This window comes from Bacillus cereus group sp. BceL062 (assembly GCF_051780025.1).
Classification (GTDB): domain Bacteria; phylum Bacillota; class Bacilli; order Bacillales; family Bacillaceae_G; genus Bacillus_A; species Bacillus_A toyonensis.
In genome coordinates this window covers 1-57,671 of record NZ_JBPWGY010000009.1, presented here as the reverse complement: position 1 = coordinate 57,671, position 57,671 = coordinate 1, and the positions used below count along the sequence as shown (strand labels likewise).

The following is a 57,671-nucleotide window of genomic DNA, read 5'->3' as shown; positions in this document are numbered from 1 at the left end:
ATATCCTAAATCTTCAAAACTTTGTAAAGCTACTGTTTTTCCGGCTCCAGACATTCCTGTAATAATCACCATTTTTATATCATTATTCTCTGTCATCGTATCCTCTCCTTGGCAATTTAACTCGGATCTAATCGATATGAAAGCAGCTCAAAATCTGGGGTATATACAAATGTACCGTAGATTATACCATTCCCTTTAATTAAATAATCAATAATGTGATAATCTCCTGGCGCCATTGCTAAATCATCAATCTTATCAAATGTATGCCAACCAATGATGCCTTCTTCGCTCTCTAGTTTGTTTTCTCCTGCAAAATCTGTCGCTAAAAAGGAGAACATCATCCATTCAGAAACAACTTTATCACCTTCTTGGATGACAAAAGTGAAGACCCCTTTTAACGCTGGGTTCTTTAAATAAATACCTGTTTCTTCACGATACTCGCGAACAACGGAATCTCTTACTGTCTCACCACGCTCCATCTTCCCGCCTGGTGCAACCCACCAATTTCGGCGAGGTTTTTGGAGTAAGAGTACTTCATTATCTCTAATTAACACACAGTTTGTCACTCTTTGCATGTTTCTTCACCTCAGCTACTTGCAGCAAAATTTATCACTGCATACTCATTTCATTATACTATCAAAAACAGTTTGCTACAACGAAGGAGCCAGTCCTCTTTCGCTAAACACATAGTCCTCAACAATTGTAAAAAAGCTTTCTATAACAAGCAATCTAAATGCTTGCAATTACAATGAATCACACATAAAAATCCCCTTAACGATTTTTATCGCTAAGGGGATTACATTCTTTATTTCTTACCGAAATAAGTAACAATCGTAAATCCTAAAATGAAGGTAATGATCGAACTTACAATTGAAAATCCGCCAGTTGGAATACCAGGGAAAACAATTACAATCGAACCGATAACAAGTCCAATAATTACTGCAAATGTCATATTTTTATAACGATCTAATAAAAAGCTAATTCCTTTACTACTTACAACAAATCCGACCATAACACCAGCACCAATAACCATAATTAATGGTAAATTAAGTGTAGTTAAAGCGTTAATTGCCGTTGGATAAACACCAATAATTAATAAAATAAACGATCCGCTAATTCCAGGAAGGAGCATAGCCATACTAGCCATCCATCCTGCGAAAAATAAACCGATTGCATTTAAAATTGTTAACGTCGTAATTGGATCTGCTGCCTTATCTGGCTTAAAGAACGCTGTTATCGCAACAAGAATAGCTGCAATTATTAATAAAGCGATGTGCTTACCTTTAAACGTCGCCTTTGCATCAGCTTCTCTCATTAACATCGGTAATATACTAATAATTAAACCGAGGAAGAAAAATTGAGTCGGTTCATAATGATTTGCAAGTAAATATTTAATAACGTGACTTAACGTTAAAAACGCTGCCGCCACACCAGCTGCAAGGGGAATTAAAAATCCTAAATGTTTTTTCCATTCACGACTAAAGAACCCGCTAATTGCCGCAAGCAATTGTTCATAAATCCCTAACACTACAGCGATTGTACCGCCGCTCACACCAGGAATTAAATCACTAACTCCCATACAAAATCCACGATATATATTACGCCATTCCATACTGAATAAATTCCTCATTTCTTATAGTGATTTTTTCCGTAAAGTCCAGTATATCAATAAGAAAGCTTATAATCCTAATTGTTTTTGACAAAACTTTGACATTTTTACATAAAAAAAGAAAGCTCCTATCGGTAGCTTTCTTCTCAAAAGGAGTATTACCCCTTATTTTTCTGTTACAGTTTTTAATTCCTCTAATAATTCTTCTACGTAATGTTGTGCACTTTGTGCAGCAATACTACCGTCACCTGTTGCCGTTACAATTTGACGAAGCATTTTTTCACGAACATCACCTGCTGCGAAAATACCAGGAACTTTCGTTTCCATACGCTCGTTCGTTTCAAGGTAACCATTTTCATTTGTAATACCTAGTTCAACAAATGGTTTTGATAAAGGTAACATACCGATGTATACGAAAACGCCATCAGTTTTTACTTCTTTCTCTTCTCCACTATTTACGTCTACAAGTGTTACACTTCCTACTTTACCATTTGCATCATTAATTTCTTTTATAGTGTGATTCCAAATGAAATCCACTTTCTCGTTTTGGAATGCACGATCTTGTAAAATTTTCTGTGCACGAAGAGTATCACGACGGTGAACGATTGTTACTTTTGATGCGAAGCGCGTTAAGAACACACCCTCTTCAACAGCTGAATCTCCGCCTCCAATAACAACGAGTTCTTTTCCTTTAAAGAATGCCCCATCACATACTGCACAATATGATACACCGCGGCCGCCAAGCTCTGTTTCACCTGGCACACCAATTTTTTTATATTCTGCACCGCTTGCAACGATAATTGCACGTGCTTTATATTCTTTTTTACCAGCAATAATTGTTTTGTATTCTTTACCATCGATGACTGCTTTCACATCACCATATGCATATTCAGCACCAAATTTCTTCGCATGCTCGAACATTTTATTTGATAAGTCTGGTCCTAAAATAGACTCATAACCTGGATAATTTTCTACATCTTCTGTGTTTGCCATTTGGCCACCTGGAATACCACGCTCAAGCATTAATGTGCTTAAATTCGCACGAGATGTATATACTGCAGCTGTCATACCAGCTGGTCCTGCACCAATAATAATGACATCATAAATTTTTTCTTCTGACACACCATTCACTCCTATCCATTCCTACACAATTAAGTTACCCTCATTATACTGTTAGCATCATTTTTTTCCCAATGATTTGCTTATACTATGTGTGCGTACGCTTAACAGCTTGCACATACTTTCGAACAGTCCCTACAGATACATTATATACATCTCCAAGCTCCGACTGTGTCATCTTATTTCCTTGTTCGCCGCGCACAATATATTCAATTGCCGCCGACCAACCGTACACGTTTGTAAAAACAGACCCGGATGTATATAAACGTATGAACGTACAAAACCAAAAGTGTAAACACTCTTCGATTAGTTCATCGTCCTTTTTCGTATAATTATATAATGCGTCCGCGATTCGCGCGCATTGTTCAAATTGCTGTAAATCAGCAGGAATACCTTTATGACTATTAAGTAAAAAGAAATACTTTGCAAGTTGCGATACAATTGGAACACCATTTTTCACTTGCGTTACATCAAAAAAGAATCCGACCTTCTCTGGTGTTGACAATTCATTCATTAAATATAAAGCTAGCATTTGCTCCTCTAGCGTCGCACTTTGCTGAAATGACTTTTGTAATTCTTCAAACAACACGTTTTGCCCTTCATCCGCTAAATTTAGTGCGTTCCACGGCTCTTTTCCTTTTTTATCAGGGTGCAATTCTACTACATGTTGCCACATTTTTTCAGCTACTTGCTGATTTTTCACCATATACGCAGAATACGCAAACCAATAATAAAAACTTACGTCTCCCTCATATCCTTGACGCTTTAATACTTTGAACCACTTATATGCATGCTCGAAATAACCAATTGTTGCAAGGGTCGTTCCAAGTTTCAAACGATGTTCAAATGAAATCGGATATACTGAAACTAGCTGTCCCGCTAATGCTTCTACTTGTTTATGTTCCCCAATTGAATATAGAAAAATAAGCGTATTACAAAGCGCATGTATATTACCAGGATTTTTCTCTAAAATCATTTCCGTTAATTTCAACGCTTTGTCTACATTACCAGATTGAAAATGTGCGATGGCTAAATTATTATGACCCGACCAAAATTCCGGATAATCTTTCGTAACAATTTCTAATGTAGCAATTGCTTCTTCTAATTGTCCATTACGAATATAACGATTTGCCTCTTCTTGCATAACAATTAAATCATCTTCATCCTCAATCTCTTCCGCACCCATTGCTTCTTCTTCCATAATCTCAAGCAATTCTAATGTATCTTCTACAAATTCCTTCTCTTTCGCAACTTCTAAATATCGATCCGCATACTTCTTCGCTTGTTGAAATAAACCCATATATGCATAATTATTTGCAATAAAATAATAGCATTGTTCAAGTTCAGGGTTGGATCTAGCAAGCTTTAGAAATATCTGATTCGACTCTTGGTATTCACCAGCCTCAGATAACGCTATTGCTAATTGGCATAAAATAAACGGCTCCTTCTCGCTTTGTGCCGCTCTTCGAAAATATTTAATTGCATCTTGCAATTTTTGCCCTTTGTAAGCCCTCATCCCTTTTTTATAAAAGAAGTCCGCTAATTGGTTAAAAGAGATAACTTGTCCGTTCTCCTTATATATCCTTTGATTTTTCCCCATATATCCTCCAGTTTTTTGTTTTCTTCGCTCACACATTCTTCTATCTATAAGTATAAACGATTCCGTAAAAAACAAAACAGTATATTATACTCAATTATTTCCTTTTTATTCATAAAAAAAGAAAAGAAATGTTACATTTTTAGCATCAACCTTCTCGAGCCGCCATTTCCTCTTTCGTATAAATAATACGCATTGGATTTCCACCTACGAAAGCGCCGCTCGGTACATCTTTATGGACAAGTGTTCCAGCCGAAACAATGGCGCTATCTCCAATCCTTACCCCCGGTAAGATTGTCGTGTTCGCTCCAATCATCACTTCATTTCCTATGACAATCTCTCCAAGTCGATATTCACGAATCAAATATTCATGCGCTAAAAGCGTTGTATTGTATCCGATAATTGAATTGTCACCCACAGTGATTTTTTCGGGAAACATAATATCGGGCATAACCATAAGTGCAAATGATGTTTTTTCTCCTACTTTCATTCCTAAAAACGTACGATATAACCAATTCTTCACAGATAAAAACGGTGTGTAACGTGCAATTTGAATAATAATAAAGTTTTTCATTACCTTCCAAAAAGAAACGGTTTTATACACATTCCATAATGAATTCTCTCCTGAAACAGGATAGCGCGTTGTCCGTCGCACTTAATCCTCTCCTCTACTTATGATCGGTTAATACCGGACAAAATCGGCAGTAAATCACTCATTTTATCTAGCATAAAGTCTGGTTTGTAAGATTCTAGATACGCTCTACCTTTCAACGTCCATGAAACCGCAGCTGTTTTCGTACCCGCATTTTGTCCGCCGACAATATCATGGTGATTATCCCCAACCATCATTGTTTCTCCTGGTTTCGCATTTAATAACTCGAGCGCTTTTTGAAGTGGTTCTGGATGTGGCTTCACATGTTCCACATCATCAATTGTCACGACAACATCAAAAAACTCATCAAGCTTTGACAACTTTAATCCCATCTCAACGGTTTGTCTCGCTTTCGTTGTAACAATACCAACTTTATAACCTTGTTTTTTCAACTCTTGAACTGTTTCGTATACAGTTTCATATTCTTCTACTAATTCATCATGATGCTCATGGTTAAATTGACGATAACATGTAATCATCTCTTCAACTTTATTTTCATCAATCTTGCTGAAAGTATCATGCAAAGATGGACCGATAAATGGCAGCACATCTTCACGCTTATATTGATCTGGATAATATGTATTTAAAGTGTGTAAAAAAGAAGAAATAATAAGTTCGTTTGTATTAATTAAAGTTCCATCTAAATCAAATAACACTGTATTTATTTGCATCGCCCTAGTCCTTTCGCTTTCCTGAATATGAAAGAAGCAGCATCTTATAATAAGATGCTACTTGTCTCTAATTTTCTGAATATCTTTTATCAGCTTGCCCCATTTTTCGTCTCACAATAATGAAAATAATAGAAATAACAACAAGTCCAATTGACATTACTTGTGCAATACGAAGTGGTCCTAGCATTAAACTATCTGTACGTAAGCCTTCTACGAAGAAGCGCCCTACTGAATACCAAATTAAATATGTAAAGAATAATTCCCCGCGTCGTAAATTCACTTTTCGTAGTGCGAGTAATAAAATGACACCTGCAAAATTCCATAATGATTCATATAAAAACGTCGGGTGATAATACACACCCTCGATATACATTTGATTAATAATGAAATCTGGTAAATGAAGACCTTCTAAAAACTGTCTCGTTACTTCATCACCATGCGCCTCTTGGTTCATAAAGTTTCCCCATCGGCCAATTGCTTGTCCTAATAAAATACTCGGCGCAGCAATATCCGCCAACTTCCAGAATGAAAGCCCGCGTCGTTTTGCAAAAAGAATACCTGTAATAACAGCCCCGATTAAACCACCATGAATCGCCAAGCCACCTTGACGAATATTAATAATTTGACTCGGATTTTGCGCGTAATATTCCCATTCAAAAATAACATAGTACATTCTCGCAAATAGAATAGCGATCGGTACTGCAATTAATACAAGGTCAACAAATGTATCTTTTGGAATACCTAGCCTTTCTCCCTCACGAGTTGCTAGCCAAAGACCTAATAGCACACCTGTACCGATAATAATCCCATACCAATAAACAGGAAACGGCCCAAGTTGGATGGCTACGCGGTCAAGCTGTGGTACAGAACCTAACAGCATATGTATGACCTCCCTCTCCAATGTTTACTCCTGATTCCCTAACTCAATCGCACTCATTAATCGTTCAGAAAACTGTTGTGCCGCATTCACTCCCATACGTTTTAAACGGAAGTTCATTGCTGCTACTTCAATAATAACAGCCAAGTTTCGACCAGGGCGAACTGGAAGTGTAATCTTCGTAAGTTCTGTATCAATAATCTTCATCTTCTCTTCATCAAGACCTAAGCGATCATAATTTTTCTTTTGATCCCAAATTTCAAGATTAATAACAAGTGTAATACGCTTATAATTTCGCACTGCCCCTGCACCGAATAACGTCATAACGTTAATAATGCCTAGACCACGAATTTCTAATAAATGCTCAATTAAATCTGGTGAGCTTCCTACTAATGTGTCTTCATCTTCTTGGCGAATTTCTACACTATCATCCGCAACAAGGCGATGGCCACGCTTCACAAGTTCAAGAGCTGTCTCACTTTTACCAACACCACTTTGACCTGTAATTAAAACACCAACACCGTAAATATCTACTAATACACCATGAACAGCAGTTGTTGGTGCTAACTTACCTTCTAAATAATTTGTTAAACGACTTGATAATCTCGTTGTCGTTTGAGAAGAACGTAATAAAGGCATGCCTGATTCACGTGATGCTTGTAATAACTCATCTGGTACATCTTGATTACGAGTTATAATAATACATGGCGTCTCCTCGGTACAAAGCGCTTTCATTCTCTCTTGTTTTTGCTCTGTCGTTAACGTATCAAAGAACGTAAGCTCCGTTTTTCCAAGAAGCTGCACGCGATCAGCTGGATAATATGTAAAGAATCCTGCCATTTCAATTCCAGGTCGTGATAAATCACTTGTATCAATCGGACGATGAATTCCTTCTTCACCACTTATTAACTCCAATTGAAATTGTTCAATTAAATCTTTTGTCCTTACTTTTGGCATATGTATAAACCTCCACTCCGCTGCGGGTTCAGTCTCGTTTGATGTAAAATTCCATTCTACCGGATATTGTACCATTTTTTTCTGGAAACAAGAAATACGGTTTCTCATAAATAGAAAAAAACATTTCATACGAATGATGAAATGTTTTTCTTTTTGTCATTTTCTCTTTTTTTCATATAACGGTTCAACAATTGCCTTTTCAATTATCATATTAAAAATAGAAATACAAATTGCCGCAATAATTGCTACGCCAAACCCTGTTATATTAAAAGCATCTCCTAATAATGAATCTGTTATTTTTAACGTAATCGCATTAATAACAATTAAGAAGAACCCGAACGTTACAACAGTAATTGGTAGCGTAATTAAAATTAAAAATGGTTTTACAAACACATTTAAAACCGCCAATATAATACTCGCAATAATTGCAGTTTGTATATTTGCTACGTAAAACGCGTCTGGTGCAATCCCTTTTAAAAGTCCCGATACAGCGATTAACACAACGCTATTTACAAGAAGTGATACAATCCATCTCATTTTCTTACACATCCTTTTGACATATATATTTCATCATACGCTAATAGACAATAAACGCAAGTGTCATACAAACACTTATATCAACTTATTCTACCCTTCATGCTTGTATACCTACTAACATCTCCTAGTAAAATAAGGACCACACCATCTATCTTCATGAGTTTTTACAAAAGTCCAAGTGAAATCTTTATCTACAATATATATATCACCTTTATACATATCATCTGTTTCACGTAATATATCATCCATACTTAATAAACTCGCATCTTTTATTAGTAGTACATCATTACAGTGTTGATAGAAGATATAGCACTCCTTTTTCACTTCATTATGAAACGCGTTCTCCGCTTCTTTCCCCTCTAAACACTTCTTCTTCTCATAACTAAATATGTGCCAAAGATACCCACAGCCATACTTATCTCCATAAAGGAAAATGTCTTCTTTTTCTTCATCACTTAAATGGTTTGCAAAATGCTCCTCCCAGCGCTTGCGAAAATAAACACCCCAATTTTGAAACTCTCTTACCTTCATATTTTTCTTTCTTAAAACATCTATAAACTCCATTTTCTCCCCCTATGAACGAAAAACCGAGTGTCATTTCCACTCGGTTTTTCGTAATAAACTTATTGCGATAGCTCTACTTCTTTTATTTTCTCTTTCATTCTTGCTTTATCACGATTTAAAATCTCTTTTAAATACTTACCTGTATACGAGCGTTCTTCTTTTACTACTTGCTCTGGCGTTCCAGAAGCGACGATTTGTCCACCTTTGTCCCCGCCCTCTGGTCCAAGGTCAACGATATAATCAGCTGTTTTAATTACATCTAAATTATGTTCAATTACAAGTACCGTCTCACCACTCTCTACAAGACGTTGCAACACTTCTAGAAGACGTGCAATATCATGTGCATGTAAACCCGTCGTTGGTTCGTCTAAAATGTATAACGTACGCCCTGTAGAACGACGGTGTAATTCAGAGGCTAATTTCACGCGCTGTGCTTCACCACCTGATAACGTCGTTGCCGGCTGTCCTAATTTCATATAACCTAGCCCAACGTCTACAAGCGTTTGAAGTTTACGCTTAATTTTTGGGATATTAGCGAAGAACTGTACCCCATCTTCAATTGTCATTCCTAATACTTCAGAAATGTTCTTATCTTTATATTTCACTTCTAACGTTTCACGGTTGTAACGTTTACCATGACAAACTTCACACGGCACGTATACGTCTGGTAAGAAGTGCATTTCGATTTTAATAATTCCATCACCACGGCACGCTTCACAACGTCCGCCTTTCACATTAAAGCTAAAACGTCCTTTTTGATATCCGCGCACTTTCGCTTCATTCGTTTGAGCAAACACATCACGAATATCATCGAATACACCTGTATACGTCGCTGGGTTAGAACGTGGTGTACGACCGATTGGCGATTGATCAATATCAATTACTTTATCTAAATGCTCAAGACCTTTAATCTCTTTATGAGCACCTGGCTTCGCTTTCGCTTTATATAACTTTTGCGCTAACGATTTATATAGTACTTCATTAATCATCGTACTTTTACCTGATCCAGATACACCCGTTACCGCTACAAACGTACCAAGTGGGAATGACATCTTCGCATTCTTTAAGTTATTCTCTTTTGCACCGACAATCTCCACTTTACGTCCGTCACCTTTACGTCTTTCAAGTGGAACTGGAATAAACTCTTTACCGCTTAAATATTTTCCTGTTAACGAATTCTCATCTTGCATAACTTCAGCTGGTGTACCTGCTGATACAACTTGACCACCATGAATACCTGCACCAGGTCCGATATCAAGTAAATAATCAGCAGCCATCATCGTATCTTCATCATGCTCAACAACAATTAACGTATTTCCTAAGTCACGCATTTCCTGCAATGTACGAATAAGACGATCATTATCGCGCTGATGTAAACCGATAGAAGGCTCATCAAGGATGTAAAGTACGCCAGTGAGTCGAGAACCAATTTGTGTTGCTAGGCGAATACGTTGTGCCTCACCACCTGATAAAGTACCAGCCGCACGACTTAACGTTAAATAATCTAAGCCAACGTTTACTAAGAAACCTACACGTTCTTGAATTTCTCTTAAAATTAAATGAGCAATTTTTTGTTGTTTCTCCGTTAACTCAACATTTGAGAAGAATTCCTGTACTTCTTGAACAGAATATTTCGTTACGTCAGCAATCGTTTTATCACCAACGAAAACAGCTAAACTCTCAGGCTTTAAGCGTCCGCCTTTACACTTCGGACAAGCTTGCTCCGCCATATATTTCTCCATTTGTTCACGAACATAATCAGAACTCGTCTCACGATAACGACGCTCTATATTCGGAATAACACCTTCAAATAAAATCTCATTTTCCTTTACTTGACCAAATTCATTTACATAGCGGAAATAAACTTTCTCTTCACCGCTCCCGTACAACACTTTATCAAATAAATCTTTCGGTATATCTTTCACAGGCATATCCATGTCAACGCCGTAATGATTACACACAGATTGTAAAAGTTGTGGGTAATATTGTGAACTTGTCGGTTCCCAAGGAGCAATCGCATGTTCATTTAATGTTAAATCCCAGTTCGGAATGACAAGCTCTAAATCTACCTCTAACTTTGAGCCAAGTCCATCACAAGAAGGACATGCACCGAACGGACTGTTGAATGAGAACATACGTGGCTCTAATTCACCAATTGAAAAACCACAATGCGGACATGCATGATGTTCACTAAATAGAAGTTCCTCTTCTCCCATAACATCGATTAACACTCGTCCCCCGCCAAGCTTTAATGCACTTTCAAGTGAATCAGCAAGACGGCTTGCAATTGCTTCTTTTATAACAATACGGTCAATTACAACTTCTATGGAATGCTTCTTATTTTTATCTAACGTAATCTCTTCTGACACATCTAGCATTTCACCATCAACACGTACACGAACATAGCCTTGCTTCTTAATATCTTCAAGTACTTTCACATGTGCACCTTTACGTCCTGAGACGATAGGAGCTAACACTTGTAATTTCGTACGTTCAGGATATTCAAGAACACGATCTACCATCTGTTCCACTGTTTGTGATGTAATTTCAATTCCGTGATTTGGGCAAATCGGCGTACCAATTCGTGCGAATAATAAACGTAAATAATCATAAATCTCCGTCACTGTCCCGACAGTTGAACGTGGATTACGACTCGTTGTTTTTTGATCAATCGAAATCGCTGGTGACAACCCTTCAATCGTATCGACATCCGGTTTATCCATTTGTCCTAAAAATTGGCGTGCATACGCAGATAACGATTCTACGTATCTGCGCTGCCCTTCTGCATAAATTGTATCAAACGCTAATGACGATTTCCCTGAACCAGACAATCCCGTTACAACAACAAGCTGATTTCTCGGAATGGTTACATCAATATTTTTTAAGTTATGTGCTCTAGCACCTTTTACAACGATAAAATCCTTGCTCATGCTCACTCTTTTCACCCTTCCGCTTTTAATTCTAATAGTAAATCTCTTAATTCAGCTGCACGCTCGAAGTCTAACGCTTTTGCTGCTTCTTTCATCTCTGCTTCGATCTTAGCGATTGTTTTCTCACGTTCTTTCTTCGTCATCTTCTTAGCAGGAGTTGCTTCATATGTTTCCGGTTCTTCGGCCGCTGTCGTTGCACGGATTACATCACGAACGCCTTTTTGAATCGTTTTCGGCGTGATACCATGCTCTTCATTGTAAGCTTCTTGTATAGTACGACGACGCTGCGTTTCTTCAATTGCAATTCCCATCGATCTCGTTATGCGATCTGCGTACATAATAACGCGGCCGTTTTCATTACGCGCCGCACGACCAATCGTTTGAATTAACGAACGTTCTGAACGCAAGAATCCTTCCTTATCTGCATCTAAAATAGCTACAAGTGATACTTCTGGAATATCTAATCCTTCTCGTAATAAGTTAATACCGACAAGTACATCAAACTTACCAAGGCGAAGGTCACGGATAATTTCAATACGTTCTAACGTTTTAATTTCAGAGTGAAGATAGTTCACTTTAATTCCTACATCTTTTAAGTAATCCGTTAAATCCTCTGACATTTTTTTCGTTAAAGTCGTAATTAATACACGTTCATTTTTTGCAATACGATCTTGAATTTCTCCTAATAAATCGTCAATTTGACCTTCAATTGGTCGTATATCAATTGGTGGATCTAAAAGCCCTGTTGGACGAATAATTTGTTCTATTACCCCCGGTGACTGCTCTAATTCGTATGGTCCTGGCGTTGCCGAAACGTAAATGACTTGATTCGTTTTCTCTTCAAACTCATCGAACGTGAGCGGTCTATTATCTAAAGCTGATGGCAGACGGAATCCATGATCCACAAGTACTTGCTTACGTGCTTGGTCCCCGTTATACATTGCTCTTACTTGCGGCACAGATACGTGCGACTCATCCATAACAATTAAGAAATCCTTCGGGAAATAGTCTAATAACGTATACGGCGTTGCACCCGCTGGACGAAGTGTTAAATGACGGGAATAGTTTTCAATTCCTGAACAAAAGCCCATCTCGCGCATCATTTCTAGATCATAACGTGTACGTTGCTCTATACGCTGCGCTTCTAACAACTTACCATTATCATTTAATTCTTTTAAACGCTCTTCTAATTCTTTTTCTATATTTTCAATAGCAACCTTCATTTTTTCTTCACGTGTAACGAAGTGAGATGCTGGGAAGATTGCTACATGATCACGTTCTGCTAATACTTCACCTGTTAACGCATTTACTTCACGAATACGATCGATTTCATCACCGAAAAATTCAATTCGAATACAATGCTCGTCAAGTGATGCCGGGAAGATTTCAACTACATCTCCGCGCACACGGAATGTCCCACGCTTGAAATCAATATCATTACGTCCGTACTGTACATCAACAAGTTCACGAAGCAATTGATTGCGGTCCTTTTCCATACCAACTCGAAGTGAAACAACTAACTCGCGGTATTCTTCCGGAGAACCTAAACCATATATACACGAAACACTCGCAACGATAATTACATCGTCCCGTTCAAATAATGCAGACGTTGCTGAGTGACGCAATTTATCGATTTCATCATTAATTTGCGCATCCTTCTCTATAAAAGTATCCGTTTGCGGCACATACGCTTCTGGTTGATAATAATCGTAATAACTAACAAAATATTCAACTGCATTATTCGGAAAAAAATCTTTCAGCTCACTATATAATTGTCCTGCTAACGTTTTATTATGAGCCATCACAAGTGTTGGCTTCTGTACTTCTTTAATGACATTTGAAATCGTAAATGTCTTACCCGTCCCTGTCGCTCCAAGCAACACTTGCTTTTTCTTTCCACTATTAAGTCCCTCTACAAGCTTCTCTATAGCTACCGGCTGATCACCTTGCGGGGAATACGCTGAGATAATTTCAAATTGATGTTCCAAGTAAAATCCGACCTCCTCATAAAAATCTGTATTATTATTTTACCACGAATGCCCATAAAAAACCTAAAAAAACGAACAGATATTCGGTAAAATTTTCGACAATATATACATAGAAAAAGGAAGGAGTCAAAACTTCCTTCCTCTACTAACTCTATTTTTTAGGTACATATAATAAATCATATCCATTGCGCCCATTTTCATTCACACAGTCTATTAACCTATAAGCCGTTTGTAATTCACGCTGCTCTTTAACAATCCTTTTACAACTATCTTCATCTATATCTGTATGATTACCAGCAAATCGATCTTGCCTATTATCTAACATATGAATTATATCTGTTCCACTATACTCTAACGTTTGAAAAACCGGATCACCTTCATGTGTATAATGTACAATTCTTATTTTATCAACTTCCCCTTGTTCCACATTCAAAACGAACTTTTCAAATTTATCTAGATTAGAAGTTACTGCTTCCTTTACAATGACATCATTCTTCTTATCAATTGTAATGTTAGGTTGTGAGCATGCTACTAAACTAAAGAGAAGTAGGCATATAAAACCACTTCTTTTTCCTATTGTCATCCTCTCCTATAAGAATTATTTGTATACTGCAAAAGCTACTTTCCTCTACGAAAGTAGCTTCTCTTTTCCTTTCTCCTTCTTCGGGAAAAGAACATATGAAAATGAAATCGCTGTATCAATTAAAAATATAAGTGCCCACACTTGGCTCACTCGACTCGCAGTTTTATTTAAAACGATTCCTGACTCTAACCAATTGCCCCATTGTTCAAATGGAATAAACCCATACGCGAAGAAAAAGAAAGTATGCACAACAACGAATAAAACAAGATGTAATACCCAATTTTTTATTTCCTGCTTTGCATAGGCCATACCTGTTAATTCTATATGTTCTTCAATAACAGGCGCTGGTTCATTCCGCCATTTCGCAGCTAACTTTTGCACAAATATATCAAGCTTCTTCAAATCCTTTTTCCCGTAGAAGACCGCATACAATAAAATGATTACGGTAATAATCTGAAAGTTAGAAAACTTTCCTGTTTGATAATAGTCCACTACCCCTAAGGTTAAAATGAACACTTCATTTACGAGTAGTACAATCCCCATAATAAAACTCGCCTTTTTCAAACGGAATCCGTAACGAAGTAAAAAGAAGCCGATAGCCGATAACCAAAATACAATCTCTGCCCCAATTAAAAAGTACCAACGATATTCTGCGAGTATACTCATTTATCCTTCTCCTTTTCATCATATATACGAAAAGCTTCATCCATATATAATAAAAATTCTTCTTCGATTGGATACATGCTCATTTTCTGTGAATCTTCCTTCGATTTTCTAACTTCCCATAACTTATCTAAAAACGCTTCATCACCATTGGCCATTTCTAAACACTTCTGCATTAATCTCTTCATTGCCCCTTGCACCTCATCACTTGCAGTTTCTTTACCGTCTTTCATAAAAGTGCGTAATTGCTTTAATAAATCCACCCATTCTAAAACATTCGGATCTTCTTCACTCATATTTGGCAAATTATGAAGCAACTTTTGTTCTTCCTTTGAAAATACTTCATTTTGAAATATTTCACGTATACGAGAAGACTGTTTCGAAAGCTGGATCAGTTCAAACATAACTTTCCAATCGAGCTCTCCCTCCACATCCACCGAATAAACAACTGCTTGTAAAACGCGCTCCATTCGATTGAATTTCTTTTGTTCTTCCTGTACAAACCGAAGTTGTTTTTCAAGCGAATCCTTTAAGTTAAGCTCACCTTTTACTAACATATTCGCAGACTCTTTTAGTGAAAATCCCATTTCCTTTAAAAATAAAATTTGTTGGAGACGTATTACGTCAGCTTCACTATATAAACGATGCCCGCCTTCTGTTTTCCCGCTCGGCTTTAATAAATCTATTTGATCATAATAACGTAATGTACGTACTGTTACCCCTGTCTCTCTCGTCAATTCTTGTATTGAAATCACTACCATCACCTCTTCCCCTTCATTATAAAAGATGACGTTACGTAACTTTCAAGACTTTTGTAAAAAAAATACAAAAAGCTGTTTATACTCATTGTATAAACAGCTTTTACGGAAATAATCCTTTTTGTACAGCGCGCCCACAAAATAAAATAAGTGCTCCAACAACAACGCTCGTTGCCGTTTTATGATAATGGGCCAATAGTAATAAATAATACGATAAACCAACAGTACCAATCATAATACAAATACTTGGCACTGGATTACGAGAGAAATTTTGCATTCCCCAAAGAAGTGCAAATATAGCTGTAGCGACACACAACACCGGTAATCCCATCCCAGTTCCCCTTTTTCTATCTATTATTTCTTGTTGTTAACACATTCTTCGATGCCATACTCATACACGATCAGCACCTTTACTATTTCTATATTTCCACTTCGGCCAATAGTTCACAAAGAAATAAACAAACTGCCCTAGTACAAATAACACAAACGGCACGCCAGCACTTCCATAAACGATTAAATTGTACAAACTCCACACGGCTAAACTAATTGTGAAAAACAACCCTACATATTTAAACGCTTTATCCGACTGAAATCTCTCAAACTCATCTTGCATTTTCATTCCTCCTATCCCTATGCTCGTTTTCCCTTCATAACTCCTACGATGAGACTACTGGCAAATAAGAAACTACATACAATGAATATTTCTGAAATAGGTATAGTAATTCTCCCTATCGCTTTGCTCGCAATAATATAAACTATAAGTAGAATGAATGCGAAGATAAACGAAACATTTACATGCTTTTTTATATTTTCATTTACTCGCTCATCTATATCTAGAAATTCTTCTTTTATGTACTTACGCTTTTTTTAATACACATACACTGTCAAAAATACAATTGCTAAAACGTTACTAACTACGAGCGGTAAAATTGGTATAGCTGGATTCATAATACGAACGAAAACGTCTCCCAACAACAATCTAAAAAACGCATCGATATACAACTTTTTAGCATTTTTCATTTTTTCTCCCCTTACTCCAGCGTAAAGATTTCCTCCACCTTCATCCCAAAATATTTGGCGATTTTTAGGGATAACTCTAGACTCGGATTGTAATGGTGATTTTCAATCGCTACAATCGTCTGACGCGTCACCTGCATCACCTTTGCCATTTCAACTTGTGTTATATGATTTTGCTTTCTTAATTCTTTAATTTTATTTTTCACACCCATAGGATCCACCTTCAAAAGTAAAGATATCTTTACTTAAATTATAAATATTTTCCAATTACAAGTAAAGATTAATTTACAAATTTTAGAAAAACATTCCACTGAACACCTTCTCTAACAAAGTACGATAGTAGTTAAGTTTATATCAGCGATTCTCCCAATATATCGACGCAACTCCATTTATATTGGCGATTTTCTAAATATATCAGCGCAACTCCATTTATATCGGCGATTTTCTAAATATATCAGCGCAACTCCATTTATATCGGCGATTCTCCGAATATATCGACTTACTAACAAATACTGAAATCCATAGCGCTATAATCATAAGAAAAAGCTGTCCCAAAATATCTTTTGGAACAGCTTTCTCCTCTACTACATAAATCCTAATACCCATACAAGAACATATCCAAGAATAGAAAGACAAACCGAGCCGATCAGCCCTGCTACAAATGCTTTGCTTCCTAACTTACGGAACGTTTTAAACTCTACATTTAAACCGAGACCTGCCATCGCCATTGCGATAAGCATGTACGCAATTATTACAATATAGCCGGCAACAACTTCGGGGATAATCCCGAGTGAATGCACCGCACTCATCGCTAAAAATCCGAATATAAACCAAGGAATCGGAAGCTCCTTCCACGATTTCTTTTCTTCGCTTCCCTCGCTCTTACCAAACCATAACCCAATTAAAATCGCTACTGGTACAAGCATCGCAACGCGCGTTAATTTCACGATAACCGCGATGTCGACAGCCGTGCTACCGCCTGGTGCCGCAGCCGCAATTACGTGAGCAATTTCATGCAGCGTCGCCCCCGAGAATACACCGTAACCGTACGGAGATAAGCCAAGCACTGGATATAATAATGTATAAATAAGCGTAAATATCGTACCTAAAATAGCAATAATTGCGGCACCAACCGCCGTTTCATCGTCCTTCGCTTTCACTTGTGGTGCAATTGCCACGACCGCTGCCGCACCACAAATCGCCGTTCCACACGCCGTTAAAATCCCAAGTTTCTTTTCTACTTTAAATACTTTTGTCAATCCATATACAACGAAAATGGTGAATGTAATAACTACCGCTGCGATGACCAATACTTTCGGCCCAGCCTTCGCAATATCAACCAGATTTAATCGCATTCCAAGTAAGATAATCCCAAAGCGAAGCAACTTCTTACTCGCAAAGTTCGTTCCCGCTATCGCTTCTGGAGGGACTCCAATCGCTGCGCGCCAAATCATCCCAATTAGAATAGCAATTACTAATTGTCCCATAATATTTAAAAATGGAAGCTCCGCTAAATATTTCGCAGCAATGGCGATTAATAATGTAATCCCAATACCTTGCGAAAATCCAAAGCCCTTTTTCTTTTGTATAACAAGTGTTTGTTCCACCTTGTACCACCCCAATAATCGTATTGGAACATGCATGTTCTTTCTACTTACATTATAAGAGAGTTTTTATAATAAGTTTAATATCAATATTCAATCTCTATCATCAGAAATACTTATGATAGAATAAAAACAAAAATAAAGGGGCCTAACAAATGAACGTCGACATTTTGAAAATCTTTGTGACTGTCGTTGAACAGAAACATTTCTCTCGTGCAGCAGAACTTTTAAACCTTTCACAACCCGGTGTAAGCATGCACATTCGCAACCTGGAAAATGAATTTGGAACTACACTCATTCAGCGCTCCCCAAAGCATGTACAAGTTACGGAAGCTGGAAACATATTATACATACATGCAAAGCAAATGCTCTCTCTTTATGATGATGCAAAACAGGAAATTAACGAATTACATAACGTTGTAACAGGAACACTTCGCATCGGTGCTAGTTTTACAATTGGCGAATACTTACTTCCCAAAATACTCGCTAACTATGCCAATGAAAATCCGCACGTTGAAGTTCATACCCTTATCTCTAATACAGAAGAAGTTTTGCAAAGCCTTCGCTCTAATCAAATTGATATCGGCTTAGTAGAGGGACAAGTCGTATATGCTGACGTAGACGTTGAAGCGTTTATGCAAGATGAAATGAAGCTCGTCGTCCCTCCAAATCACCCATTACTTCACATCAAGGATATAAACGAAGCTACTCTCCAAGACCAAGTATGGGTATTAAGAGAAAGTGGCTCTGGGACACGTGCCTATAGCGATCGTTTTATTCATCAACATCATTTAAAAATGAAACGATTCTTTACATTTAGTAGCATTCAAAGTGTAAAGGAAGCCGTCGCTGCCGGGCTTGGCATCGCTATACTTTCTGATTGGACCGTGCGGAAAGAACTACTAGCCCAAGAACTATTCCACGTCGAAGTTCCAACTGAAAAACTAATTCGTCCATTCTCCATCGTGCGTGGCAAATATTTCATTCCATCTAAAGCCATTCAAGTGTTTTTAAATCATGTAGATTCTTTTGCGAAAAAACAGAGTTGACCTTCACATTAGTGTGAAGGTTTACAATACATGTAAAAGGAGTGAAATGCAGTGCGAATTGGAGAGTTATCAAAAGAAACTGGCGTTAGCGAAAGATCACTAAGACATTATGAAGAAAAGGGATTGCTCCCTTCAAATCGCCTCACAAACGGCTATCGTGATTTCGATAAAAGTGCCATTGAAAAAGTAGAGCTTATCCAAATGTACTTACAGCTCGGCTTAAATTTAGAAGAAACCGCAAGAATGCTGCGCTGCCTCGAAATCGAACCACATCTATACGAAAATCCATGCAGCAGTATCCTTGCACTTTACGAAGATAAGCTCAATGAAGTAACAAGGCAAATCTCATTACTTTCCAACATTCAAACGAATTTACAAAAACACGTTTCACTCCTAAAACAAGAAAAAGAAAAGGGATGATTGCATGTTTGTTATACACGGCAGTTCAAGACAAAATGGGAATACAGAAGCCTTAACATATATGATGATTGATGGAATGAAAGCAGAACAAATTTATTTACGTGACCATACCATTTATCCTATTACAGACCAACGCCATGATGCTGAAGGATTTCAACCTGTAAATGATGACTACGAGCAATTAACCAAACGCATGCTAGAGCACGACACGATTATCTTTGCTACACCACTATACTGGTACGGAATGAGCGGCCATATGAAAAACTTCGTTGATCGCTGGTCACAAAGCTTACGTGATACCTCTCTTCATTTCAAAGAGAAAATGAAAGGTAAAAAAATGTACGTCGTCATCGTTGGCGGAGACAATCCGAAACTGAAAGCATTGCCACTTATTGCTCAATTCCAGTATATCTTTGATTTTGTTGGTTCATCATTTGAAGGGTATATTATCGGGGATGCGAATGGATTGGATGAAATCAAAAATGATGCTGAAGCACTTACAAAGGCACAGCTGTATAATAGCAAATTTAAAAATAGCCAACAGAAATAAGTTTGACAAACCCGTTTGTATGCGCATACAATAAAAATAATATTATGAAAGGAAGGTACTTTGACCAATGAAGTTCTAATTCTCTTATTTATTTCATCCATCACAAATAGTGAACAAAAATGATGAAAACTAGCAGGGGATTAGTCTGTCCATTTGTCGATACTTTCTTTCGAGACGATCATGTGAAAAATCGTTTATTTATGTACGATTTTTACATTGAAGGGCGACGTTTATCCTCTCTAGTGAAACTAGGGAGGTTTTTTTATGACTATTTTATTCGCACGTAATATTGAAAAGAGCTTTGGTGACCGTACCATATTTACGTTACCATCACTAGAAATTCACGCACACGATCGCATAGGAATCGTCGGAGTCAACGGAGCTGGAAAATCTACGTTATTGCAAATATTAAGTAAAGAAATAGAAGCTGACAAAGGGACAGTAACTCATCATAGTTCTATCGCTATCATTCCACAGCTTAGCGATACAATACTGGAAACCGCTTCTTCTCTTGCAAAAGGAAAATGGAGTATTTCAAACGTCGCAAATTCAATGAGCGGCGGCGAACGAATGCGCCTAAAGATTGCCCATGCCCTTGAACAAGAGGCAGGCATTCTATTTGCTGATGAACCAACAAGCCAATTAGATATGTTCGGTACAGAGCAATTAGAAAAGGCACTTTCATCTTATAAAGGTGCGCTTGTTTTAATATCTCATGATCGCGATTTCCTAGATACAATATGTACAAAAATCATCGAAGTTGAAGACGGGATGATTAAAGAATATAAAGGAAACTATTCCAACTATCGAAAGCAAAAAGAACGTGAGAGAATACAAAAGGAAGCAGAATACGAGCAATATGTACAAGAAAAAAATCGTTTGGAACAGTCCATTTTACAAAGAAAACAACGCGCTTCTAGCATGACAAAAATCCCAACTCGGTTCAGTTCATCTGAATCTAAACTTTATAAATTAAGTGGAGCTCATGGGCAAGAACAGGTCAGCAAAGCAGCCAAAGTATTAGAAACACGTCTCGAAAAACTAGAAAAGAAAGAAAAGCCAAAAGATCTTTCTCAGGCTCAGTTTGACGTGCAATACCATACACCCATTCATAGTAAAGTGGCAGTACAGTTCAATAAAGCAACAAAGAAAATAGGCGACCGCACACTATTTAAAAATATGAATGGGACAATTGCCCCCGGTGCAAAGCTTGCTATTTTAGGGGCAAATGGAAGTGGAAAAACAACTTTGTTCAACATGCTTCTCGCAAACGAGCGTGGTATCCAGCTTTCGAAGAGTTGTAAAATCGGATACTTTGAGCAAACACTATCTATTTTAAACACAGATAAAACAATTATAGAAAATGTTCTAGAAGAATCGAGCTATACTGAATCGTTCGTTCGAACAATACTTGCCCGGCTCCTTTTCCGCCGCGAAGATGTTCATAAACCTGTGCACGTTCTAAGCGGGGGTGAACGAATGAAGGTTGCACTCGCAAAAGTATTTTTAGGAAACTATAATATGCTCCTGCTCGATGAACCGACGAACTATTTAGATTTAACAACACAGGAAGAATTACAAAACATGTTACAAGAGTATCCTGGCACTATACTCTTCATTAGCCATGACCGTGCCTTTATTCGTTCTGTTGCAGACCATATTCTACAAGTAGATGAGAGCGAACCAAGAATATTCTATGGCAATTACGAGCAATACATCAAAAGAACCACTCAAGCTTCCGTAAACGTTACTGAACAAGAATTATTGCGATTACAAACGAAATTAACAGAAGTTATCAGCCGGATTTCTATACCCAATCATCACGATGACATCACATTTCTTGAACAAGAATATGAAAAATTATTAGTTCAAATTCAGCGGTGTAAAGAAGCGCTCTAATGTCTTCCCTATATATCGACGGGGCCTTCCACATTTCCCAAGAAATATCGTGGCTTCGACATAAAGATAATATTAGACATCACAATAACAAAAAGCCGTGCACCAGCACGGCTTTTCACTTTATCTTGCTACTTGTGGGCATTAAATGCCCAGTTGGTGAAGGCTAATAACTAGCCGGGATGCCCCCCACTGATTAAAGTTTCACTTTATATACGGACAGCAGTCCCACTCACCGCAACCATTAGCATTCCTTCGCGAACTACTTCGTAATCCACGTCGATACCAACGATGGCATTCGCATTTTTTTGCCTTGCGAATGTTTTCATCTCTTCCATTGCGATGTCGCGTGCTTCTTTTAATTTACTTTCATAAGCGCCTGCACGGCCGCCGACAACGTCACGGACAGATGCGAAAAGGTCACGAACAATATTCGCACCCATAATCGCTTCTCCATTCACGATATCAATATACTCAATAATTTCTTTCCCTTGAATTGTAGATGTTGTTGTTACAATCATGCTTTATAACCTCCCATATAAGATTTCCACTTACTTATGGTGCACGAATTCAGCAGAAATTATATTTACGAACTAAACTGCGCTTCGTATAATCGGCTATACCCTCCGCCTCGCTCAATTAATTCCTCATGCGAACCTTGTTCTGCAATACCATCTTTATTTACAACGACGATACGATCCGCATTTTTAATAGTTGCAAGCCTGTGAGCAATAACTAATGTTGTACGACCGACAGCTAGTTCTGCAAGTGATTTTTGAATAGCAAGTTCCGTCTCTGTATCTAATGCAGAAGTCGCTTCATCTAATATTAAAATTGGCGGGTTTTTCAAGAACATACGAGCAATTGCTAGACGCTGCTTCTGTCCCCCTGAAAGTTTCACACCACGCTCACCGATAACTGTATCTAAACCGTCTGGTTGCGAGTAAATTAAATCCTCCAACTGAGCACGTTTTACCGCCTGCCAAATTGCAGCCTCTGAAGCCTGTAAATTTCCATAAGCGATATTTTCGCGAATCGTTCCTGAGAATAAGAATACATCTTGCTGTACAATTCCAATTTGTTTACGAAGTGACGATAAAGTCATCTCTTTCGTATCAATGCCATCAATTTGGATTGACCCAGATTCCTGCTCATAAAAGCGTGGTAATAAACTACATAACGTTGTTTTCCCTGCCCCTGATGGCCCAACGAACGCAACTGTTTCACCTGCGTGTATTTTCAAGCTAATATCATTTAAGATTGGTTCTTTATTTTCATATCCGAACGTAATGTTGTTATAGTGAATATCACCGTGTACATGCTTTACTTCTATCGCATCTTTAGAATCCACAATATCAGGCTCTGTTTCAAGAAGTTCTACATACCTTTTAAAACCTGCGATTCCTTTCGGATAACTTTCAATAACTGCATTAATTTTCTCAATTGGTCGGAAGAAAATATTCGTTAATAAGACGAATCCGATAAATCCACCATACGTTAACTCACCTTGCAGAACAAACCATGTGCCACATATTAATACGAAGAGCGTTACGAGACGCATGAGCATATAACTAATGGATGAGTTTAGCGCCATAATTTTATACGCCATTAATTTCGTTGTACGGAAACGAGCATTGTTCACAGCGAATTGGTCTTTCTCAAACTTTTCATTTCCGAATGCTTGTACAACGCGAATACCACCGACGTTATTTTCGATACATGCATTAAAATCAGCAACATCTGAGAATAAACGTCTAAACGTACCCGTCATTTTTTTATTGAAGTAAAGCGCCAACCATAATAGAAATGGAATTACAAAGAATGTTAGAAGCGCTAACTTCCAGTTAATCATCATCATAAATGAAAATGCCCCAACTAAAGTCATTACGGCGATGAATAAATCCTCTGGCCCGTGGTGAGCAATTTCCCCAATTTCCATTAAATCGTTCGTAAGACGTGAAATTAGATGACCTGTTTTATTATTATCAAAAAATCTGAATGATAGCTTTTGAATATGATCAAATAATTTCTGCCTCATATCTGTTTCAATGTTAACTCCTAGCATATGCCCCCAGTAGGTAACAACATATTGTAAACCTGCATTTAACATATAAACTGCAAGTAAACCAAAACAAGCCCATAAAATAAGCGTCCAGTTTTGTCCTGGTAATAACTTATCAATAAATTGATTTACGATAAGCGGGAAACCAAGTTCCAGTAATCCTGCGATAACCGCGCAAGAAAAATCGAGTATAAATAAACCTTTATATGGTTTATAGTAAGAAAAAAATTTACGTAGCATATATTTCCTCCCTTTTCCAAATTAAAAGACTCCCTAAATGATAACCATTATCAAATAATTATTCAAGTTATTCGACTACGAAACTACAAATAAGGTTTGCGATAGTTGTCGTTTTTTGCCAGAAAGTCGATATATTTTCAATTGCGCTGATATATTCTGATAATCGCCGATATAAATTTCATGTACTGCTGCTCCCAATCAAACAAAAAGGGTGTCACCTAGTGGTAACACCCTCATTTTTATTACATCGCTTCCGAATCCCACTCGTGCTCTTGCTGAACAAATACAACGCCTAACTCATGATGTCCTCCAGCATATAATGCTGTTTGAGCAAGACGAAGCTCACCATTTGTATCTACCACCTCTAATTTACAAAAAGCTCCTGTTGTTTTCGTTTGAAGCGCATCATAAAATTCTTCGGCACTCCTTGGAACGACTCCATTTACTTTCGTAATTATTTCTCCAGGCAGTAAATTCAGCTCGGCCCCAATTGTATTTGGAATTGTATCTAACACGACAAGTCCATCATTGCGTGCAGCGAAATATGCCGGTCTTGTCTCATCTACAATTTTTTCTTGCATCGAAATCGTAAAACGTCCAAGCATTGCGACACCCATTGCAATAATAGCAAGTACGTGCCACCAATAACTCGCGACCCCTAAAACAAGTACAAGACCAGCTAATCCATAAACACGTCTTCCTGTAAAGAGTAAAGCTTCCGTCGGCTCATAACTTCTAATCTTTCGCATAAATCCAATTAAAAATGGAACGAGGAATAGAGAATATGTATTTGTCCCTATTGAAACGACAGGCCACCATGAAATAAACTGGGTTACCGCATCACCTGGTACAAGAATAAAAATCGGCACGATCCATAAACGCTTCGATTCGTGTAAACCAATCTTGAGCCCACGTTTCCCCTTCCTAATCCTCGGTGTAGAATATCTCACCGCGTTTTTAGAAATCAATAAGCCCTCCACAACAAGCATGATGCCTAGTAAAATAGCAAGAGATACAATCGTACCCTCTTCACCTTCTCCAAGCTGTAAGAAGGAAACTGGCAGCTTAGAAGATAATAAAACACATACAATTGCGATACTGAACGTATAAGCTGCCGATAAATATCGATACATAGCAGTTAATCCAAATAATAATGTCCAAAGTAAAATGGCCCATAAGCTCGCCTTGGAAACAACAAGTCCAAGCCCAATCGTAATAATAGATACGATTAATCCATATCCAAGCCCTGCAAATAGAGATGTTCGCAATTCAAACCAAATATCATAAACTTTAAAAGAAAAATCTTTTCGTTCTCGTAATATACGTAAATATCCAACGAAGATACTACTTATTAAAAATACATAGACAGCAGGGTGCAAGAAAAAACGTCCAACTGCCCGCATTATTTCAAAAAGCCATGCCTCCACGAACTCATTCACCACCATTTATATCATTCTTTCTTTTTATATTATCATAACTGGACAAACGTTTGTTTAACACAAAAAAATACAGGCAATAAAATGCCTGTATTTCTTCTTATTTCGCTATTAATTTTAATGCTGCCTGTAATTGTAGATCATTTTCTCCAGAACGGATTTTTTCAATGATTTTAGTTTGAATTGCCTCAGCTGTCTTTTTATCAAGCTGTCCTGTCGCTTCCATCTCATTCGCATTTTGGAATGCTTTCAGTGCTGATTCTGTCTCTTTACTAAAGTAACCATCTTCACGCCCCGGTACATAACCTAAGCTTTTCAGCATCTCTTGCGCATGCTTCACTTGCACATCATTTGAATTGTATGAAAGTGTTTTTTCAATTTGAATTGGTGTCGCATGGTAGTAATCTGGTTGTTTCACTTCTACAGTTGGCTTGATTCCCTTTTTATGAATCCAGTTTCCATCTGGAGTTAACCATTTGAACATCGTTAATTTAATGTTACTGCCATCTTTAAACGGAACGGCTTGCTGAACAGTTCCTTTACCAAATGTTGTTTCACCAATTAAATCGTAACCTTCTCCTTCTTTCAATGCGCCAGCTAAAATTTCCGAAGCAGAAGCACTTCCTTTATCAATCAATACTGAAATTGGATATGGCTTCCTCTCTTTCAGCTCTGTAGAGATTTGCTTTTTCTCACCATTTCGCTGCTCTACTTGTAGCATCGGCTTTTTGTTCGTCATAATTTCTCCTAGTATATCTTCTACACTATTTAAATAGCCACCAGGATTACCACGAACGTCAATAACTAAACCTTTTATGTTTTTCTTCTCTAACTCTTTTAACTGATCCTTAAATTCTTTCGCTGTATTTTCAGCAAAAGAAGTAATTTGCATATAACCGATATCTTTTCCATTCTCTTGTTTCACAGAACTAACTACCGTGAAGATTGGGATTTTTTCACGCTTAATTTTGAATACAATCGGATCAGTTACTCCTGCACGTTTAATTTCAATCGCGACAGTCGTTCCCTTTTTACCACGAATTTTTAATACAGCTTCTTCACGCGATAAGTCTTTTACACTGTTTCCATCTACAGATAAAATTTGGTCATTCGGCTTAATTCCAATCTTTTCTGCTGGTGAACCTTTAATTGGCGATACGATAATAAGCTTACCGTCTGTTTTGTTCACCTCAGCCCCAATCCCCTCTAACTCGGGATCAAGTGATTCACTAAACTGTTTGGCTGTTTCTTTATCCATATACGTGGAATAAGGGTCCTTCAGCGTAGACAACATGCCTTGTATTGCACCTTCAACTAACTTGTCATCTTTCACGTCTTCCACATAACGTGAATCAATTAGTCCATATGCCTCATTAATTTTTGCCAAATTCCCTTGCGTCGTGCTAGCGTTCCCACTCGAAATTGTTTGCGTTACTTCTGCTGGGTTAACCCCAAATACAGACATTCCTGCAAACATTCCGCCAGCACCAATTAAAAATGCAACAACCATTCCAATAATTGCAACTCTACGTTTCAATGCGGAATTCCCCTTTCCAAAACACACAGGTGGTGTAGCAAAAGGCATCACACAGCGTGTGATGCCTTTACCTATTTCTACTATATGATAAGCTTGTACGAATTATGTTTGCAACTTTTTATACTTTTAAGAAGCGACGAATTGACATTACACTTCCCCACATACCGATTAACGCACCGATTAACACTAATAAACCAGCTAATTGGAATACGAATGGGCTGTATGGTAAAAGCTCGAAAATTGTTCCGCCAAGTTTTTCATTAAACACACTTTGTAGTGAATTATACGTAACTAGAATTAGACCAATTGGAATAATTGATCCTAATACTCCTAGGAATAATCCTTCTAGCAAGAACGGCCAACGAATAAACCAGTTTGTTGCACCTACAAGTTTCATAATTTCAATCTCAGTACTACGAGCATAGATTGTAATTTTAATTGTATTAGAGATTAAGAACATCGCTGTGAATAAAAGACCTGCAATTAATGCAATCCCGATATTACGTCCTGTTTTTACAGTATCAAATAATTTTTCAACTTGACCTTTACCGTATTGAACGTTACTTACAAACTGCATTTTTTCAATCTTTTTCGCAATTTGTGCTGTATCAGTTGGCTCTTTCGCTTTTACAATAAATACGTTTTTCAGTGGGTTATCTTGCTCAAATAACTCGAACGTTTTTCCACTATCGCCTAAACTTTTAATTAAACGTTTCAATTCTTCTTCTTTAGAAGAGTATTTAATAGAATCTACTTTCGCGACCTTACTCATATCTTCTTCTAATTTCTTTTGATCAGCTTCTTTTGCTGCTGGATCAATGTGTACACGAATTTCTACATCTTGCTCTACTTTTGTAGCAAAATGGTTCATATTCATAATCGCTGTTAAAAAGACACCTACAAGTAATAATGTAACTGTTACTGCACTTACAGAAGCAAATGTCATCCATCCGTTACGGGATAGATTTTTTACACCTTCTCGCAAATGTCGACTAAGGGTTTTAGCCTTCATATCCGTATCCTCCCTCAATCTCGTCTCGAACAATTTTTCCGCCTTCAATCGCGATTACACGATGACGGATTGTATTTACGATATCTGCATTATGCGTCGCCATAACAATCGTTGTACCACGCTCATTAATGCGCGTAAAGATCTTCATAATATCAAGAGCTGTTTCAATATCTAAATTACCAGTTGGCTCATCGGCAATTACAACCTTTGGTCTATTAACAATCGCTCTTGCAATAGCCACACGTTGCTGCTCTCCACCTGAAAGTTCACTTGGAAGTGCGTCTGCACGATCGTCTAGACCTACTAGCCCTAACACTTCAGTAACACGCTCACGAATCGCATCTGGTTCTTCTTCAATTACTTCTAAAGCAAACGCAACATTCTCATATACCGTTAATTTAGGTAATAATTTAAAATCTTGGAAAATCACGCCTAATTGACGACGGAAATATGGAACATCTCTTTCTGCCAATGATTCGATAGTAAGTCCATTTACATTAATAGATCCTGTAGTTGGCTTTTCTTCACGATACATCATTTTAATAAATGTAGATTTTCCGGCTCCACTCGGTCCAACTACGTATACGAATTCACCTTGTTTAATGTTAACTGTGAGACCAGCAACGGCTTTCATACCATTCGGGTACTCCTTATAAACATTCGTCATTTTTATCATTATTTATCACCCAATGCTTAATGATTTTTTTTTCGAAATACTTTTTTGTACATGTGAAAATAAAAAGGAATCCTTTATTTTCATTTAACCATTCTTGTTGAAGGCAGCTTACTTACATGCTTTTTATTCGCACCGCTACTCTATGTAATATATTTCAGCAAAATTCTACAAACCTCATTGTAACATCAAACGGTTTCCAGTTCGGATACATTTTTGTTACAGTTATGTTACATCCCAGAAAAAGGAGACGAGTTGTTATAACTCTTATCCAAAGTCATTTTTAGATAAGATTATATAATCAACTCGCCCATTTTTCTCTTCTTATTTATGTTCAGCTAACCACTCAGCTACTTTTTTCGCATCTTCACCTTGAACAATTCCCGGTGACATTGAACCGCGACCTTTTTCAATAATCTTTTCAATCTCTGCTGCATCATATTTCTGCCCTACTTTTCGTAAATCTGGCCCAGTTGCTCCTGATAAATCTTTCGCATGGCAGCCTATACAACTTTTTTGATAAATTTGCTCTGGGCTATCTGTGCTTGCAGATTGTTTCGAAGGCTTGCTCTCTTCTTTATTTCCACATGCTCCTAAAGCAAAAACGACTGATGTACCTAGTGCAATAGCCAACAATTTCTTTTTCAATTCTATCGCTCCCCATTGTTGATATTCTTTTCATTCCTAACACACTCATTTTTATTATAAGCATTATCTTTATATAGAAAAACTAAGGTATATTTCATATTCTTGAAAAATACAGTGAGAACCCTGATAAAATAAAGCTTCCATAATTTGTTTCAATTCTGTGAACAACGTAAAAACTTCTATAAAGAATCTTTTTAAAAGGCAAATCAAAAAAGTCCTTTATAAAATCTTACTCTATTGCCGCTCTGTTTTACTATTCTCTACTTTTTACAAAACAATATACAACATTGTATTCTGCATATAACCCCATCAAAAAGAGAAGTTGTCGTTTCCAACTTCTCTTCCCCTGTACTTCATCCATATAAATAAAACGTTGTATATCCTCTATTTTCTCAGCATGGGCCAACAATTTTGTTGGCTTTTTCTCTTATCCCACTATTTACTGGGTAGTAAGACCCCTACCTCAAAATTCAACAAAAGCAAAGAAGTTAGGTGAGGGTCGGGCTGCCCGTAAAAGCCAGATTTGTTAAAGCTAATAATCAGTGGGGATTCCCCCACTGGTTATTAGATGCGAGAACGTAAGTAAGCATCAATAAATGGATCAATTTCTCCATCCATAACTGCTTGTACGTTACCAACTTCTGTATTTGTACGATGGTCTTTTACAAGAGAATACGGGTGGAATACGTAAGAACGAATTTGGCTGCCCCATCCAATTTCTTTTTGTTCCCCGCGGATTTCATCTAATTGTGCTTGTTGCTCTTCTAATTTCTTTTGATATAATTTTGCTTTTAACATTTTCATCGCATGCTCACGGTTTTTAATTTGAGAACGCTCTGACTGACACGTTACAACCGTATTTGTCGGTGTATGCGTAATACGAACTGCTGAATCTGTCGTATTAATGTGCTGTCCACCAGCTCCACTTGCACGGTACGTATCAATTTTTAAGTCTTCTGTACGCACTTCAATTTCAACTTCATCATTGAACTCAGGTACCACTTCACAAGATACGAATGATGTATGACGACGGCCTGAAGAATCGAACGGTGAAATACGTACAAGACGATGTACACCTTTCTCTGCTTTTAAATAACCGTAAGCGTTATGACCTTTAATTAATAAAGTAACACTCTTAATACCAGCTTCATCACCTGGTAAGTAGTCAACTGTTTCTACTTTAAATCCACGTTTTTCAGCCCAGCGTGTATACATACGTAATAACATAGAACCCCAGTCTTGTGACTCTGTTCCACCTGCACCTGGGTGTAATTCTAAAATCGCATTATTTTTATCATAAGGATCACTTAATAGTAATTGAAGCTCATACTCATTCATTTCTTGAATTAAGCCTTTTACTTCCGATTCTAATTCCTCATGTAAATCTTCATCATATTCTTCTTTTAAGAGTTCATGCGTTACTTCTAAGTTTTCGAACGTCTCGTCTAACTGACGGAACTTTCCAACCATATCTTTTAACGCATTTGCTTCGTTAATTACAGTTTGAGCGCCTTGTTGGTCATCCCAAAATCCTGCGCCCATCATTTTTTCTTCTAATTCTGCAATTTGTTTCTCCTTAGTAGGGAGGTCAAAGAGACCCCCTAAAAGCCGCTAATCTCTTAGCCATTTTCTCTAATTCCTGTCTAATTTCTACTAATTCCATTTCCTTCACCTCTATGTAATTGCTATTACTTTCGTATGAAAACAAGGGAAACTCTCTCCACTTATTAGGGAGAGAGTTTAATCCTTTTTATTATAATTTGCAAAACAAGCTGAATTCAACAGCCGCAGTTTTTATTAGCTTACAATACCACAGCAGTTTTTATATTTCTTGCCACTACCACATTTGCATAAATCGTTACGGCCCACTTGATCACCTTTTACAACAGGCTTTTTCTTCGCTTCTTCGCCATCGCTAGATGGATGAACAGCTTCACCTTGAACAACTTCTTGACGCTCTAAGTTTTGTTCAATTTCAGCTTTCATAATGTAACGAGAGATTTCCTCTTCAATAGAAGCAATCATTGACTCGAACATTGCGAATCCTTCCATTTGATACTCACGAAGTGGATCGATTTGACCGTAAGCACGTAAATGAATACCTTCACGAAGGTGGTCCATCGCATCAATATGCTCTGTCCATTTCGTATCTACTACACGGAATACAACAACTTTTTCGAACTCACGCATTTGCTCTTCTGGCATAAGCTTTTCTTTGTCGTTGTAACGCTCTATTAATTTCGCGATAATCGGCTCGCTCATTTCTTCTGGAGCAAGACGACGTAATTCTTCTTCTTTTATATCGCCTTCTTGCAGAAGGTTTGTATTTAAGTAGTCAACAAGACCTTTAATGTTCCAATCTTCTTCAATTTCCTCTTGTGTATGAAGCGCAACAGCACGTTCTACTGTAGATTTCATCATACCTTCAATAATACTACGTAAGTTCTCAGAATCCATTACTTCTTGACGCTGTTTGTAAATAACTTCACGTTGCTGACGAAGCACATCATCGTATTGTAATAACTGCTTACGTGCATCATAGTTATTTCCTTCTACACGTTTTTGCGCAGATTCTACTGCACGAGAAACCATTTTACTTTCAATCGGCTGTGAATCATCCATACCAAGACGATCCATCATCGCTTTCATATTGTCAGAGCCGAAGCGGCGCATTAGTTCATCTTCCATTGATAAATAGAACTGCGTTACACCAGGGTCCCCTTGACGACCAGCACGACCACGTAACTGATTATCAATACGACGGCTTTCGTGACGCTCTGTACCGATAACCGCTAGACCGATATTTTTAATATCATCGCCTAATTTAATATCCGTACCACGACCAGCCATATTCGTCGCAATTGTTACAGCACCTTTAATACCAGCTTCTGCAATGATATCTGCTTCACGCGCATGGTTTTTCGCGTTTAAAATATTATGGCGTACACCTTTACGTGTTAACATTTTTGAAATAAGCTCTGACGTTTCAATTGCAACTGTACCAACAAGTACAGGTTGTCCTTGTTTATGACGATTTACAATATCCTCAACAACTGCATTGAATTTACCTTCCATTGATTTGAAGATTAAATCAGCACGGTCATCACGAATAATATCTTTGTTCGTTGGAATTACGATAACATTCATATTATAAATATTACGGAATTCTTCTTCTTCCGTTTTCGCTGTACCAGTCATACCAGATAACTTTTCGTACATACGGAAGTAGTTCTGGAACGTAATTGTCGCAAGCGTCATACTTTCATTTTGAATTTCTACGCCTTCTTTTGCTTCAATCGCTTGGTGTAAACCTTCGCTATAACGACGCCCTTTCATCAGACGACCAGTGAATTGGTCTACAATTACGATTTCACCTTCTTGTACAACATAGTCTGTATCACGGTGCATAACAACATGCGCACGAAGTGCCTGATTAATATGATGAAGAAGTGCAACATGTTTTAAATCAAATAAGTTTTCAATATGGAAAGCTTTCTCTGCTTTCGTAATACCATCTTCAGTTAACATTACATTTTTCGTTTTCACATCGAATGAATACTCTTTTTCATTTTCTAATGTACGAACGAATGCATTTGCAAACATGTATAGCTCTGTTGATTTTTGAGCTTGCCCCGAAATAATAAGCGGCGTACGTGCTTCATCGACTAAAATAGAATCGACTTCATCGATAATAGCAAAATGAAGTGGACGCTGAACGCACTGCTCTCTATATAAAACCATATTGTCACGTAAGTAATCGAATCCAAGCTCATTATTTGTGCTATACGTAATATCAGCAGCATAAGCCTCTTGCTTCTCTTCGCGTGACATACTATTTAAGTTAATTCCTACTGTTAAGCCAAGGAACTCATGAAGTTGTCCCATTTCGCTCGCATCACGTTGTGCTAAGTATTCATTGACTGTAACAACGTGAACACCTTTTCCTGTTAAAGCATTTAAATATACAGGTAATGTAGATGTTAACGTTTTACCTTCACCCGTTTTCATCTCAGAGATATTCCCTTCATGTAAAGCAATACCACCCATTAACTGCACGCCATACGGACGCATTCCAAGAACACGAGTCGCAGCTTCGCGAACAACCGCAAAAGCTTCAGGAAGTAGATCATCTACTGTCTCACCTTTTGTTAGACGTTCTTTAAACTCAAGCGTCTTTCCTTTTAATTGTTCATCTGTTAGTGGCTTAATAGATGATTCTAATGCATCAATTTGCTCAACTGTCTTCTGCATACGTTTAATTTGGCGTTGATTTACATCAAATACCTTTTTTAAAATACCGATCATAGGAAATACGCTCCTCTTTTTTATTAAAATAAAACTTCCGATTGTTTTTTCTTTTTCTATTACAATCAGTCGTTATAAAAATCAAATGTATGTTATGCCAATTTTTCTCCTAATTAAAAAAACTAAAATGTATATACCTAATGATAATTGTAACACTTGTCTTATAACTATGACAACAATCGGCCGAATGTCTCGTTCTAAATTAGGAAAAGTTTTTTAAAAATCTATTTTCAGCAAAAAAAGCGCAGCCTCTTTCGGCTGCGCTTTCGAATTATTATTTAGTTTCGATTAAACCATATTTCCCGTCTTTACGGCCATATACAACATTAGTTTCATTTGTATCAGCATTTGTGAAGACGAAGAAATTATGCCCTAGCATATCCATTTGCAAGATCGCTTCTTCAACGTCCATCGGTTTTAAATCAAATCGTTTTGTACGTACAAGTTCTAATTCATCCTCTTCTACCTCATCCAGAACAGCTACTGCTTCTGGAAGGATAAAGTTAGTTTTCACAGAACCTTTCTCACGTAACTTACGATTTACTTTTGTTTTATGTTTACGAATTTGTCGCTCAATTTTATCAACTACTAAATCGATAGCAGCGTACATATCGCTATTAGTTTCTTCTGCACGAAGTAATAAATCAGTAAACGGAATTGTTACCTCGACACGTTGCTTGTCAGAGTATACTTTTAAATTAACTTTAATCTCTGGAAATGTATCAAAATAACGCTCTAACTTACTTAGTTTTTTCTCTACATATTCCTTTAATGCTGGAGTTACTTCAATATTTTCACCACGAATGTTGAATTTCATAGATGAATTCCTCCTTTCAAGCCTATGTACTATAATTTCGACATCGGCTTAAAAACTCCTTCTAACTTTTTTAAAAAAATTAGTGGAATTGCGATTTTTTTATCGTTTTTTGTTGAAATGAAAAGATGCATCGTTTCTATCTTTATTTTATCCTATTTACATCGTGAGTAACGAATATAACTGTGGACAATTCGTTACAGAAAAGAAACAACTTTTTAACAATTCACCCCATAACAAAAACCTCTTGCGAAAAACAAGAGGTTCTACTATATATAACGTTGCCACAAACGCAGCTTTCTCTTCCCAAAAACAATATCCCTACAGTTTCACAACATTAGCTGCTTGTGGTCCACGTGCTCCATCTACAATATCAAACTCCACTGGTTGCCCTTCTTCTAATGACTTATACCCATCTTGTTGAATAGCAGAAAAATGAACAAACACATCCTCACCATCTTCACGCTCAATAAACCCAAATCCCTTTTCTGCATTGAACCATTTCACTTTTCCTTGCATGTTCATTCCATTCCCTTCACTCTAAAAATCAGGGCATTCGCCCCATATTCTGACTATAACGAATGACAACTTACGAAGTCAAAGAAGACTTATCGTCTTTTTATTATCTCTTTCGACAGTTACAGATTAACTTCTACAGAGCGTCAAACTAGAAACTTCATTTGCCCCTCTATCATATAAAAGACTGCCAATTTGTCTAACTGTAATACCTGTCGTATACACATCATCAACGAGTAAAATATGTTGCCCATGAAACATCTCTTCACCCTGAAAATAAAAAGGATTGCTTCCCAACATCCTTTCTTTGCGCGTCTTCTTACTTTGTTTTTCTGTTTCCCTTCTTCTTAATGACGGATAAGAAGGACCTACAGGCAAACAAGCTGCTAATAGCTCAGCTTGATTAAAGCCACGTTCATATTCCCTTTCCTTACTAAGCGGAACAGCGATAACGGTTGAAACGTTAGCAAAATACTGTTGAAATAAATTTCGAAAAGGAAGATGAAAAATACGAACTAACTCAGCATCACCACGAAACTTAAACTGCGCTAGTATTCCTTTCATCTCATTATCGTACATGTATAATGAACGATTTTTTAAAGGTCGATAACTCTCCACGTTCATCCAACGTACACAATCCTTGCAAATGTCACCTTCTTTATATTCAGCTGGCAATGAATCTAAAGACCGTCCGCACTCTCTACAAATCTCTCCTATAATATAGGAAATCTTTTGCTCACATCTCTCACATATATACTTTTTGTGAGCCTTAACAAAAAAATTGTACCAACTAATCGCGTATGAAATATCCTCATCACAAAGTAAGCAATGCATTAATCGATCAACCCTTGTTCTTTCGCATTTTTGTTCATACTTCGAATGTGTTTTTTCGCGCGCACCATCGCCTCTGTCTTACCATAATGAAAATAAATGACCTCTCCATACGGCTCTTCAAAACTACGACCTACCCGGCCTGCAATTTGTACGAGTGCACTTTCTGAAAATATTTCTTCTTCCGTCCCTAAAACTGCAACTTGCAAATTTTTCACCGTTACTCCTCTCTCCAAAATCGTCGTTGTAACTAATAAAGGAATTTCTCCCTTTCTGAAAGCTGCAACTTTCTCTTTTCTCATTGGATCTTCTGCATGCACACCGGCAACTCTATCGTCTAACAGCTTCAATAACCGACTCATTTTTTCTATATATCGCACATGGGGAACAAATAAAAAAATGGGGTGCTTTTTATTTAAGTATACTTTTAACCATTGTAGTAAAACTTGAGGAATTCTTTTATTGATGAGGCTTTTCTTCCAGTTTCCGCACCAGCAAAATTTGGGGACTGGCAACGGATGACGGTGATACCGTCCAGAAACAACGATACCTTTTCGTTTCCCCTTTCTAAGGTTACGCTTCCACTCTTCATCTGGAGTTGCAGTTAAATAAATACATGCCGCCTTCTCTTTCATCGCTTGTTTTACCGCATACTGCAACATTTGATCTGCATGGTATGGAAAGGCATCTATTTCATCTACAATCATGACATGAAACGCTCTATAATAACGCAATAGCTGATGGGTGGTCGCAACGACTAACGCTGCATCTTTTTCCCGATCTAAACTCCCACCGTATAAAGCAGCTACATTTATATTCGGAAATACTTCTTTCAATCTCGGTGCTAATTCAAGTACAACATCCGTTCTCGGCGTTGCGATACAAACTCTTTCTCCTTTTTGAAGTGCCTCTGCAATACCATAAAACAACATTTCTGTTTTTCCAGCGCCGCACACAGCCCAAATAAAAAACGATTCTTTCTGTTTAACAGCCTCCATAACACCTTGCGCAGCCAACTTCTGGCCAGTAGATAAATTTCCTTTCCACTGTAACGGATTTACATCCATTTCTCCCTCTTTTTCGGCAATTCCGCGAACAAGTACAGCACATCCACTAACTCTCCCCATCGTTATGCACTTCCGGCAATATGTGCAGACTTTACTACACCTTTTACACAAAAATGATGAAAAGAGTCTTTGTGCTATATTTCCGCAACGCTGACACATATATGTAGAAGCCTTATTTTTTACACCTTGTACACATACGACCTCTCCCTTCTTCTTCAAATCATCTAAATTATCCCGTACGTCTGTAGAGAGTTCTTCTAATAATAACTGTTTCCCAGATAACATGGACCATCACCTCTAGCACACTATAAACCTTTCCCGTAATTTCGTAAAAACACAAAAAAGCCGATAACCTACTTATAAAATAGTAAGCTATCGACTTTATACACGTGTTTTATTCGTTTATAAATCCTAGAATCGACCGTATCCTAAGAAATGTTTTTTGTTGTATGAACTGTTAATATCACCGTACGCAATTCCTTTATCACTAGCATGAATCATTTGGCCATTACCAACGTAAATACCGATGTGAGATGGACCTGCTTTATAAGTACCTTGGAAGAATACTAAATCTCCAGGTTGTGGGCTACTTACTTTAGAAACTGAGTTCCAGTAACCGTTAACGTCTTGACGACCTACACCAAAGATGTAAGAAATGAATCCACTACAATCAAAACCACCTTTTGATGGAGATGCACTTCCCCAAACATATGGCATACCTAAGTATTGTTGTGCTTTACCAATTACGCCACCCGCATTTGAAGCTGGAGCTGGCTCTGGTTGTTTCTTCTCTTGTTTAGGTGTTTCTTGTTTAGGTGCTTCTTGTTTAGGTGCTTCTTGTTTAGGCTCTTCTTTTTGAGCTTGTCCACCGTTGTTCGCTGGTGCAACTTGTTGAGCAGGCGCTTGCACTTCTTTAGCAGCTTGTTCTGCTTGTTTTTGAGCAGCGGCTTCTTGTGCAGCTTTTGCTTGTGCTTCCTGTTCAGCCATACGTTGTAATTGTAATGCTTGTTTTTCAAGCTCTTTCAATTGATCTTCCGTACTTGTCATCGTCGTTACAACTGTATCCATTTTACCACTTAAATCGTTTACTGCTGTTTCTTTTTTCGCTTTTTCAGCGTCAAGTTCTTTCTTAGCAGTTTCAATTTGAGCTTGTGCTTCTTTTAATTCTTTTTGTTTTTCTTTTACTGTTGCAACATCCTTTTTCACGTTCGCTTGATCTTCTTGTTGTGTTTTCATGATATCTTCGTCAGACTCAAGAATTTTAGAAACAGAAGTTAAACGATCAACTAAATCTGCAACGTTTTTAGAGTTTACAAGAACTTCTGTTACAACGTTCGTATTCGGCTGTTCTTGAAGCGCAACTAAACGTTTTCTTAATAACTCTTCACGTTTTGCAATTTTCGTTTGTAGTTCTGCAATGTCTTTATTTTTCTTTTCGATTAATTGCTCAGTATCAGCAACTTTTTTCGTTGTTTCATCAAGCTTTGAAGCATTTTCTTGAACAGACTTATCTAAACCTTGAATTGTTTTATTTAATTCGTTCATTTGTTTTTGTAATTCATCACGTTCTTGTTGTTGTTTATGTAAAGTGTCATTTTGTGTATTAATTTGTGATTTTACGTCAGAAATATTATCTTCTGCAAATGCATTTGGTGTTAATCCTGAAAACATTAACCCTGCAACTAATGCGCAAGACGCCATTTTTAGCTTTTTCATTTTATCTTTTACACCGCTTTCTTTTTCTTTTTTTCCGTATATAACCTATAAAATTTATACCATAATTCGGGTTTTTTTTTACCAATGTTACGCTTTTGTAAAACAAATGTAATATTATATGTGTATCTAGCGCAAAATACGTATATTTTTGTATGTATGTGTAGAATTTTTTAATTTTTCCTCAATGTTATAAACAAAGAAAAAACGCAAGGTGTCCCTTACGTTTTATTAAATATGCAAATGCAAATATAAATGAAATTGAAACGCTATTTCATCCATTTCTCAGCCCAATTTTGGACTTCATCCATAACACTTTCTAACGCTTTTCCTTTGTCAGTTAAGCCATATTCGATTCGAACTGGTACTTCTGGATAAACATTACGAACTACAATGCCTTCGCTTTCCAATTCCTTTAAACGCTCTGACAACATACGATCGCTCATATTCGGTATAATATCTGCGATTTCTCTAAAACGTTTTGGCTCTTCTAGCAAAGATTTAATGATTAAGCCAGTCCATTTTTTACTAAGCAAAGTAAAAGCTGACTCAAACTTTGGACATAAACAAGAATTATGCTCCATATGTTTCACCTCTCTTCTATTATAATATAGTTTCTTGTAAAAAGTAAGTTATAAAACTTTCCTCATATTTTATTTTACGTACATTTTATCATTTCCAAATATTAACTTGTCAACTATACGTAACATTTCCGTAAAAAAACCCTCTTCAAAAAGAGAGCCTTTTCTATCTTATTACTTCGTATACCATCCAAGACCAAGTGCACCTTCACCTAAATGCGTACCAATTACAGCACCAAAATAACCCGTGCGAATTGCGACATGAGGATATTTTGCTTCTAATTCTTGCTTCCATTCATTCGCTTCCTCTTCACGTTGCGCATGAATGATAACTGCTTCCATAGGTACACCTTTACTTGCTTGTTCATCAAAAATTTCAACGATACGTTTTAGCGCTTTTTTACGTGTACGAATCTTTTCAAATGGAATAATGACTTTCTCTCTAAAATATAAAACTGGCTTCACTTGTAGCAAGCTACCGATGAAAGCTTGCGCACTATTTAATCTTCCACCACGTTGTAAATGATGTAAATCATCCACTACAAAATATGCGTCCATCGTTTGCTTCATTTCATCAAAACGAGCGGTAATTTCTTCTGGTGTTTTTCCTTCACTTGCTAATTTCGCGCCTTCACGTACATAAAATCCTTGTACTTCACAACTAATTTCAGAGTCATACGTATATACTTCAATACCCTCTACCATCTGTCCAGCTGTCGTCGCTGTTTGGTATGTACCACTAATTCCACTTGAAAGATGAATACTAATAACTGCATCATATTCTTTAGATAATTCTTCGTATAACTCTAAAAACTTTCCAATCGCTGGCTGCGAAGTTTTCGGAAGTTCTTCCTGCTCACGTACTTTTACATAAAAATCATCTACTGAAATTTCAGCTTCTTCTTGATAAGATTCTGTTCCAAATACAACGTTTAATGGAATCATATATATATTTAGTTCGTCACGAATATGCTTCGGTATATATGCTGTACTATCAGTAACAATAGCTGTTTTCATTCTCGTACCTGCCTTATAAAAAATTTTTATCCCCTAATTTTACACGAAAACTAAAAAAGGTGCATCCATACATAAAAATACCGGTTGAAAATTATACTCAGCATCTCGACAAATTACAACAAAAAGATAAAATACTCATCAAAAATTTCAGCTTATTTATAAAAAATGTTTGAATATAAAAACGCCCGCTTTTAAAATGTAAAGTACTAGTCATTTTGACAGATAGGGGCGTATACCATTGTTATTACAATATTTAACAATAAAAGACTATGGCGAACACGAAATTGTCATTCAAAAATCAAGATTTATTTGTTATGTAAATAGAGCTACAACTGAAGAAGAAGCGCAAGCGTTTATACAAAAAATAAAAAAACAGCATTGGAATGCAACACATAACTGTTCAGCGTATTTAATTGGCGAACAAGATCAAATTCAAAAAGCGAACGATGACGGTGAACCGAGCGGCACAGCTGGTGTACCTATGTTAGAGGTATTAAAAAAACGCGGTTTAAAAGATACTGTTGTTGTCGTTACACGCTATTTTGGTGGCATTAAACTCGGTGCAGGTGGATTAATTCGCGCATACGGAAAATGTACAAGCGAAGGTATTAATCACGTCGGCATTGTCGAACGAAAACTAGTGCGGGTTATACAAACCGAGATTGATTACACTTTACTTGGCAAGCTAGAAAATGAATTACGCAATTCAAAATATGTCATTAAAGATATACATTATTTAGAAAATGTCACATTCGATACGTTTGTAGAAGAAGATGGAAAACAAGCATTCACAGATTGGATGATTGAATTAACAAATGGGAAATGTACAATTACAGAAGGAGATATGTTGTACTTAGAGCAAGATCTTATCTAAGAATAATGAAATTATCACCTTTAAAGATTAATGTGGTGAAGAACTTCTCTACAATGAACTAAGGAGATTATATATGGAAGAACGTTATCATCATCTCCAAAATCGCAGAATAAAAAAGAAGCGAAGAAGAAAACTTTTCTACTTCTTTATTTTCGCATTTTTATTTGGTAGTGTAGGAGTCTATATATTAAATTCCTACACTTCTCTTATGGGGATGTATAGTGGATTTAGTCGTGAAAAATCAGATTTAAGAACTAAAGATGTAGAAATTACAAAGCAACCTTTTACAATCCTCATTATGGGTATAGAAGATTATGCAACAGATGGTCAAAATGGGCGTACAGACTCATTAATGTTTGCGACAGTCAATCCGAAAACTCAAAGGATTTCACTTATGAGTATTCCTCGAGATAGTCGCGTTCCAATTGTTGGAAAGGACAAAGAAGATAAGATTAACGCTGCGCATGCTTATGGTGGAGAACAAATGGCAATCAAAACTGTCGAAGGTTTTCTAAAAGTTCCTGTAGACCATTATATTAAAATTGATTTCCAAGGCTTTAAAGGTATCGTTGATGCTGTTGGCGGTGTTACCGTTGATGTCCCTTTCGATTTTTGGGAGCGCTCTGACGTGGATTACTACAAAAAAATCCAATTTAAGCAAGGGCAACAAAACTTAAATGGGGAAGAAGCACTCGCTTACGTCCGTATGCGAAAGCAGGATCCAAACGGCGATTATGGCCGAGCCGCTAGACAAAGACAATTGCTAGCCGCTGTTGCTCAAAAACTGAATTCTGCCTCTACTGTATTTAAAATTAAAGATTTAACGACTGTCGTTGGAAAATATATAAAAACCGACATTCCTATTTCAGACGGACTTGCTCTTTACAATAAACTTTCTGGTTTTGATCCTTCTACAATACAAACGTTAAAACTTGAAGGAGAAGACAAAAAAATAGGCGGTATTTATTACTTCCTTCCGGATCCAATCGGTGTAGAGACGGTACGTAATGAAATAGAAAAAGAACTAGGAGAAAAAGCAAAAACTCCAACAAATCCAAATACAAAAACCGATTCATCAAATCCTGACTCAAACTCTAACGAAAAAGCAAAGAAAGAAACAAACCCGAACAAAACACCAACTGAGCCGCCCCCTTCCACAAATGCTCATGCAGAGTGGATTATGAGAAATCAGGAATAACAAAAAGAGCCAAATCTTATACGATTTGGCTCTTTTTTATTTACTTATTAAAGTGTTGTAAAATTGATTCAACAATACGCTCTGATGCACGACCATCACCGTAAGGGTTAGATGCTTGCGCCATCTTATCATGAGCTTCTTTATCAGATAGTAACTCATCAGCAAGATTAAAGATTGTCTCTTCATCTGTTCCTGCTAATTTTAACGTACCTGCTTCAATACCTTCTGGGCGCTCTGTTGTATCACGTAGAACAAGAACTGGCACGCCAAGTGATGGTGCTTCTTCTTGAACACCGCCAGAATCAGTTAACATTAAGTATGAACGAGCTGCAACATTATGGAAATCAATTACATCTAGCGGCTCGATTAAATGAATACGGCTATGTTCTCCTAAAATATCATTTGCTGTTTCACGAACAACAGGGTTCATGTGAACAGGGTACACGACTTGCACATCTTCATGTTTATCAACAAGGCGCTTAATTGCACGGAACATATTACGCATTGGTTCACCTAAGTTTTCACGGCGATGCGCTGTCATCAGTACAAGGCGATCATTTCCAAGTTTCTCTAGTACCGGATGACTGTATGTTTCTTTTACAGTCGTTTTCAGTGCGTCAATCGCTGTATTTCCTGTTATGAAAATGCGTGACTCATCTTTATTTTCTCTCTGTAAGTTCGTTGCTGATTTCGCTGTCGGTGAGAAATGAAGGTCTGCCATTACACCTGTTAATTGACGATTCATCTCTTCTGGATATGGAGAATACTTATCCCATGTACGAAGTCCAGCTTCAACATGACCTACTGGAATTTGATTATAAAAAGCAGCTAAGCTAGCAATAAATGTTGTTGTTGTATCACCATGCACAAGGACGATATCAGGCTTTGCTTCTTTCATTACTTTGTCTAAACCTTCTAAACCGCGCGTTGTAATATCAATTAAAGTTTGACGATCTTTCATAATATTCAAATCGAAATCTGGCGTAATTCCAAAGATGCTTAATACTTGATCTAACATTTGACGATGTTGTGCTGTTACAGTCACAATTGATTCGATTTTTTCTGGATGCTTTTGCAACTCTAATACAAGAGGTGCCATTTTAATTGCTTCTGGACGTGTCCCGAAAATTGTCATTACTTTTAAACGTTCAGTCATTTTATTGCCTCTTTTCTCTCACTAGTTACAGTTTCTATTATGACGTATAAGAATAAACAAGGAACTTGCTCTTTTTATCGAATAGTAGCAACATGATTATTACAAACATTCTTTCGTCCCACTGAGTAGTAATCTATCCCTTGCTTTCTAGCATCCTCATTAGTATAACAATTTCTCCCATCAAATAGAATAGCCTCCCCCATAAGTTGTACATACTTTTCTAATGGATATGTTCGAATAGATTCCCATTCCGTTACGATAAAAACTGCACTCGCGCCTCTAATCGATTCATCTATACATTCAGCATATTGTATCGTCTTTCCAAATGTTTGTTGTACATGCTGAATTGCTTTCGGATCGTATACAACTACATCCGCACCTATATTAATCAATTCTTGTATGATAATAAGAGATGGTGCTTCTCTAATATCGTCTGTATTCGGTTTAAATGCTGCTCCAAGAACTGCAACCCGTTTCTTATTCATATTTATTACTTTTTTCGCTTTTTCAACTAATAACAACTGCTGCTTATTATTCACTTCAATGACCGCTTTTAACAAACGAAAATCATGAGAAACATTTCCTGCCATTTGTACAAGTGCTTTCGTATCTTTCGGAAAACACGATCCCCCATATCCAATGCCCGCCTGTAAAAAATGGGTACCAATTCTCTTATCCATCCCCATTCCTTTTGCTACATCTAATACATTTGCTCCTACCTTCTCACATATATTTGAAATTTCATTAATAAAGCTAATTTTTGTAGCCAAGAATGCATTAGACGCGTATTTAATCATCTCTGCACTCTTAATATCTGTAATATACGTTTGCAAGCATAATGCGCTGTACAAATCCTCTACTTTCCGTGCAACTTTCTCATCATCCGCTCCAATTACAATACGATCACCATGGAAGAAATCATAAATACCGGAACCTTCTCGTAAAAACTCTGGATTCGATACGACATGTAATTTGTGCCTCCCTTGTAACTTCGCCTCAATCCATCCCTGCATCGCTTCATTTGTACCTACAGGAACTGTACTTTTCGTAACAACAATAATATCGTTATGCACGTATGTCCCAATATCCTCACACGCACGCTTAATATACGTTAAATCAGCTCTCCCATTTGCTAATGATGGTGTTCCAACCGCAATAAATATAAATTCAGCATTTTTAAAAGCTTTTAATTTACTTGTTGTAAAAGTTAACTTTGCACACTTATACGCATCATGTATTAATTCATGTAAGCCACATTCATAAATAGGTAAATCCCCTTGTTTTATCCGTTCAATTTTTTCATAATCTATATCAAAACATGTGACCGAATGTCCCAGTTTTGCCAAACCTACTCCTGTAATTAATCCAACATATCCAGTACCAATTATCGTAATTTTCATTTCCCCTTCGCACAGGAATATACAATAGAAAATATACGAATACATAGAATTCCCCTGTGCTTCCTCCTCTCATATTAAAAATGAGAAAACATTTTACTTCTCTATTATATGAACTACCTTTTCCATACTTTTTTAAGTTTTTGTAAAATTACATAAGAGAATATAAATTACCATATTTTAACACGAGACTTACTCATTTCTACGTGTAACACTTATAATACTGAAATAAAAATACTCACTATAGGAGAGGCGCGAAAATGGTCTATTATAAATACCAACAAACGCAACCTTCTTAAATGAGCTAACATTCCATATACAATTGTCATATCTTCTATTCACTTCCACTTACTACAAAAAGAAAAAAAGATTGAATTCTAATCTTTTTGTGATACCATATGTTATGAGCCTGCAAATAAACATCATAATTTTCAGATAAATAAACTAAAAAATTATGTTAGACTATAAAAAGGTGGGGTATTAATGGACTCACAAGTGATTTATGCCATTTTGGCATCTTTCATCACTGTACTCGTCGTTACTCCTTTAGTTATTAAATTAGCTTTTAAAATAGGAGCAACAGATAAGCCAAATGCGCGTAAAGTACACCAAAAGATTATGCCTCGTCTTGGCGGATTAGCAATATTTATCGGTGTAGCTGTAGGATTTGTTGTTGGCGGGTTATATGAACAAAGAATGTTATCGATAACATTAGGTGCGATTATCATTGTAATCATCGGGATTTTAGATGATATGTACGAACTATCTGCGAAGGTAAAATTCGGTGGACAACTATTAGTTGCAGCTATGATTGTAAAAAGTGGATTATTAGTGCAAGTATTATATATTCCAATCCTCGGGGATACTGAACTTGGATGGCTTGCTTATCCAATTACAGTGTTTTGGATTGTAGGTATTACAAATGCAATCAACTTAATTGACGGATTAGATGGATTGTCCGCTGGAATTTCATCTATCGTACTTGCAACGCTGGCATATATGGCCTTCACTAGCCCATGGGGTACTGGAACAGCTATCATTTTGCCTCTAGCACTAATTGCACTTGCAAGTACACTTGGATTTTTATTCTATAACTTCCATCCAGCAAAAATTTTCATGGGAGATACAGGAGCATTATTTTTAGGATACTGTATTTCTGTCATATCGTTACTTGGATTATACAAAAGTGTAACGTTATTCAGCTTCATCGTTCCAGTTATCATTTTAGGTGTACCTGTATTTGATACGGCATTCGCAATTATCCGCCGTATCGTAAATAAAAAACCTATTTCAGCACCAGATAAATCGCATTTACATCACCGTTTGCTTGCAATGGGATTCTCTCATCGTAAAACGGTACTAATTATATACGCATTCGGTATCTTCTTTAGTGTAAATGCCATTATTTTCACTAGTGCAACATTATGGTTATCCATTATTCTTCTTTTCATTTTAATCTTCTTCACAGAAATCATTGCTGAAATAATCGGCCTTGTACACGAACGTTACAAACCAATTATTTCCTTCTATAAAAAAATGAAAAAACGCGAAGACTAATTGTAGTATAGCCTTTACAATTATGAAATATTCAAATAGCATCCTCTTTCTTTGAAGAGGATGCTATTTTTTATTTTTTTACTCCTTATTTGACATTTCCAAAATATAGATTGTTTGAGAGTCCCTTTATTGGAGAAAGATATACATAATAAAAAAAGTATCAAATTTTATTTTTTACATCTTGATTGTCAAACTGAGGGTGAATGTTATGATCAAGCGAGTATTTCAATGTATCATTTTATTTTTCACAATTACTATATACACGTCATCTAATCCTGAAGCAACTACAATTATTCCTGCTGAACATCATCCAAATGCTGAAACGACCTCTCCTACACAAAAGATTGCGTATTTAACATTTGATGACGGACCAAACAAATATACGATGCAAATTTTAAACATTTTAAAAGAAAAGAATGGAAAAGCAACCTTCTTTGTTATTGGCGGAAAAGTACCGCATTACCAAAAGACGATGCAGCGATTAATTAAAGACGGACATTATATTGGACTTCATAGTATGTCACACGATGTAAAACGCCTTTATACTGGCGATCCTTCCACTTTAATTACAGAAATGGAACAAACTCAAAACATTGTCCAGCAAGTTACAAAATTAAATACACACCTCGTCCGCGTCCCATACGGTAGCATGCCTTACTTAAAAAAGAATTATCGTGATGCTCTTGTATCAGCTCGATATAAAATGTGGGATTGGACAATTGATACATATGATTGGAAAAGCTATGACAATCCTTCTGCCATACTAGAAAGAGTACGTAATCAAAGTGATGAACAAGTCGAAGTTATTTTAATGCATGATTCAAGTGTCACTGTACAAATACTGCCAAAAGTAATCGATTATTTACAGTCACAAGGATACAAACTTCTTCCTTATAATCCCTCTTCCCATCTCGAAGTTAATTTTTGGAAAGACACAAGATTGTAACAGCTTTAGTGCCTATATGCTAAAGCTGTTTTATTTTTCTCTTCCCACCCTTCTCATTTTTGTGTAAAATTTTAAATAGTGATGAAGTTTCGAGGTGAATAGAAATGAAACGAATAGATCTCATTTTTAACGCAATACAAGAAGGAAATTATACAGAAGGTATAACCGCATTAGAACTCGCTACCCTTCTACAACTAGATCGTGCCAATGTAAGTAGCGATTTAAACAAACTTGTAAAAGATAAACGTTTATTAAAAACAAATACGCGCCCTGTTCGTTTTTATATAGAAACGAACACTTCGTTGGAAACGCATTCAAAAGACGTGACTTCACTAGATACATTTGCAATTGAAAATACGAGCCTTAAAATCGCAATTGAAAAGGCGAAAGCTTCTATTCTCTATCCTCCAAACGGTATGCATACTTTACTGCTAGGAGAAACAGGAGTCGGAAAATCTATGTTTGCTTCTTTAATGCACGAATATGCAATTGAAGTTGAGCAGCTTCCAAAAAAGGCACCATTTATCGTCTTTAACTGTGCTGATTATGCAAACAATCCACAGCTACTACTTGGACAGTTATTTGGGATCAAAAAAGGAGCTTACACAGGTGCGAATGATCAAAAAGGGTTAATTGAAAAAGCACATGAAGGAATTCTTTTCTTAGATGAAGTACACCGCCTTCCTCCAGAAGGACAGGAAATGCTCTTCACTTTTATTGACCGCGGAGTATATCGCCGCCTAGGAGAAACAGAAAACGAGCGTAAAGCACAAGTATTAATCATTACTGCAACAACAGAAGAACCAAATTCATTTTTATTAAAAACATTTACAAGACGTATACCGATGACTGTCACGCTTCCACCACTTCGTGAGCGTACACATAAAGAACGCTTTGCTTTACTACAACTATTTTTCACAAATGAAGCAATTCGGCTAAGGAAAGAAATTCATGTTAGCCCGAACGCAATGCGTGCTTTCGTCTTTTACAATTGTCCCAATAACATCGGTCAATTAAAAACAGATGTACAAATCGCCTGTGCGAAAGCTTATTCTGATTTTGTAACAAAGAAACGTGATTCTGTCTATGTTTCAAGTACAGATTTACCTTGGTATATGAAAGAAGGGCTATTTATTGAAAGAAAGAGCCGTCATCTATACCAAATACCAAATGAAACATTTGTATTTACGGGAGATGAAGGTTGGAGTAAACATAAAGCAGAAGATGAAAAACGGTCTTCTATTTACGACTATATTGATTATAAATATGAAGAACTTCAAGCACGCGGTATTGAAGAGGAAGAATTAGAATTACTAATAGAAAATGATATTCAAAGCTTTTTCGTACAATATTTTAACCAAATGTCCAAAAAGACAAGTCATGAAAATGTTTTTAAAATTGTTGATCGTAACATCGTTTCCGTATGTGAAAAAATTGCGGAGCTCGCTGAAAAACATTTATCTAAGACGTTTGATGAAAAAGTCTTTCTCGCATTAAGTTTACATGTACAGACAACTCTACAACGTTTACAAAGCGGGAAGCAAATTCATCACCCACAATTGAATCAAATTCGTACGAAATATAAAGAAGCTTTTTCCGTAGCTATGCAATGCATTCAACTACTGGAAGAAGAATTACAAATAACCATGCCCATGGATGAAGCTGGCTTCTTAACAATGTTCTTCGTTGTTGATCCAATTCCTGCTTCCCAAACAGAAGTAAAAGTATTAATATTAGCGCACGGTAATGGCATCGCAACAGAAATGGCAAACGTTGCAAATGAACTCCTCGGTATTGATGAAGTGACCGGTATTGATATGCCGCTACATGAATCACCGAAAGATTTTTTAGAACGGGTTAAAGTGTATATGAAAACACTTCAAAATGTAAACGGGCTTCTCTTACTTGTTGATATGGGGTCTCTTGCCTATATCGGTGATATATTAGAAACTGAATTCAAAATTCCTGTACGTGTCCTTTCCATGACAAGTACTCCACACGCACTAGAAGCAGCTCGAAAAGCTCAGCTCGGCTATTCATTAGATGCACTATATGAAACAGTAAAGAACTTAACGCCGTTCTATTTAAACGTACAAGAAGAAAAGAAAAAGCCACTATCACCAATGAAGTCTGTTATTTTAACAGCTTGTTTAACTGGTGAAGGAAGTGCCTTAGCTATTCAAAAAATGTTAGAGAACTATTTACGATTTGATAAAGACTTAATTGAAATTATTCCAATTAGTATCGTCCATGAAAAAGATTTAACGAAAATGATTGAGAACATAAAAAAAGAGCGTAATATCATTTGTATCGTTACAAATTTCGATGTGCAAGTTCCATGTTTAACATATCATTTCCAAGATATTGTGAACTACACAGCGATTCAGCCAATTCAAGAATTAATTACGTATGAAGAAACATATGCGAAAATGGCCGATATTCTTGAACAACAAATGCAGCGTAACGACGGGGCATTACTAATTAAAACAATTCGTTATGCACTAAATACAATTCAAGAATTAATTTCCTTGCAGCTAACTCCTGATAGCTTAATGGGTGTTATTTTGCATATGAGCTGTATGGTTGATCGTCTTCAAAAAGGAGAAAAACTTCTTCCTCATCCTGATAAAGAAAAAAGAAGACAAGATGAGTACTGGATGTATATGAAAGTGAAAAAAGCATTACAACCAATTGAAAATACATTTGAAATACAAATACCAGATGATGAAGTATTTTATATCATGGACTTCTTTATTAAAAATCAGCCTGTTAAAAGTTAAACAAGTAACCTTTAGCGACACTCCTTCGAATAAAGTGAAGGCTTTTACGGGCAGTTAATGCAGGATAAATTTATATCGACGATTTTCAAAATATATGAATGTATCGTCAATACACATCATCCTATCTAATTCGAAAAGGCTGTTCCAATTTTTTGGAACAGCCTTTTCATTTACTTCTTTACCTTTCTAATCCGCCCTCTTATTTCTCCTTTTTTATGTGATTTCGTATGAACATTTACATATACATTAGCTTGAATAATTTCTTGGAGAAAATGAACAAGGGATTTTCCTTGTAAAGGCCCTTCGAATTCCTCCACATTTACGGCACCAGTAATGCTTCCCTCATTCAAACTAATCCCTTGCTCTAGCGGACCGTATAAATAGAAAACAACGGGACCAATTTGACTGGACGTCCCTAAATGAATTTGACACGACGTGACCTTTTCTATATTTTTTAATATTACCCTGTAATGCAACTTCGTTAAATCATCACTAAAAATAAACTCTGCTACCCCAAAAGCTTCTGTATTTACAGGAGGCAATTCCCTCTTCCCTGTTAACCTAGCAAAAAAGTGTGTTGTCATAGGGCATTCTCCTTATATCAATTTCCCAGCACTTCTTTTACTACTTTATGGTTTACACATAATCATTTATGACTTTTTCAACTTTTAATTACGAAGAAAAGATTCACAAAATCTTTACATAAGAATCATTTCTTTTGCTTTACCACCTCTTGTATAATGCACATAGAAAAAACTTTCTAGGAGGTTACTTTGAAAAATAACAACTACTCTTTTCGATTATTAGTCGAGATTTTTCTCGTCTCATTTAAATTAGGACTTACTTCATTCGGCGGTCCCGTCGCTCATCTTGGTTATTTTCATCATGAATACGTGCAAAAAAGAAAATGGATGGATGAAAAAAGTTACGGAGACTTAGTAGCACTGTGTCAATTCCTTCCTGGTCCCGCTAGTAGTCAAGTCGGTATGGGCGTTGGATTATTAAGGGGCGGGCTATTAGGAGCAATTATCTCTTGGATTGGTTTCACCCTCCCCTCTGTTCTCGTTTTAGTCTTTTTTGCTTCATTCCTTAATCAATTCGAAATTGGAAGTACAGGATGGATTCATGGACTCAAACTTGTAGCAGTCGCAATTGTCGCTCATGCAATATGGGGAATGGCTCAAAAGCTAACTCCGGACCGAAACCGTGCAACAATCGCCATTGTAACTGCCGCGATTGCCTTGTTATGGCCAAGTAGCTGGACACAAATCATTCTCATTTTACTTTCAGGGCTGATCGGCTGGCTTTTATATAAAACTCCTCAAAACGCCCAAGTCTATAAAATACAAATTTCTATTTCAAAAACGATGGCTAGTTCTTGTCTCATTTTATTTTTCGGACTATTACTATTGCTACCAATACTACGACCGCTCTCTCCTCATATCGCATTATTTGATAGCTTTTACCGTTCTGGTTCTCTCGTATTTGGCGGAGGGCACGTCGTACTCCCTCTTCTTGAGAGTGAGTTTGTACAGAACGGGCTGATGACAAAAGAACAATTTTTAGCTGGATACGGATTAACACAAGCGGTGCCAGGACCTCTCTTTACATTTGCTTCTTATATAGGGGCAGTGCTAAACGGAACCACTGGAGCAGTAATCGCAACAATCGCTATCTTCCTTCCTGCCTTTTTGCTCGTTATTGGTGTTTTACCATTTTGGGACAGTGTAAGAAAGGTACCCGCTATACAAGGCGCATTACTCGGTGTTAACGCCGCAGTTGTCGGTATTTTAATTGCCGCTTTTTACGATCCAATTTGGACGAGTACAATTATGAATGCTTCAGATTTTGTCTTTGCATCTCTTCTTTTTGGCTTACTAACTTTTTGGAAAACACCGCCTTGGATTATCGTTATACTCGGGGCTTTTGGTGGATATGTTATATCTATTTTATAAATATAAAAAACGACGGCCACTTAGCCGTCGTTTTCCTATTAAAACTTCATAAGCTCTATTCCTTCAGGTAACTCACTCTCCGTTAAAATACGCAATTCTTTCACACGATCCATTACGTAAGAAGAACGTTTCACAAGCTCTGGATCAATATACGCTGGATGTACCATAATTTCTATCGTTTGTTCATCCTTCACTCTTCCTTTTAACTTGGAAAAGTAATCTTCCGTCACACCATCCGCGTAAAAATCGCTATAAAACACATCAGAAAATGGGCGCACTGCTCTATCTTCCTCACAACGACGAATCGGAACGTTATATTTACTTGCTAACATCTCAAGAACATCGTGTAAAACCTTTAATCCATGCACATGATGATGACTATCTAAATGAGTTGGTGTTAATCCGTAAGATAAAAATTTCTCAATTTGAGCAGTCCATTCTCTCTCAACTTCTTCAGGATTTATATTCCCTTCCCTTACAATACGTTGTTTATGGAACGCCCCATCTTTCCCTACAAGGGATGGTACATCCTTTAAAAGTGGTTCTCCTGCCGTTAATACGAGATGCACACCTACTCCTAACGTTTTATAATCTTTCGCTAAGCGTACGGCATGCTCTGTTCCTGGCATATTCATCATCATTGTCGTTGAGTTTACAAGTCCATTTATATGTCCATCAATAATACCGTAATTTGTACCTTCTGTAAGACCGAAATCATCTGCATTTACAATCAACTTAATCATCATAATACCTCCTATTAGAATAAAAAAAGCGGGCTAAATAGCGCCGCTTTTTACTTCTCTACCTTTTTAAAGAACTGTGGAAGATATTCTTTATGTGCTTCCAACATTTCATCTAAAATTTGTTTTGCAACTTTATCTGACGGTACAAGTGGATTAATTGTCATAGCAAGCAGCGCCTTATGATAATCCCCTGTAACAGCAGCTTCAATTGTTGTGCGCTCAAATGATTTAATTTGCTGTACTAAACCGCGAACTGGTACTGGAAGATCTCCGACCGCAATTGGTTTTGGGCCTTCTTTCGTAATAATACAGTTCACTTCAACAGCAGAATCATGTGGTAAACTTGCAATTGTTCCGTTGTTTCTTGTATTAACAGGCTGGATATCACCTTTATTATTGTAAATAGACGTAATTAAGCTACATGCTGCATCACTGTAATAAGCTCCGCCACGTTTTTCTAATTGTGGTGGCTTAATATCTAAATTCGGGTCTTTATATAACTCGAATAAATCATCTTCTAATTGTTTTACTACTTCTGCACGTGTACCTTTTTCAATTGAAGCTTCTTTCTCTTCTTCTAACATTTCACGTGTTTTGTAGTAATAACGATGATATGGACATGGAATTGCGCGAAGACCGCGAATAAAGTCTGGCTCCCAATTAAGAGCAGCGATATTTTCCATCGTAATTTGCTTTTCTGGATCTGTTACAAGCTCTAACACTCGATCCATTACACTTACGCCATCTAAATATACATCTAATCCGTATACCATATGGTTTAAACCTGCGAAATCAACATGTACACGACTTGCATCTACTTCAAGTAATCTCGCAAGACCCATGCGAATTCCGATTGGAACGTTACATAGACCAACTACTCTTTGAATATTTGTATAGCGAAGGACAGCTTCTGTTACCATACCAGCTGGGTTAGCAAAGTTAATTAACCATGCATTTGGACAAAGTTCCTCCATATCTTTACAAATATCTAAAATAACAGGAATCGTTCTCAGCGCTTTAAATAAACCACCAGGACCATTCGTTTCCTGACCGATTACATCATATTTTAACGGAATTGCTTCATCTTTTGCACGTGCTTCTAATAAACCGACGCGAAGCTGTGTTGTTACGAAGTCAGCACCTTTTAATGCCTCGCGGCGATCAAGTGTTAAATGCACTTCGATTGGTAAACCTGATTTTTTCACCATACGTTTCGCTAAGTTACCAACGATTTCTAACTTTTCTTTTCCTGCCTCAATATCTACTAACCAAATTTCACGAACAGGAAGCTCATCATAACGTTTAATAAATCCTTCAATTAACTCTGGTGTATAACTAGATCCACCACCGATTGTAGCAATTTTAATTCCAGTCATGCTTTATTCCCCTTTCGCTTCAAGCTTTTTATAAAGATCGATAAACTCTGCTGCTAATTCTTTTACTGTAATCGCATTCATTAAATGATCTTGTGCATGGATTAAAAGAACACTAATCTCTGTTTTTTCTCCTCTTGCTTCTGATTGTATGAGCTCTGTTTGGAAATGATGCGCTTCATTAATCGCTTCTTTCGCCTTTACCATCGCTTCATCTGCTTCTGCCATTTTCCCCTGTTTGGCAAATTGAAGTGCCTCCATTGCAAAGCTTCTTGCATTACCACTATTTAAAATCAATTGGAATGGAATTTGTTCTGCTGTAGTCATCATAATTACCGCCCTCTCTATTATGGTTCAACCGATTTAAATACCCCTTCAGTTTGAACATGTCTATTAAATTATTATTTTATGAATGATAGTTTGGTGTTCTTATAGATGTTTTTCATCTTTTTGAACATGATATAAAGGTAATTGTTCTGACGAGCTATACAAACTCGTCAGAACAACACTTTTTAAAGTGATACTGAATTGTCGTTTCCTTTTGTTTCAGCTTTCGCAGCCTGTACATACGTACGGTCACACATTAATACGAATGGATAGTAAATAACTACCGCAATTGCAAAGTTTACAAGCTGTAGTACAGCACCAGCAATACTTCCGCCCGCTACAAGATAACCACTAAAGATTGGTGGCATTGTCCATGGAACTAAAGCAACTGTTTTTGGTACCCATCCTAAAGAAATTGCTGTATAAGAAGTAATTACTAATACAACTGGTGTAAGTACGAATGGAATGATTAACGCTGGGTTTAATACAATTGGTGTACCGAAAATAACTGGTTCGTTAATATTGAAGAAACCAGGACCGATAGATACGCGACCTACACCACGAAGTTGCGCACTTTTTGCAACAAGCATTACCGCTACTAAGAATGCTAATGTTGCACCTGATCCACCGATATATACGTATACATCAAAGAATGGCTTTGTGAAAATGTGCGGTACATCATATGCAGACATACCATCGTTAAATAATTTAATGTTCTTTTCTAGTGCTGGTAAATAGATTGGGTCGATAATACCACCGATAATATTAGGACCATGTAATCCGAAGAACCATAATACGTGAATTAGTAATGCGATAATAATTGCACTTGGTAACGTACCTGCTAAACCTTGTAATGGTAATTGAATTGTTTCAAATACGATTTTATGAATACTTGTTCCCGCTAATTTCACAGCTAATTGAATACTTGCTGTTGCGATTAAAATAACGAATGCTGGAACTAATGCTGCGAAGGATTTCATTACTGCTGGTGGAACACCATCTGGCATCTTAATTGTAATATCTCTTTGAACAAAGAACCTGAATACCTCGGTTACAAGAAGAGCTACAATGATAGAAACGAATAAACCTTGTGATCCTGTCCAAGCTAAATCAATACCGCCTTCTTTTGGCGTTGTCGGAGATATAATAATTAATGCACCGAATGTAATAATTGCTGCTGACAACGCGTCTACACCGTAAGATTTCGCTAAATTATAACTTATTCCAACTGCGGCTATGAGAGCTAATATTGCAAAGGACCCTGTCCACATACCACCGCCGATATCTTTCCAAACATCCCCAAATGCACCCTTCATAAGTTTTTGGAATGCATCAACTGGTAGATTATTTATAAGTACTGCAAACGATCCAACTAAAATAAGAGGCATAACTGCGATAAAACCATCACGGATTGCAACTAAATGACGCTGCGATCCGATTCTTCCTGCGACTGGAACTAAATATTTCTCCATAAATGCAATAAATTTTTGCATTTCGCTTCCCCCCTAATTATTTTTTAAGTGTTAGTGCGTGATCTAAAACTGCTTCTCCATTCATCATGCCGTAGTGCATTGGATTAATAACATCAATTCCAACGTTTTTCTCATCAGCAAGCGTTTTCATTGAAGAGAGCATGTAACGAACTTGTGGTCCTAATAATAGTACATCTGCTTGATCGATATTGTTTTTTACTGCATCCCCAGATACAGCCCAAATCTTTCCTTCTAAACCGCGAGCTTTTGCAGCCGCTTCCATTTTTGTAACTAGTAAACTTGTAGACATCCCTGCTGAGCAACATAATAAAATATTCATTTGAAAATCCCCCTTGTGTAGTATAAAAAGTTTATGTTATTTATTTTTCTTTACGCTATTTATTAATGCAATTAGCGTGCCAACTTTTTAAAATCACTAAAATCAGCGCTTTTTCGAGCATTTTCTTTGTGTGTTAACGCTTTCAATTAGTGTGTCCCCCAAAATAACACACAGTGTGTTATAAAACAACACACTTTTAACACATAACTGTATGAAAATAGATTAGTGTTTAGTTGTCTAGTTGTATTTAAAATAAAAAAACACTAAAAAATTTTTTCAGCTTGAAAATCCAGTAAAAAAATAAACCTCTCTTGAACACACTCTTCTATCTATTGTCCAAGCAGACTCTACTAAATTACATAGAATAAAATAAAATAACACAATTCGAAAGGGGATTCCTATGCCAAAACATAGAAAACAAAGCAAAATAAAGATTTATAGAATAACAAGCTATAAAAAAGACGAGCGCTCTGAATTAGACTCTGACAAATTTGAACTAGAACAGCAGGAAATAGAAAATAAGCAGGACAAGCACGACAAACAAGACAAACAGGACAAACAGGACAAACAGGACAAACAGGACAAACAAGACAAACAGGACAAACAGGACAAACAGGACAAACAAGACAAACAGGACAAACAGGACAAACAGGACAAACAGGACAAACAGGACAAACAGGACAAACAAGATAAACCAGGTAAACCAGGTAAACCAGATAAACCAGATAAGCAAGACAAACAGGACAAACAGGACAAACAGGACAAACAAGACAAACAGGACAAACAGGACAAACAAGACAAACAGGACAAACAAGACAAACAGGACAAACAAGACAAACAAGACAAACAGGACAAACAAGACAAACAAGACAAGCACGACAAACAAGACAAACAGGACAAACAAGATAAACCAGGTAAACCAGGTAAACCAGGTAAACCAGATAAGCACGACAAACAGGACAAACAGGACAAACAGGACAAACAGGACAAACAGGACAAACAGGACAAACAGGACAAACAGGACAAACAGGACAAACAGGACAAACAGGACAAACAGGAC

At 36.9% G+C, this 57,671-nt stretch carries 53 protein-coding genes and 3 pseudogenes (1 of these 56 running past the window's edge); 11 read left to right on the top strand and 45 right to left on the bottom strand.

Annotated elements, in window-relative coordinates; translation table 11 throughout:
• The 21 genes and pseudogenes from rapZ to ACS2MN_RS20200 all read right to left on the bottom strand — a co-directional run.
• On the bottom strand, window positions 1-96 hold the 5' end (the start) of the coding sequence (gene rapZ, locus ACS2MN_RS20300) for an RNase adapter RapZ (protein ID WP_000138467.1). 786 nt of this gene lie to the left of the window's left edge; the window shows 96 of its 882 coding nt (coding positions 1-96); the start codon lies at window positions 94-96; its stop codon lies off the left edge, out of view.
• 20 nt (window positions 97-116) lie between these two features.
• Window positions 117-575, bottom strand: coding sequence for an NUDIX hydrolase (locus ACS2MN_RS20295; RefSeq protein ID WP_001190080.1), 459 nt, complete (start codon window positions 573-575; stop codon window positions 117-119).
• Between the two features lie 230 nt (window positions 576-805).
• Window positions 806-1,612, bottom strand: a complete 807-nt coding sequence (locus tag ACS2MN_RS20290; RefSeq protein WP_000455191.1) for a DUF368 domain-containing protein — start codon at window positions 1,610-1,612, stop codon at window positions 806-808.
• 162 nt (window positions 1,613-1,774) lie between these two features.
• The gene (trxB, locus tag ACS2MN_RS20285; RefSeq protein ID WP_001288066.1) at window positions 1,775-2,731 is read right to left on the bottom strand and encodes a thioredoxin-disulfide reductase; all 957 of its coding nucleotides are present in this window, start codon (window positions 2,729-2,731) and stop codon (window positions 1,775-1,777) included.
• Between the two features lie 85 nt (window positions 2,732-2,816).
• Complete coding sequence (locus tag ACS2MN_RS20280; RefSeq protein WP_346994797.1) at window positions 2,817-4,328, bottom strand: tetratricopeptide repeat protein; 1,512 nt, start codon at window positions 4,326-4,328, stop codon at window positions 2,817-2,819.
• Between the two features lie 145 nt (window positions 4,329-4,473).
• Window positions 4,474-4,980, bottom strand: coding sequence for an acyltransferase (locus ACS2MN_RS20275; RefSeq protein ID WP_001255056.1), 507 nt, complete (start codon window positions 4,978-4,980; stop codon window positions 4,474-4,476).
• A gap of 17 nt (window positions 4,981-4,997) precedes the next feature.
• Window positions 4,998-5,648 carry a pyrophosphatase PpaX gene (ppaX, locus tag ACS2MN_RS20270; protein ID WP_001166731.1) on the bottom strand — a complete coding sequence of 217 codons (651 nt, stop codon included), beginning with the start codon at window positions 5,646-5,648 and terminating at the stop codon, window positions 4,998-5,000.
• A 67-nt stretch (window positions 5,649-5,715) separates the two neighbouring features.
• Complete coding sequence (gene lgt / locus ACS2MN_RS20265; protein ID WP_000924230.1) at window positions 5,716-6,528, bottom strand: prolipoprotein diacylglyceryl transferase; 813 nt, start codon at window positions 6,526-6,528, stop codon at window positions 5,716-5,718.
• Window positions 6,529-6,552: 24 nt separating this feature from the next.
• On the bottom strand, window positions 6,553-7,482 hold the full coding sequence (gene hprK, locus ACS2MN_RS20260) for an HPr(Ser) kinase/phosphatase (RefSeq protein WP_001127251.1): 930 nt from the start codon (window positions 7,480-7,482) through the stop codon (window positions 6,553-6,555).
• Window positions 7,483-7,638: 156 nt separating this feature from the next.
• On the bottom strand, window positions 7,639-8,019 hold the full coding sequence (locus ACS2MN_RS20255) for a phage holin family protein (RefSeq protein WP_001267312.1): 381 nt from the start codon (window positions 8,017-8,019) through the stop codon (window positions 7,639-7,641).
• Between the two features lie 114 nt (window positions 8,020-8,133).
• A complete protein-coding gene (locus tag ACS2MN_RS20250; protein ID WP_000394320.1) occupies window positions 8,134-8,583 on the bottom strand; it encodes a DUF4275 family protein in 450 nt (149 codons plus the stop codon).
• A gap of 59 nt (window positions 8,584-8,642) precedes the next feature.
• Complete coding sequence (gene uvrA, locus ACS2MN_RS20245) at window positions 8,643-11,513, bottom strand: excinuclease ABC subunit UvrA (RefSeq protein ID WP_142348966.1); 2,871 nt, start codon at window positions 11,511-11,513, stop codon at window positions 8,643-8,645.
• An 11-nt stretch (window positions 11,514-11,524) separates the two neighbouring features.
• Window positions 11,525-13,501: an excinuclease ABC subunit B gene (gene uvrB / locus ACS2MN_RS20240; protein WP_000401006.1), complete on the bottom strand. Its 1,977-nt coding sequence runs from the start codon at window positions 13,499-13,501 to the stop codon at window positions 11,525-11,527.
• 151 nt (window positions 13,502-13,652) lie between these two features.
• Window positions 13,653-14,084, bottom strand: coding sequence for a DUF4362 domain-containing protein (locus tag ACS2MN_RS20235; protein WP_000151994.1), 432 nt, complete (start codon window positions 14,082-14,084; stop codon window positions 13,653-13,655).
• 45 nt (window positions 14,085-14,129) lie between these two features.
• Window positions 14,130-14,750 carry a hypothetical protein gene (locus ACS2MN_RS20230; RefSeq protein ID WP_098226718.1) on the bottom strand — a complete coding sequence of 207 codons (621 nt, stop codon included), beginning with the start codon at window positions 14,748-14,750 and terminating at the stop codon, window positions 14,130-14,132.
• Complete coding sequence (locus ACS2MN_RS20225; protein WP_000260340.1) at window positions 14,747-15,508, bottom strand: MerR family transcriptional regulator; 762 nt, start codon at window positions 15,506-15,508, stop codon at window positions 14,747-14,749. Before ACS2MN_RS20225 ends, ACS2MN_RS20230 begins: the two co-directional genes overlap by 4 nt.
• Window positions 15,509-15,608: 100 nt before the next feature.
• On the bottom strand, window positions 15,609-15,836 hold the full coding sequence (locus tag ACS2MN_RS20220; protein WP_000524132.1) for a hypothetical protein: 228 nt from the start codon (window positions 15,834-15,836) through the stop codon (window positions 15,609-15,611).
• A 60-nt stretch (window positions 15,837-15,896) separates the two neighbouring features.
• Window positions 15,897-16,118, bottom strand: a complete 222-nt coding sequence (locus tag ACS2MN_RS20215) for a hypothetical protein (protein ID WP_087970410.1) — start codon at window positions 16,116-16,118, stop codon at window positions 15,897-15,899.
• Window positions 16,119-16,135: 17 nt separating this feature from the next.
• Window positions 16,136-16,525: pseudogene (locus ACS2MN_RS20210) on the bottom strand (hypothetical protein).
• Window positions 16,526-16,536: 11 nt separating this feature from the next.
• Window positions 16,537-16,734 carry a helix-turn-helix transcriptional regulator gene (locus ACS2MN_RS20205; RefSeq protein ID WP_000538369.1) on the bottom strand — a complete coding sequence of 66 codons (198 nt, stop codon included), beginning with the start codon at window positions 16,732-16,734 and terminating at the stop codon, window positions 16,537-16,539.
• Between the two features lie 372 nt (window positions 16,735-17,106).
• Window positions 17,107-18,129 carry a YeiH family protein gene (locus tag ACS2MN_RS20200; RefSeq protein ID WP_000438410.1) on the bottom strand — a complete coding sequence of 341 codons (1,023 nt, stop codon included), beginning with the start codon at window positions 18,127-18,129 and terminating at the stop codon, window positions 17,107-17,109.
• Window positions 18,130-18,281: 152 nt separating this feature from the next.
• On the opposite strand from ACS2MN_RS20200, the gene ACS2MN_RS20195 reads away from it, so the two are divergent.
• The 4 genes from ACS2MN_RS20195 (at window position 18,282) to abc-f (ending at window position 22,044) form a co-directional block, all read left to right on the top strand.
• On the top strand, window positions 18,282-19,175 hold the full coding sequence (locus tag ACS2MN_RS20195; protein ID WP_001099965.1) for a LysR family transcriptional regulator: 894 nt from the start codon (window positions 18,282-18,284) through the stop codon (window positions 19,173-19,175).
• A gap of 51 nt (window positions 19,176-19,226) precedes the next feature.
• Window positions 19,227-19,595, top strand: a complete 369-nt coding sequence (locus ACS2MN_RS20190) for a MerR family transcriptional regulator (protein ID WP_001219224.1) — start codon at window positions 19,227-19,229, stop codon at window positions 19,593-19,595.
• Window positions 19,596-19,599: 4 nt separating this feature from the next.
• Complete coding sequence (locus tag ACS2MN_RS20185) at window positions 19,600-20,145, top strand: flavodoxin family protein (RefSeq protein WP_097954037.1); 546 nt, start codon at window positions 19,600-19,602, stop codon at window positions 20,143-20,145.
• A 264-nt stretch (window positions 20,146-20,409) separates the two neighbouring features.
• Window positions 20,410-22,044: a ribosomal protection-like ABC-F family protein gene (gene abc-f / locus ACS2MN_RS20180; RefSeq protein ID WP_346994795.1), complete on the top strand. Its 1,635-nt coding sequence runs from the start codon at window positions 20,410-20,412 to the stop codon at window positions 22,042-22,044.
• Window positions 22,045-22,250: 206 nt separating this feature from the next.
• Here the strand turns inward: abc-f and ACS2MN_RS20175 are convergent, their stop codons facing one another.
• From ACS2MN_RS20175 to ACS2MN_RS20100, 16 genes and pseudogenes are all read right to left on the bottom strand, one after another.
• The gene (locus ACS2MN_RS20175; protein WP_000637523.1) at window positions 22,251-22,562 is read right to left on the bottom strand and encodes a heavy metal-binding domain-containing protein; all 312 of its coding nucleotides are present in this window, start codon (window positions 22,560-22,562) and stop codon (window positions 22,251-22,253) included.
• Window positions 22,563-22,627: 65 nt separating this feature from the next.
• Window positions 22,628-24,343, bottom strand: a complete 1,716-nt coding sequence (locus ACS2MN_RS20170; protein ID WP_000944601.1) for an ABC transporter ATP-binding protein — start codon at window positions 24,341-24,343, stop codon at window positions 22,628-22,630.
• A 242-nt stretch (window positions 24,344-24,585) separates the two neighbouring features.
• The gene (locus tag ACS2MN_RS20165) at window positions 24,586-25,770 is read right to left on the bottom strand and encodes a PDZ domain-containing protein (protein ID WP_016107240.1); all 1,185 of its coding nucleotides are present in this window, start codon (window positions 25,768-25,770) and stop codon (window positions 24,586-24,588) included.
• Between the two features lie 109 nt (window positions 25,771-25,879).
• Window positions 25,880-27,316, bottom strand: coding sequence for a S41 family peptidase (locus tag ACS2MN_RS20160; protein ID WP_000830308.1), 1,437 nt, complete (start codon window positions 27,314-27,316; stop codon window positions 25,880-25,882).
• 118 nt (window positions 27,317-27,434) lie between these two features.
• The gene (gene ftsX / locus ACS2MN_RS20155) at window positions 27,435-28,328 is read right to left on the bottom strand and encodes a permease-like cell division protein FtsX (protein WP_000645031.1); all 894 of its coding nucleotides are present in this window, start codon (window positions 28,326-28,328) and stop codon (window positions 27,435-27,437) included.
• Complete coding sequence (gene ftsE / locus ACS2MN_RS20150) at window positions 28,318-29,004, bottom strand: cell division ATP-binding protein FtsE (protein WP_000594334.1); 687 nt, start codon at window positions 29,002-29,004, stop codon at window positions 28,318-28,320. The genes ftsX and ftsE overlap by 11 nt, the downstream gene beginning before the upstream one ends.
• A gap of 321 nt (window positions 29,005-29,325) precedes the next feature.
• A complete protein-coding gene (cccB, locus tag ACS2MN_RS20145; protein WP_200203499.1) occupies window positions 29,326-29,649 on the bottom strand; it encodes a cytochrome c551 in 324 nt (107 codons plus the stop codon).
• A 564-nt stretch (window positions 29,650-30,213) separates the two neighbouring features.
• Window positions 30,214-31,312, bottom strand: a protein-coding gene (gene prfB / locus ACS2MN_RS20140) for a peptide chain release factor 2 (protein ID WP_096001583.1) whose coding sequence is annotated in 2 segments (ribosomal slippage) — window positions 30,214-31,239 and window positions 31,241-31,312 — 1,098 coding nt in all. Because the reading frame shifts where the segments join, the coding sequence is not laid out codon by codon here.
• Window positions 31,313-31,446: 134 nt separating this feature from the next.
• A complete protein-coding gene (secA, locus tag ACS2MN_RS20135) occupies window positions 31,447-33,954 on the bottom strand; it encodes a preprotein translocase subunit SecA (RefSeq protein ID WP_000579396.1) in 2,508 nt (835 codons plus the stop codon).
• Between the two features lie 274 nt (window positions 33,955-34,228).
• Entirely contained in the window at window positions 34,229-34,771 is a 543-nt protein-coding gene (gene hpf, locus ACS2MN_RS20130; RefSeq protein WP_000671188.1) for a ribosome hibernation-promoting factor, HPF/YfiA family, read from the bottom strand.
• A gap of 318 nt (window positions 34,772-35,089) precedes the next feature.
• On the bottom strand, window positions 35,090-35,287 hold the full coding sequence (gene cspC / locus ACS2MN_RS20125) for a cold shock protein CspC (protein WP_088055807.1): 198 nt from the start codon (window positions 35,285-35,287) through the stop codon (window positions 35,090-35,092).
• 126 nt (window positions 35,288-35,413) lie between these two features.
• The gene (locus ACS2MN_RS20120; RefSeq protein ID WP_000543523.1) at window positions 35,414-36,118 is read right to left on the bottom strand and encodes a ComF family protein; all 705 of its coding nucleotides are present in this window, start codon (window positions 36,116-36,118) and stop codon (window positions 35,414-35,416) included.
• Window positions 36,118-37,467, bottom strand: a complete 1,350-nt coding sequence (gene comFA / locus ACS2MN_RS20115) for an ATP-dependent helicase ComFA (protein WP_000948472.1) — start codon at window positions 37,465-37,467, stop codon at window positions 36,118-36,120. The genes ACS2MN_RS20120 and comFA overlap by 1 nt, the downstream gene beginning before the upstream one ends.
• Window positions 37,468-37,593: 126 nt before the next feature.
• A pseudogene (locus tag ACS2MN_RS20110) lies at window positions 37,594-39,004 on the bottom strand (C40 family peptidase).
• 160 nt (window positions 39,005-39,164) lie between these two features.
• A complete protein-coding gene (locus tag ACS2MN_RS20105; protein ID WP_000400852.1) occupies window positions 39,165-39,479 on the bottom strand; it encodes a winged helix-turn-helix transcriptional regulator in 315 nt (104 codons plus the stop codon).
• 171 nt (window positions 39,480-39,650) lie between these two features.
• The gene (locus ACS2MN_RS20100; RefSeq protein WP_000844774.1) at window positions 39,651-40,493 is read right to left on the bottom strand and encodes a DegV family protein; all 843 of its coding nucleotides are present in this window, start codon (window positions 40,491-40,493) and stop codon (window positions 39,651-39,653) included.
• A gap of 238 nt (window positions 40,494-40,731) precedes the next feature.
• Between ACS2MN_RS20100 and ACS2MN_RS20095 the strand changes: the two genes are divergently transcribed.
• Window positions 40,732-41,367 (top strand): YigZ family protein, encoded by a 636-nt coding sequence (locus tag ACS2MN_RS20095; protein ID WP_000926675.1) that lies wholly within the window; start codon window positions 40,732-40,734, stop codon window positions 41,365-41,367.
• A gap of 73 nt (window positions 41,368-41,440) precedes the next feature.
• The gene (locus ACS2MN_RS20090) at window positions 41,441-42,565 is read left to right on the top strand and encodes an LCP family protein (protein WP_098805668.1); all 1,125 of its coding nucleotides are present in this window, start codon (window positions 41,441-41,443) and stop codon (window positions 42,563-42,565) included.
• Window positions 42,566-42,605: 40 nt separating this feature from the next.
• Here ACS2MN_RS20090 and wecB read toward each other — a convergent pair whose 3' ends face one another.
• Together wecB and ACS2MN_RS20080 are read right to left on the bottom strand one after the other, a co-directional pair.
• Entirely contained in the window at window positions 42,606-43,721 is a 1,116-nt protein-coding gene (gene wecB / locus ACS2MN_RS20085) for a non-hydrolyzing UDP-N-acetylglucosamine 2-epimerase (protein WP_000140136.1), read from the bottom strand.
• A 74-nt stretch (window positions 43,722-43,795) separates the two neighbouring features.
• Window positions 43,796-45,166 carry a UDP-glucose dehydrogenase family protein gene (locus ACS2MN_RS20080; RefSeq protein WP_000287620.1) on the bottom strand — a complete coding sequence of 457 codons (1,371 nt, stop codon included), beginning with the start codon at window positions 45,164-45,166 and terminating at the stop codon, window positions 43,796-43,798.
• 435 nt (window positions 45,167-45,601) lie between these two features.
• On the opposite strand from ACS2MN_RS20080, the gene ACS2MN_RS20075 reads away from it, so the two are divergent.
• The 3 genes from ACS2MN_RS20075 to ACS2MN_RS20065 all read left to right on the top strand — a co-directional run bounded on the left by ACS2MN_RS20075 (window position 45,602) and on the right by ACS2MN_RS20065 (window position 50,401).
• On the top strand, window positions 45,602-46,675 hold the full coding sequence (locus ACS2MN_RS20075) for a glycosyltransferase family 4 protein (protein ID WP_000378305.1): 1,074 nt from the start codon (window positions 45,602-45,604) through the stop codon (window positions 46,673-46,675).
• A 208-nt stretch (window positions 46,676-46,883) separates the two neighbouring features.
• The gene (locus ACS2MN_RS20070) at window positions 46,884-47,621 is read left to right on the top strand and encodes a polysaccharide deacetylase family protein (RefSeq protein WP_000597144.1); all 738 of its coding nucleotides are present in this window, start codon (window positions 46,884-46,886) and stop codon (window positions 47,619-47,621) included.
• A gap of 104 nt (window positions 47,622-47,725) precedes the next feature.
• Window positions 47,726-50,401: a PRD domain-containing protein gene (locus ACS2MN_RS20065; RefSeq protein WP_016107249.1), complete on the top strand. Its 2,676-nt coding sequence runs from the start codon at window positions 47,726-47,728 to the stop codon at window positions 50,399-50,401.
• Between the two features lie 170 nt (window positions 50,402-50,571).
• Here the strand turns inward: ACS2MN_RS20065 and exsM are convergent, their stop codons facing one another.
• Window positions 50,572-50,985: an exosporium regulatory protein ExsM gene (exsM, locus tag ACS2MN_RS20060; RefSeq protein WP_000207043.1), complete on the bottom strand. Its 414-nt coding sequence runs from the start codon at window positions 50,983-50,985 to the stop codon at window positions 50,572-50,574.
• A gap of 189 nt (window positions 50,986-51,174) precedes the next feature.
• On the opposite strand from exsM, the gene ACS2MN_RS20055 reads away from it, so the two are divergent.
• A complete protein-coding gene (locus ACS2MN_RS20055) occupies window positions 51,175-52,356 on the top strand; it encodes a chromate transporter (RefSeq protein ID WP_000794690.1) in 1,182 nt (393 codons plus the stop codon).
• Between the two features lie 38 nt (window positions 52,357-52,394).
• Here the strand turns inward: ACS2MN_RS20055 and chbG are convergent, their stop codons facing one another.
• From chbG to ACS2MN_RS20030, 5 genes are all read right to left on the bottom strand, one after another.
• Window positions 52,395-53,099 (bottom strand): chitin disaccharide deacetylase, encoded by a 705-nt coding sequence (gene chbG, locus ACS2MN_RS20050; protein WP_098805669.1) that lies wholly within the window; start codon window positions 53,097-53,099, stop codon window positions 52,395-52,397.
• A gap of 50 nt (window positions 53,100-53,149) precedes the next feature.
• The gene (celF, locus tag ACS2MN_RS20045) at window positions 53,150-54,475 is read right to left on the bottom strand and encodes a 6-phospho-beta-glucosidase (protein WP_000145765.1); all 1,326 of its coding nucleotides are present in this window, start codon (window positions 54,473-54,475) and stop codon (window positions 53,150-53,152) included.
• A gap of 3 nt (window positions 54,476-54,478) precedes the next feature.
• Complete coding sequence (locus ACS2MN_RS20040) at window positions 54,479-54,802, bottom strand: PTS lactose/cellobiose transporter subunit IIA (protein ID WP_000989050.1); 324 nt, start codon at window positions 54,800-54,802, stop codon at window positions 54,479-54,481.
• Between the two features lie 182 nt (window positions 54,803-54,984).
• Window positions 54,985-56,292, bottom strand: coding sequence for a PTS cellobiose transporter subunit IIC (gene celB, locus ACS2MN_RS20035; protein ID WP_001168852.1), 1,308 nt, complete (start codon window positions 56,290-56,292; stop codon window positions 54,985-54,987).
• Window positions 56,293-56,308: 16 nt separating this feature from the next.
• Complete coding sequence (locus ACS2MN_RS20030; protein ID WP_001023563.1) at window positions 56,309-56,611, bottom strand: PTS sugar transporter subunit IIB; 303 nt, start codon at window positions 56,609-56,611, stop codon at window positions 56,309-56,311.
• Between the two features lie 400 nt (window positions 56,612-57,011).
• Here ACS2MN_RS20030 and ACS2MN_RS20025 point away from each other — a divergent pair.
• Window positions 57,012-57,671, top strand: a pseudogene (locus tag ACS2MN_RS20025) (polyamine aminopropyltransferase); the annotation flags it as partial.

Bases quoted from the DNA above. Each gene is read 5' to 3' on its own strand.
- ACS2MN_RS20280 (WP_346994797.1), bottom strand. From the start codon at position 4,328: ATGGGGAAAAATCAAAGGATATATAAGGAGAACGGACAAGTTATCTCT.
- ACS2MN_RS20250 (WP_000394320.1), bottom strand. From the start codon at position 8,583: ATGGAGTTTATAGATGTTTTAAGAAAGAAAAATATGAAGGTAAGAGAG.
- uvrA (WP_142348966.1), bottom strand. From the start codon at position 11,513: ATGAGCAAGGATTTTATCGTTGTAAAAGGTGCTAGAGCACATAACTTA.
- ACS2MN_RS20225 (WP_000260340.1), bottom strand. From the start codon at position 15,508: ATGGTAGTGATTTCAATACAAGAATTGACGAGAGAGACAGGGGTAACA.
- ACS2MN_RS20070 (WP_000597144.1), top strand. From the start codon at position 46,884: ATGATCAAGCGAGTATTTCAATGTATCATTTTATTTTTCACAATTACT.
- ACS2MN_RS20205 (WP_000538369.1), bottom strand. From the start codon at position 16,734: ATGGGTGTGAAAAATAAAATTAAAGAATTAAGAAAGCAAAATCATATA.
- celB (WP_001168852.1), bottom strand. From the start codon at position 56,292: ATGCAAAAATTTATTGCATTTATGGAGAAATATTTAGTTCCAGTCGCA.
- ACS2MN_RS20075 (WP_000378305.1), top strand. From the start codon at position 45,602: ATGGACTCACAAGTGATTTATGCCATTTTGGCATCTTTCATCACTGTA.
- ACS2MN_RS20295 (WP_001190080.1), bottom strand. From the start codon at position 575: ATGCAAAGAGTGACAAACTGTGTGTTAATTAGAGATAATGAAGTACTC.
- cspC (WP_088055807.1), bottom strand. From the start codon at position 35,287: ATGCAAGGAAAAGTGAAATGGTTCAATGCAGAAAAGGGATTTGGGTTT.
- wecB (WP_000140136.1), bottom strand. From the start codon at position 43,721: ATGACTGAACGTTTAAAAGTAATGACAATTTTCGGGACACGTCCAGAA.
- exsM (WP_000207043.1), bottom strand. From the start codon at position 50,985: ATGACAACACACTTTTTTGCTAGGTTAACAGGGAAGAGGGAATTGCCT.
- ACS2MN_RS20170 (WP_000944601.1), bottom strand. From the start codon at position 24,343: ATGCTACGTAAATTTTTTTCTTACTATAAACCATATAAAGGTTTATTT.
- hprK (WP_001127251.1), bottom strand. From the start codon at position 7,482: ATGCCAAAAGTAAGGACAAAAGATTTAATTGAACAATTTCAATTGGAG.
- ACS2MN_RS20030 (WP_001023563.1), bottom strand. From the start codon at position 56,611: ATGAATATTTTATTATGTTGCTCAGCAGGGATGTCTACAAGTTTACTA.
- ACS2MN_RS20065 (WP_016107249.1), top strand. From the start codon at position 47,726: ATGAAACGAATAGATCTCATTTTTAACGCAATACAAGAAGGAAATTAT.
- chbG (WP_098805669.1), bottom strand. From the start codon at position 53,099: ATGATTAAGTTGATTGTAAATGCAGATGATTTCGGTCTTACAGAAGGT.
- ACS2MN_RS20255 (WP_001267312.1), bottom strand. From the start codon at position 8,019: ATGAGATGGATTGTATCACTTCTTGTAAATAGCGTTGTGTTAATCGCT.
- ACS2MN_RS20230 (WP_098226718.1), bottom strand. From the start codon at position 14,750: ATGAGTATACTCGCAGAATATCGTTGGTACTTTTTAATTGGGGCAGAG.
- ACS2MN_RS20175 (WP_000637523.1), bottom strand. From the start codon at position 22,562: ATGATTGTAACAACAACATCTACAATTCAAGGGAAAGAAATTATTGAG.
- ACS2MN_RS20105 (WP_000400852.1), bottom strand. From the start codon at position 39,479: ATGGAGCATAATTCTTGTTTATGTCCAAAGTTTGAGTCAGCTTTTACT.
- ACS2MN_RS20220 (WP_000524132.1), bottom strand. From the start codon at position 15,836: ATGGGATTACCGGTGTTGTGTGTCGCTACAGCTATATTTGCACTTCTT.
- ACS2MN_RS20080 (WP_000287620.1), bottom strand. From the start codon at position 45,166: ATGTATTCGTATATTTTCTATTGTATATTCCTGTGCGAAGGGGAAATG.
- ftsX (WP_000645031.1), bottom strand. From the start codon at position 28,328: ATGAAGGCTAAAACCCTTAGTCGACATTTGCGAGAAGGTGTAAAAAAT.
- abc-f (WP_346994795.1), top strand. From the start codon at position 20,410: ATGACTATTTTATTCGCACGTAATATTGAAAAGAGCTTTGGTGACCGT.
- ACS2MN_RS20185 (WP_097954037.1), top strand. From the start codon at position 19,600: ATGTTTGTTATACACGGCAGTTCAAGACAAAATGGGAATACAGAAGCC.
- secA (WP_000579396.1), bottom strand. From the start codon at position 33,954: ATGATCGGTATTTTAAAAAAGGTATTTGATGTAAATCAACGCCAAATT.
- ACS2MN_RS20040 (WP_000989050.1), bottom strand. From the start codon at position 54,802: ATGATGACTACAGCAGAACAAATTCCATTCCAATTGATTTTAAATAGT.
- ACS2MN_RS20290 (WP_000455191.1), bottom strand. From the start codon at position 1,612: ATGGAATGGCGTAATATATATCGTGGATTTTGTATGGGAGTTAGTGAT.
- comFA (WP_000948472.1), bottom strand. From the start codon at position 37,467: ATGTTATCTGGGAAACAGTTATTATTAGAAGAACTCTCTACAGACGTA.
- celF (WP_000145765.1), bottom strand. From the start codon at position 54,475: ATGACTGGAATTAAAATTGCTACAATCGGTGGTGGATCTAGTTATACA.
- ACS2MN_RS20120 (WP_000543523.1), bottom strand. From the start codon at position 36,118: ATGCATTGCTTACTTTGTGATGAGGATATTTCATACGCGATTAGTTGG.
- ppaX (WP_001166731.1), bottom strand. From the start codon at position 5,648: ATGCAAATAAATACAGTGTTATTTGATTTAGATGGAACTTTAATTAAT.
- hpf (WP_000671188.1), bottom strand. From the start codon at position 34,771: ATGAAATTCAACATTCGTGGTGAAAATATTGAAGTAACTCCAGCATTA.
- ACS2MN_RS20195 (WP_001099965.1), top strand. From the start codon at position 18,282: ATGAACGTCGACATTTTGAAAATCTTTGTGACTGTCGTTGAACAGAAA.
- ACS2MN_RS20090 (WP_098805668.1), top strand. From the start codon at position 41,441: ATGGAAGAACGTTATCATCATCTCCAAAATCGCAGAATAAAAAAGAAG.
- ACS2MN_RS20215 (WP_087970410.1), bottom strand. From the start codon at position 16,118: ATGCAAGATGAGTTTGAGAGATTTCAGTCGGATAAAGCGTTTAAATAT.
- lgt (WP_000924230.1), bottom strand. From the start codon at position 6,528: ATGCTGTTAGGTTCTGTACCACAGCTTGACCGCGTAGCCATCCAACTT.
- ftsE (WP_000594334.1), bottom strand. From the start codon at position 29,004: ATGATAAAAATGACGAATGTTTATAAGGAGTACCCGAATGGTATGAAA.
- ACS2MN_RS20100 (WP_000844774.1), bottom strand. From the start codon at position 40,493: ATGAAAACAGCTATTGTTACTGATAGTACAGCATATATACCGAAGCAT.
- ACS2MN_RS20235 (WP_000151994.1), bottom strand. From the start codon at position 14,084: ATGACAATAGGAAAAAGAAGTGGTTTTATATGCCTACTTCTCTTTAGT.